Source organism: Flavobacterium sp. 40-81 (genome assembly GCF_001898245.1).
GTDB lineage: Bacteria > Bacteroidota > Bacteroidia > Flavobacteriales > Flavobacteriaceae > Flavobacterium > Flavobacterium inviolabile.
In genome coordinates this window covers 115,343-173,013 of record NZ_MKTM01000033.1, presented here as the reverse complement: position 1 = coordinate 173,013, position 57,671 = coordinate 115,343, and the positions used below count along the sequence as shown (strand labels likewise).

Genomic DNA, 57,671 nt, shown 5'->3' with positions numbered 1-57,671 from the left:
CCGGGAGTGATGCGGCAGAAGACTGGTCCGTACAGGTACACTTAGCGGCAACAGCATTTAAAACAGTACTCTTTACAAAATAAGCTTACAGGGGGATATTTTAAGTATCCCCTTTTTTACATTTAATCAGAAAAAAAGGCTGACTTTCCTGAATTGCCGTTATCTCAGATAATCCGGCTTTGCCAAACTCGGACGCGATGGATTCCCGGTCATAAAAGAACATTTTGACACCGTCAAAGATCTCATAACGATCGGTACTGATACAGTTGCCCTGCCCATAGCTAGGCGCTTCTTTTGAAATGACCGTAAAGACCATATAGCCATTCTCCGATAACTGATTATAACAGTCACGAATCAGTTTTTCCCTTTCGCTGCTGTCTAATAAGTGAATCAGGGCATAACAAAATATCCCGTCATAGCGGTTTTTGTCAAAGGGCATATCCGTTACCGACCCGTGATGGATAACCATATCATTCCCGTAATGTTTTTCTGCCATGGCAATTGCCGTTTTGGAGATCTCAATTCCGGTAACGGTCATTCCGTTTTCTTTGAATATCTGCGCATTACGGCCGTAGCCAATTCCGGGTATCAGGACGTTTTTTACCGATTCCCGGACAAAAAACGCTGTTGTCAATACAGCAGACTTTGAAGGTTCAAAGCCCCACATTTCCTGCTTTTCGCCAAAGGCTGCTTCCCAAAATTCCGGTTTTTCGGTTTCATTTGCCATTATCTGTGCTCTTTATGTTATCGGTTATGCAATTTACAGGAAAATCTTAACTATCTATAGCAACGGTTTTTGCCGGCTTTATTTTTTTGTTCCAGGTTAACAGCAGTAACATAAACAATATAAAACAGATCAAGGCAACAATATTTGTCTGAATGATAAAGGCGTGAATAGCAGCGGGAGCTATTATCGATTTTGTCCGTAAAACGGCAAACGTGAGTATAAAAGAAAAGACGATACAGAAAGCAAAGAAAATCCAAAAACCTCCGTACTGATCGAAGTTGTTAAAAATCAAAAGATGCCAGACAGCCCAGAATGAACCCGAGAGAATGCTTTTCAGGACGAAGTTTATTTTTCCGAAACTTTCAATCAGATAGCCTCTCCAGGCATATTCTTCCATGATATTGTACACAAAAGCAAAGGAACAGAATAGCAATGCCCATAAATGCTTATCTACACCGTGACTGTTATTGATGCCATATACCGTATAACAAACAAACAATATCGCCGGAAATAACAGGCTTTTGATTTTATGATTTCCCAATAAGGTGATTTCCTGTTTTACACCGCTGAATTTATAGAACAGGAGCGATGCTGCTATTGTCACGATGCCGTGATTATAATTAAAGGTAAAAGGGATGTCGGTTAATTTTACTAAAATCAGGTTTAATAAATTGGGAAGCTTCCGGGCAAAATACGTCCCGGTTAGTACAATTCCGTAAAACAATACAATGCGTAACCAATTTACATTTTTGATTTGTGCTGTTAAATTCATGCCGTTTTTTTGTTAGAAGGGTACAGTGTACTTTGTGTTATTGGATATCGTTTTTGTTTGAAAAAAATCAAATGTAACGAATTATTACTTACAAATTGCAGGTTTAATACTACTGAATTGGAATTGAATAAAGGACAATATCACAGTATAATGTACCCATCGTGAAATTTGCCGGAAAGGCTAACGGCTATTATGCTCTTTGAATATTTCTGTAAACAAAGTTAGTAGCAAAATAAAAGGTTGAAATCAGGATAAAGACAATACCAACCATTCCAAAAAACTCTGTAAACCGCATTAGCATACTGGGGTCTTTTGCATCACCGTCCATCAGGAACCCGATTGTCGTAATAATTGAAGATACCGCCAGGATATTTAAAATTTTTCTTTTCATAAATATTAGATTTTTAGATTATGATGCTATAAACGCTTTTCGGTACCGTTTAGTATAGCGATTTTGATAGTTTCTTTAAGAAAATTCTTTAACGATTGAATGTTGTTTACCCATTTAGTTGCCTATTGGTATTTTAGATATTTTGTTAAGAATCTGATTCCTGCGGTTAGCTAAAGTGCCGTGTACTTCAATTGTTTCGATATCAAAATCCCATATCCATTCATTCAGGATGTCATTTACGTTGTTCCTGAGCTTTGGAAAATCTGATTTTTCGCAGGATATTACATCCGGTTCTTCGATGGGAACAAAAACAAGAAGGTCAATTTCTTCGATTATTTCCTGAGCGGTTGCAAAGAGCGATTGAATATTTCTGCTTCGGTCAATAGCGTGAATATAGGCTAAAAGATCAACCGGGCACCTGTCGAAGATTACCTTATCGTCATCTTCCGATATCTGCTCGACAGCATATTCAAATTGTGCTATAAAATCGTCAGCTTCGGGTATTTCCGAAAAGTCATATCCGGATTCTTCCAGTTCATGATATGGTTCCTTTTTAAGAACATAACCGGGAAGATGCTTTATGAGCTCTTCTGCTAATGTTGTTTTACCGACCCGATGGGCGCCTGCTATTGCTATTTTCATTTTCCTGTTGTTTAGATTCTGATGACCTAAAAATAGCATAAAATAATTTAAATAAGTGCTGTTAATATCCGGACGTTTTTTTCGCTCAGGTTGTAATAGTGCGTAAAATAATTTCACTTTTCCTGTCCTGCAGAATACGTACCTTTGCAACGTTTTGGATAAAGTATAAGCAAGAGTAAGATCTGGTTTACGCTCAACCCGGAATGGTATAATTTTAATTGAATATAAGTTTTGAAAATATGGAAAATATAACCGTTAAAAAGATAATGCCGGAGGATATCGGCCAGCTTCAGAAAGTTAGTAAACAAACTTTTTGGGAAACCTTTTCCGCCAGCAATTCTGAAGAGAATATGACCAATTATTTAGAGGAAAGCTTTTCTGTGGAGAAGCTAACCGATGAATTGAACAATGAACACTCCGATTTTTACTTTGCCCTGCTTGACGAAAAGGTAATCGGTTATTTAAAACTGAACTTCGGACAATCTCAAACAGAACTACAAGACAATAAAGCACTCGAAATTGAGCGTATTTATGTATTACAGGAATTTCACGGTAAAAAAGTAGGGCAGGTGCTGTATGAAAAAGCTTTGCAGATAGCCGGTCAGTTAAATGCCGATTATGTCTGGCTGGGAGTTTGGGAAGAAAACCTGCGGGCAATCGGTTTTTATAAAAAGAACGGTTTTGTTGCGTTTGACAAGCATATTTTCAAATTGGGAGGGGATGAACAGACCGATATAATGATGAAAAAAGTTTTAAAAGCCGATTGATAATATTGCCGGATTAAATCTGTGGGATTGTTGTAAAATTAACCGAACCCTCATTCCGGCTAATCATTCCCTTGTTTTGGCGCAGCAGCAGCCAATTATTTCGCAGCAAAAGGCTGGAACGTCGTAGCAACCATGCGGGACACGAGCAAAAGCGAAGGCCTGAAAAACTCGGAAAATATCTTCATTACAAAATTAGATGTACAGGATCGCACATCTATTGCAGCAGCCATAGCGGCCGGTATTCAACGTTTCGGAAGTATTGATATAGTCGTTAATAATGCAGGTTACGGCCTTTTCGGAATTTTTGAAAGTGCCTCACGGGAGAAGGCTGGACAGAAGGATTGCGTATCAATTAGGATTTGAACATCCGCAGTCGTTTAACAAACTTTTTAAAAGTAAAACAAAGACGCCACCGTTAGAGTTTAGGGAACATTTAAACTGATAGAAAGGTTTATTGTTTATGGGAAATATCAAAGACTACAAAGCTATAAAGTAGTGGGATTTGGTATCAGGAAGTGGAAATCAATAAAAGAGAATATTGCATTGGTATTTTAACATGAAAAAATATACAGAAGTAAATTGTATTTGAAAACTTTGAGTATTTTTATGACATAACAGATACAGCCAAGCAAACATCTAAATATGGATTTTCAACAAGAACTTAACGAAATTTTTGAGATTATAAAAGACACGCTTCCCGCTGGCGTGGAATTTACTGCCTACAGCATTCCATCCTATTCCGGTCACGGTACTAGCGGTAAATCCTACTTTACCCTTGTCGATGGAAAAGCGAACAGAAATGCAATCCCTGAAGCATTGAAAGACGGCTCCGAATACCGCAGGATCGAGATAAACCAACGTATCAACGATGCCAAATTCGATATTACCGTTGCTCAGGAACCGGGACGATTTGTCATTTTCTCGGTTTCAAAAGAAAACGGATATACGTATAGAATCGCCACTCCGGAAGAATTGGTACAACTCACGAAATTAGAACTGATAAAACTCGTTGATCCCGGAACGCGCAAGGAAATTTTTGCCGAAGTCGCCCCGGATAAGAAAACCGGTAAACCGGACGTCGTAGGAAGACAGAAAATCTATTATGAAAACGGAGAAGTAAAGGAATATACGGGCGCACCGATTTCCGATTTCGCGAGAGCCGCTTTCCACGCGCTCGATGAAAAACTCAAATTCGTGTATGCATTGGTTACTGAAACCGATGCCGTCATCAAAACGTCGCCTGCAATTCCCGGAGTTACGGAATTATATGAAGTCAACGAAGACTTGACGCTCGACGCATCCAAAATCGAAAATATTTACGAATTCCTCGAATCGTTCAGTGAAGCCAAAATCGAAAAAGGCATCGAAGCACTTGAAGCAAATCCGGAATTCAAGGCAAAAGCCGAAAAACGTTATGGTCAATTGATCAAAACAAGAGTGGGGCAAGACGCAGGTATCGAAAGTTTCGAAAAAGCAGCATTGTCGCGCAAGGAAGTCGAACTGTTTAGCGACTGGCATTTTGCCGAAAATGTGATCTCGCTATCGCGTATGGATGAAGACGAATGCCGGACTGTTGTCGATTTTATCGGAAGTCTGGTGATGAGTTATCTGGACATCCATGAGTTTAAAAAACAAATGGAAGCTACCGAAAACGAAATGGAGTTGCGGGAGGTATATCATTCCGCCGCCCAAAAAGTCAAAGCTGGAATTTTGGACGAAGCAAATGTTTATGGCGGCAGTTGGTTCGGAGAAATAAGCACACTGCTTGCGAATCATAAGGTCGAAAAACTCATGTTCGAAAAAACACATTTCAAACTCGAAAACAACGATGCGCTTAAGGCGTTTATGTTCTATCTGAATCTTAATAATGGAATCAGCATTTATTTCGACATCTACCAATCCTATCTCTACAACCTTACGGAATTCTTCTGGTTCTCACCAACTTTACCGAGAACGGCCTGGGGCGAAACCGACTTTGTATTACCGGAATTCACCCTGAAATTCAGAAGAAAAGCATTTTACCGAATCAACGATGACGGTGAATGGCTTCGAAAAAGCCCAAAACCCGCTGGCGTTGAATAAGCAATAAACCAACCACATTTCCGAATTGTTTTCGGAGAACTTAAACAATCGAATTACCCTATGGCTACACAAATGTACGAGGTACAGTGGAACGATGCTGTCCCGGAAAAACCGATATTGACCAAACAAGAAATAATCGCCTATTGCCGTCATTTCGGGCAGGCGACACCAGAACTTAATGAATTTCTGACGCGTTTCGATTTTGACGAATGGAAATGCATGCGAATTGCTTTTGATTATGTTTACGGCAAACATTCCGATAAGGACGGTGCTGTGGGGAGCGATGCCGTAGCCTATCTCGGGCTTATTGCAACAACCTTCCTTTCGCGCGAAGGTGAAGCAAAACTACAGGAATATGTCGGTAAGGAACGTTTTATGTATCCTGAAAACAATCGCACGTCATTCCAGGTTTTCGACGATTGTCCGCTTTGGATTATCCAGGTCGTGAAAAAGGAAAAACAATATGCAGACTGTTTGTTTTTTATGCCTGCCGTTTTCTGGAAAGACGCACAGATGCGTGACGATTCCTATGGATATGAGAAATACACCGTTGGTGATCATCACAAATGGTATGGCGACTTTGCAAAAAACCAGCGCCCGATTCAGTACTGGCGCAAAAGGATCGGTTCGTATGCACCGAATTTTATTGAACGCGAAGGTACCAACATCGAATTTGAAAAGGCACTTCCTGTTTTCGACAAGTGGCATAACCGCATTGTATATTACGATAACAGCGATTCTGAAACCATGTATTTCCACGATCTTGCCAATCCGGAAATCCGACACGAAGCAAAAGGCTATCTGGTTGATTCGTATAATGGCTATTTTTTGATCACACCGGAGGAGTACCATTTCGGACAAAAAGGCAGCCTGGTGATCACCGACAAGCAATTCAACAAAATTTCGAAGACAAAAACCAACGTCTATAATTCGTTTGAAAACGATTACTGGAGCGTTTTTCTCGATACAAAAGGTATCGTGATGACCAGGAAAGAGACGAATGAAGAAAGACGCTTTAAATACAGCGAAGTTAACTTAAGCAATAATATTGGCGGGAACAACAGCACGGAACTTTCGATTTGGACGACAGACGATAACACCGTTTGTTTTTTCGAAAGTCGTAATTTTATTACTATCGACAAAGATTTCAATGCCACTACCATTTCACCGGGCAAACATTTCAAAAAAGAAATCCCGGCCTATTTTTATGATTGTTACATTTGGAACAAATCACTCGAACTTTCCAAAAACAGACGGCTGTTCTTTACATACGAAGGTGTCCTGATGGTAAATGCCAACGGAACACTCGAATATTTTAATCCGAAGCTTACTGAAATTACAGGCGAAGCGATTTTTTACAATGGTATTAAAGACGAAGCGTTAGGCGGAATCTGGTTCGTCACAACGAATGACCGACTGGTTTTTACGGATGAAAATTTCGAAAAAGGTTACGTGTTTAACTTTACCGAACAGTTTTCCGATCCGCATCGAAGCGATAATTATTATGTGCAACTCTATTTCGATAACGAACAAAATCTATGGACTTCGTTCTACCGCAATAAACTTTATAAAATCAACCGGGAGGAATTGGAAAACAAACTGAAAACGGCGGTTGCCTATTCTCCAAAACAACTTCAAACGCTCTAAAAAGTTATGGCTACACAAATTTTTGACGTTCAGTGGAACGATACACCTGCCGGAAAACCGATACTTTCAAAACCGGAGATTGTTGATTATGCGCGACATTTCGGACAAGATACTAAAGAACTGCACGAATTCCTGACGCGTTTTGACTTTGATGAGTGGGTTTGCATGGAACTTTTTGTCGATTACGTCTACGGACGAGTGGATAAAAGCGGTCGAGTAGGAAGTGATGCGGTGGAATATCTAAACATCGTTTCGGGTACTTTTTTTACCGATGAAGCCGAGCTCGCACTTCATAATTACGTTGGATTCAACAACAATAGATTTGAATACAACTACGAAGGATCGCCGCCATTCGCGCCTTTTCCGGATTGTCCGCTTTGGATTATCCAGGTTACAAGTCAGGAAAAATATGAGTCGAGTGCGATTTTCTTTATGCCTGCGATTTGGTGGAAAGATGCCCGTATGACAAGCGAATCGTATGCCTATAGTCATTTTACCGTAAATTCGAGATGGAACAAGTGGTATGGTGAACCTTTTGGGAAAAACCAGCATCAGAATATGTACTGGAGAAACCGGATCGGGAGTTATTCCCCAAATTTTATCGCGCGTGAAAACGGCTCGACGATTCCGTTCAATAGCTATAATATTCATTTCGATACCTTTAGAAATCGGGTGCTTATACAGGAATCGCGAGCTGAAGACTTACGTTATTATGATTTATCCGATTTTAAAACCGAACATACAACGCAGAATTTTCTTAAAGATAGCGAGAACGGATTTATTGAAAGTTCGGCCGACGGTTATCGCTTTTATACCGAGAAAAAATTGTCGATCACCGATGCGAATTTCAATGTGATTTCGGAATCCACTTCTAAAATTGTCAATATTTTCGAAGACGATTTCTGGAAAGTGGTGCTTGATAACAAAGGTGTTTTGATGACGAAAAAGGAATCGGGAGACGAAAAACGCTTTAAATATAGCGAACTTAAACTGACGACTTCGGCATATTCGAACAATCCGGACAGTTTGAAAATTTATGTAAATGCGAACCGTTCGGTGATTTTTTACGGAAACCGAAACCAGCTTTCGATTGTCGATGTTTCGTTTAACGTGGCGAACATGAATTTGGAGCGGCTGTTTAAAAAAGAAATCGCACCGCATTATTACGGGAACTACCAAACAAAGGCACTTGTTATGCTTTCTGCGGAAAGACAATTACTACTGACCGAAAACGGGGTTTTCGAACTTGGAAAAGACGAGAAACCAAAAATAATCAACGAAAAACTTAAGGAAATCACCGGGGAAGCCTTGTTTTATAATGCTGTAAAAGACGAAGCTTTAAACGGAATCTGGTTTATCGCCGGTATGGATCGTTTGGTTTTTACCGATGAAAATTTTGAGAAAGGTTATGTGTTTAATTTTACCGAGCAGGATCTTTCGAGTGAGTACCTGAATATGTACCGTTGGTGTAATCTCTTTTTTGATCAGGACGGGAATTTGTGGTATTCACTTTTCGGACGAACACTTAACAAAATCGCCAGAAAGGAACTCGAATCGAAATTAAAAACAGCAATCGCTTTCGGAAAATAAAAGTTATGGAAACACAGGAATTATTGCGAAATTTTATAGTTGAGGAAGAAAAGGAACTGAATAGAGAATTGGTAAGTTTTTCGGGCGAACAAGGCCACAACTTCCTAAGTGAAAATTATTCGGCGCTGGTCAAAGCATTTCCGAAGGCTGCAAAACTACTGGAACCGCAGGAATTGGAGCCGTTCTATTTCCATTATATACGAAGGGGTTTGCTTCCGTTAAAAGGGATCGAAAAAACCTATGCGCTTTGGGAAACGGCCTACCGAAAGCAATCCATTTTCCTCGACAAGAAAAAATACGATACTTTTTTTTCCTATTGGACCTCGATCAAAGGTTTGTTTGTTTTTGGGTTTGATCATCAATTCGAACTGGATCGAAATAACGGTTATGACGATTATGTCCGATACCGTACCGTTTTCGAAAAGATCAATTCGTATTCGAGCATACCCGGAATGCTATCAAAAGCGAACTTATTTTCGGAATTCGCCCGGGATCAGGACGTCGTAACCCGGATTTCAAAAACCGTTTTGGCGCTCGAATTTGTTCAGGATCATTATTGGGACAGAAATCCTGAGCAACAGTACCACTATCTGAACCTGGAGTTTTGGGGACTGATTTTTGTATTGGTTTCCAGTGATTCCGAAGTTGCCAAAGAAACAATTTCAGCATTTAAAAAAGTAGATTTTTTGCCGAAATTTGAGGATCAGATGGAAATCCTGACCCGTTTTGAAACCGCAGCAAGTCAATTCAAAAACAAAAAATAAAGCACGCTTCCTTGATAAAAATTTACGGATTTAAAGATCCCCATGAAATCGGAACTTTTATAAATGGACTTTGCTGATAGTAGTACTAAACTTTATACAATCTGACCAACCAAAAATAAAATACTATGGAAAAAATGACGCTTGAAAACGCCAGATCCATTCTTAAAAAACACAAGCTCGAAGCCGACGGAAAACACCTTTTTGATGCTTTTGGAAATATTGAAGTATTTGAAGCACTTCTGGCCGCCGGCGCAGATGCGAATCACTTTAATACCTATTTTAATGTTCCTATTCTTTCGTTAGCTTATAGTCGGAAAGAATATACGAACTTTAAATTGCTTCTGGAATATGGTGCGAATCCGGATATACCTTCGAGTGTGTTTGAGAATCGTGAACCAATTATTTTCGAGATCGCTTCTCCGCAAAAAGGAGTTTACAGCTACCTTCGACCGATGATCAAAGCCGGAATCGATTTGAATCAATGGCATCCGGAATCGGGTTATACGGTATTGCAACACGTGGCAAGCCGCTATTATGTGTCGCTTGAAAATCTTGAATTCCTGATCGAAAACGGTGCAGATCCGAACCTGCCAAACCAGGATGGAGTAACGCTTTACGACCTGATCGACAGCGAAAAAATAAAACTTCGGAAACCGATGGTACTCGCTTTGAAGAAACATCAAACGGGTTATGTTGAGCGTCCAATCGAATTACAAATAATTCCGCCGCCACAAATACCAAAACTGGATACACATTTTTATCATTCGCCCGTTTCGTTCCGTGGGATAAAAGTGCTTGACAAGACCAACGATACGCTTACCGTAAGAATGTACCGAACCAAACAGTACGACCTCGATTTTCCGCGAACGCATACCAATTCGCTAAACATCATTTTTTCGCTTCTGGAGCATTCGGAAACAGCATCTGCCTGGAAAGATGCGGCTACCGTATTCGATTTCTGGAAAGATCACGTTGCCGTAGCACGTCACTATATCAAATCACATATTGTTACGGATTTCGAATTAACTTTTCATGCCGATCTTTGGGAAGAAAGTGGATTTATGGCTTTCGATGAGATATCTGAAGAAACGCGCGGAAAATTGCAACAGGCTACGATGACAATCACCGTAAACGAACCGGAAATGCTCAAAACGATCGAAGTTGGCAGTTGGGCTAAAATCCCGGAGTTTAACGTTGCACCGCTGTGGTATCTCGAAAATAAGGCAACTGCTCAGTATTACTTTTTTTATATGAGCGACGGTGGCAGATGGATTGCAAAAGAAGGTACAATCGGTACGGAAGCAAAAGGAAAAGTTATTGGAGGTATTACCAAAGGTTACTACAAAGAACAGAACAATAGAGCCGAAGCGTTTGTCTTTAAAAAATTAGAGGAAGGTTTTACGCTCGTCTACAAAAATTTTGATACGGCTTATAACCTCGAAGAAGGAATTGAGGAAGCCGCGCGGGAAGTCAAAATCAACGAAAACAAAAATCAGGATTATAGTGAAGATGCCATTAAAGCGATTAAAAGCAAAGACGTGGCCAGGCTTGCGGAAATTCTGAAAAAAGGTGTTCATCCGGATACGCTGAAAGAAGAATATGGAAAACTCGCGCTCGAACGCATCGCTAACGAGTACATTCCGCAGCAAGCCCATCTTGACATGCTCAAACTGATGCTCGAAAACGGAGCCGATCCGAATCATGAGCTGTATGAACACGAACCCTTGTTACAGAAAGTGTGCCGACACGCAAAAAATGAATTAGCAGATGAAATGGTCCGTGCATTACTTGATGCCGGAGCGGATATTTCGACCGTCGGATCTGAAATGTACCAATATACTTCAAACCTGCAAGCCGCTTGCCAGGGTGGTATGTTGTGGTACATTGAACACCTTCTGGAAAAAGGTGCCGATGTGCATTATAAAGATGTGAACGGCCTTTCTGCCTTGAATTATGCCGTGAGAGCGGAACGCAATGCGGTTGAAACCATCGATTTGCTGCTTAAGAACGGAGCAGACAAAAGCGATCTGAATACGTTTTACTATTCCGAAAATATGTTTGAATATGCCGAAACTCCTGAAGTTGTGTATAAGCTTGTCGATTTAGGATTTGACATCAATATGCCAGGTCATTTTGGCGATTATCCTGCTATTCTGACCATTGCCAAAAGAGGTTCTGTGACAATGTTCGATACCTTCCTGAAATTAGGAGGAATGGACGAAATGCACCGTGTTCTGGATCGTCTTTATGAACCGCTGGACAGAAACAGTCAATCCACGATCGAGGAACAAATCGAAAAGATGCGATTGTTGCATAAACTGGGATATTCGTTGATTTCGATTACGGATGGCAATCCAATTGAGCGGCTTGTTGACAAAAATCTTAAAAAGCGCAAGAAAATTACCAAATGGGAAGAAAAAGCCCTGCTTGATCTTTGGGAAATGGATTGCGCACCAAGACGTCTGGATCAGCTCAACAAACTATACGAATACGTCACAAAAGTAGATTGTAAGCCGATGATCGAAAAATGCGGACAGTATATTACCGACATTCAAGCCGCATTGAACTAACCCCTGAAAACGATTCAAATGGAAAACTATTACGCCAAAGCCGTCGACTTATCCGGAATGCAATTTGACATTCCGGTAACCGAAGACGGAACGGTTCAGATATCGAGCGTGCTCAAAATAAAATCGCTCGAAACAAATGCACGCAAGGTTTTTTGCCGCAATAATGAACTTCAGACGCTTATTGCGCCAAACGCGGTTTCGGTTGGATGCAACAAAAACAAACTCACGTCGCTGCATCTCGAAAATGCCGAAAACCTGCATTGCGGTGAGAACAAAATCACGGAATTGTATGCGCCAAAAGCTACGGTTGTGAAATGTTATATCAACCAATTGACCGAATTGCGGCTTGACAGCGCAGTCGAAATCGAATGTTACGGAAACGACGATTTGAAGGTGATCTATGCTCCGAATTTACGTAAGATCGATAGGTTTGAAAATCTTGTGCAAACCGAGAATTTTGCTTCGCGCAAAGAAATCGAAATCACAATCAAAAATCATTTTGATCGCAGAAATCCGGAAGGCTACACAACCGAAACGTTTGATCTTGAAATCGTGCTGGATCTGGACAAACCCAGAACAGTCGATAATGTTGCGTTCGCGATATCGGTTTACGATCCGGCAGTGATGTTCGAGGTTTGCCTTATGGAACGCAACGATCGATTCGGCCAGCAGGCCAGCATCGCAGCGCAAATCGAACTTCCTTTTGTGGCAGACAAACCGATGCGTTTTGCTGTATCCGTTCCTATCCGATCATACGTAACCGCTACGAAAAACCTGCTCGACATTATTCGGGAAGCACCCGAAAGCGAACGGGTGTACGAACGGGAGTTTCACATTGACGTGACGTGTTATCTGGAATCCCAAAACACGCAGGACAAGAGTTTTACCAAAACGTTTGCGATCGGCAATCCGTTTGCAGGACGTTATCAATGGGATATGGATACGTTTACGGAACCCGCTAAAATGGAACAGGACGAGAAATTCCTGCCGGAAGCACTTGCAAAAGTTTCGGATGATCTTGAAGACGCTTTACTGGAGCTTTTTGAATGGCATCAAGACGAAATTGCGGAAATAGCCGGTTCTGTGGATGGCATTTCATACGATATCCTGCCACACGAACGCTATGCGGCCATTTCATTCCGGACTACCGAAGACGAGGAAAGATACAGTCCGGCCGATTGGGAAAACTACAGTTTGTTGGAGTACAGCAATTGTAAGTCGGAGAAATTTAAGGTGTTTTCGAAAAGGTTGTTTCAATTGTTTTTTGAAATCCAGGCGAGTTCGGATGATTTTGAAGACATAGAAACACGCATCAATGATTTGTTGTTCACGGCAATTGCCAAAGCCGTGCTGCGTTCGCCGGTTGCCGAAAAACTGAGAGTTTGCGGGATTTCGAAAGCACCGATACTGACGGACACTTTCGACAAAACGGTGGAATACATTGTTTCTGCTTCCGAATACGGTGAAGATCCGTTCAATTACTGTGAATCGGTGATTTCGGATACAGAAACAAAACCTACAGACGGACGCATCCGTCTTGATAAATTCTGATATATGAAACAGCTAAAAACCCGCGAATTACTTTATGACGGAACAGAAGGCGAATCGCTTTATGGCGAAAGCCATTACTTTTTCGGGAACAGTTTTGAGATAAAAGACATTTTGCGATACGAATTTGCCAGACTCAAAAGAAAAATCGAAAACGAAGCCTACGAGAAAATTATTTCGGATGCCGGATTTACAAGTGTAAGCTCGTTTTTTAAGCATTTGGAAGAAACCGGGGAAGTACAGTATCGTTCCCAAAACGGATTGCCTTTGTATTATGTGACGTACCTGCATATGCTATTTGTTTTTTCATTTGGCGAAACCCAACCGGCACGTTACCAGTTGTATTGTGAAGGCGTTTGGGAAATGTACGTGAATCGTTGGGAAGACACACCCTAAGCTATGGATAAAGAAAAAGCCTGTAATACTATTACAGGCTTTTATTCGACTTCATTTTTCGGGTTGTTAGCTTTTAATCATTTTCTTAGTAAAAGAATGACCATCAGGAGTGGTTATTTTTAAAACGTAAGTTCCGGCAGCTAAATCAGCAATATTTAATTGATGGCTGTCGCCGGATGTTTTGATAAGTCTTCCGTTCAGATCCAATACCGTTACTTGTGTTATTTCTTTATTGAAATGTACAGTTGAAGTAGCCGGGTTAGGGTAGAAGTAGAAATTAGAAACCGTTGGATCATTAACGCTTAAAGTGTTTTCCACACTAACGACATTCCTGAAAGTAGATCCCCAAAGTCCCTGGTTATCTTTTAAGCGAATGTTAAAAACGTGCAGTCCGATTGCATTTGGAACAGGAATTCCATTAGCCAGCAACTTTTCGTAGGCACTATTAAAATTCCCGTCGGCAGCCAGTATAGGCGTTCCGTTGCCATAGCCCGGATCGGTGTCCCAAAAATATTCCGCCTGTACAATTCTAACAGGTTCTGATGTTACTGCAGCTTCTACATTAACAATACTTGTAAAAGTGGATCCCCATAGGTTCTGGTTGTCTTTAAAACGGATGTTGAATTTATGCAAACCAACACCCGGCAGATTGATGCCTGAAGTGACAATTTTTTCGAAAGCACTGTTAAAGCTGCCATCGGCGGCTGCAATTGCGATACCATTGCCATAGCCCGGATCGGTATCCCAAAAATATTCGGCTTGCGTTATGGATACTTGTCCCTGAACAAAGCTTGCCATAAATAAAGCGACCAATATATAAAGTTGTTTTTTCATCTCTTTGTTTCGATATAAATTATTTGGAAAAACCAGAACCTGAAACATTTAATGTTGCACCGGTTGTAATTCTTCGGGCTACGTTTAAATAATTTATTTGCGCTCTGTTGCCTCCGTCAGCCGGCCAATAATTGCTCCAGCTGTTCGAACCGCCTCCGTTTCCGGCATCATTTCTTGTCAAATCCAGATCGGTGTATTCTACTGCCGGAGAACCTGCGTTTACATTGGCACCGCTAACACTTTGATTGTTGGCGTTGATGGTAAAATTTCCCGAGGTATTCGATCCCTGATTGGCAACATTATTTAAAACAAAAGAAGTTTGTGACATGTTGTAGAAAGCCGAAACCGTTGCATTGGAGTTGTAATTGTAGATCAGAAAATCACCTCCAAGCGCCAATACATTATTGTATATCGAAATCGTTCCGGTATTTCCGGTGGTTAGATTGATGGTGATACATTCGCCATACTGACCGCCGCCATTGGTTCGTGTGTCGGCTACATTATTGGTGATTTCATTCGTACTTCCGTTTTTTACACCCCAAATGCTGATTGAACTTTGCGGAAGGAAGTTGTTTAAGATTTTAAACGTATAGTTTCTTTGATAATTGGTAATACCGTAATTAACGCTATTGGCGATGATTTCTACGTCATCTGTAGCTAAACTGGTATCTTCGGTATGCGTTACAAACAGCGATCCCAAAAAATTACCGGTACATTTTCCATGCGCTATAATCGTTTCGCTATCTATAGTACATCCGGAGAGATTGGCAGTTGCATTTATTTGACCGGCATCAAAAAAGCCTATTAAACAATTGAAGACGTTTAAAGTGGTTCTGCCACCGGTTGTTGCACCGGAAATAGTAACACTGCCTGCATTTGCATTGTGAATGGTAACCACTCTTCCTGCAAGTGGTGTTACGACCACGGTTCCCTGCAATTTGTATTTTTGATAATTAGTTTCAGAGACAAAAGTCAAAGACTTGTTGATCGTCAGGTTTTCAATATAAGCGGCTCCTGCATTTTTGGGCTTGATAATGATCCGGTCTCCGTTTGTTGCTGCCGTAATGGCGGCACTCACGGTTGCATAAGCGCCATTGGCACCATTTTCTCTAACATATAAATCGGCTGCTGAAGCCATTGAAGTAAACAGACCTGCGATGGCAATAAAAAGTAGTCTTTTTTTCATTTTTTTTAAATTGATTGAATTCGGATTGAAAGATGATAGGTTTTTTTAAAAAAATTACCATTATCTTTTTCACAACAAGCATTAAAAAGTGAAAAAAATAATGGTAAAGAATAGCGCTGTTATTTCTCCAGTTTCATCCAGAAATAGTCATTCCAGCCTTCTATTAGTCTTGTCGGATCGGTATTTTTAGTTCTGTCCTGCTCCGGAATCTGTACAATTCTTTTATCTTTTACAGAAAAGCTGTATTTTCTCGGTTTTGCTTCTCCTTCAATGGTCAGTTCCACTTTGTAAGCTCCGTCCGTAAGGTTGGCAAATTTGAATTCTCCCGGTTTGTCTACTAATTTTAAAGCACATCGGTATTCATTCCATTTGGCTTGTTCTACCTGAGCCACATTCGGAGCACCTGTTCCGTATTGTTGTGCAAATGGCTTGTTGTCTTTTAGCACTTTCACGCTCCATTTTACACTTTTATTGGTTTTTCTGTTATTGGCCGGATTCGGTTGGAATTCTTCATGGTTAAGATAATATCCGAAAACCAGGTTACCGGACTCATCATAATTCATATAAGCATAATTATTCCACGGACCGCGTGTTACATACATTTCGTTCATAGCAGCGTAGGCGTCGGTGTTTGTTAGCTTCTGAATTTCGAAATTAAACGAATAGAACATTTTATCACCCGCGATAAAGTCAAGTCGGTATTCGCCGGTACCCCATTTTTTAACATCAATTTCAGTTCCGCCAACCCATTCGCCATCACGTTTGTATCGGCTGGTTGGTGTATTGTATTTTATTTTTTTCCCGTCGTCAAATTGTTGGAATCCGTCATATTCGAAGTAAGTGATGTATTGATCCCCTTTATACACTTTAATTTTCAGAAATTCGGCCTGGTCATGAACGGTGTTTACGGTAGCACCAGCAGCAGTTTTGTTTGGAACAAAAGTTGCGGTGTAACCTGTAAACTGAGTTAGTCCACCAGTTCCTATATTAGTCGCATACAATAAGGAATTAAAAGTAACTGCCGGTGTTTGTTTGTACATATTCCAGTCCAGTTTTAAGGAAGATGTTCCGCTGGAAGCGCCACCTTTATTTTTTACCTTTTTGGCAACTTTTTCACCTGTATTAACAACTTCTTCGGCTGTTTTTACGGTTTCAACGGCATTATTAGCCTGATTTGCAGTTTTTTGAATCTTGTTTAAAAGCTGCGCATTGGAGTTGGTATACGCGCATAACATCAGCCCGATGATTACTAATTTTTGTTTCATTTTTTTTCTGTTTATTGGTTGAATGCAAAACCATTTTCCGGAATTACAATGCAATAATAAATCAAAGAAAAATGCGAATTTTTACGAATGTATATCCGTTTGCTTTGGGAAGATATTCGTTGGAATTGGAGAGAAATTCGTTTTTAGTAAAATTTATACATGAAGGTTTTCAAGTAAAACCAGGAACTCTTCTTTTTTTCGCACAGAAAGCGGAATGGTCGTTTTGTTTTTCATGACAACCGTATTGCCACCATCCGATTTAATGAAATGGTCGAAATAAGCCATATTGATCAGGTGCGATTGGTGCGTTCTAAAGAAATTGTGAGGCGTCAGCATCGTTTCATATTCTTTAAGATTGGTGGAAACAATGAGTTTTGGCGCATTAATGAAATTAAAGGTGGTATAATTTTTATCGGATTCGCAGTGCACGATATCCTGAATATTGACCGAATAAATTCTATCGGCAGTTTTAAGCACCAGCTTTTGCAAATTTTTTGGTCTTTCAAGATTGCTAAACAAATTATTGAGCTTCATGTCAAAAATTTCACTGCTTAGCGACACTTCCGCCTTTTTAACGGCTTCTACCAAATCGACCGAATCCAAAGGTTTCAGCAGGTAATCTATGGCCGAAAAACGAAAAGCCCTGATAGCAAAGTCTTCATAACCTGTAATGAAAATTACTTTAAAATTAATTGGTTGTAGCTTTTGAAGCAAATCAAAACCGGTTCCGTCGGGCATTTCTACGTCGAGAAAAACAAGATCCGGCGATACCTGCCTGATCAGATTTATTCCGGATGTTACCGAATCTGCCTGGCCAATAATGGCAATATTAGGGCAGTTTGATTTTATGGTGGTAATATTCTTCTTTCGGATTGTTTCAATATCGTCAATGACAACAGCTCTTAACATAGGTAATTAATTTTCGTAAATGTAAGGGATTTCAAAAATAACTTTGGCTCCGACAATGTTGGTATGCTGATCCAGGATATTATCGGTTTGTACCAGGAAATCCTGGTTTTTGGTATAGCTGATCAGGCGTTCTTTGGTAATTGTCATTGCCAGTGATTTGTGGTTGGTTAATTTTTTGTCGGTTTCAAATCCTTTTCCGTTATCAGTGACTTCAAAGAATAATTTGGCTTCCTTAAGATAAAAATGAATGGCAATCATACCATTTTCGGACTTGTTGCTTAAACCGTGCTTGATGGCATTTTCGATGAAAGGCTGCGTTAGCATTGGCGGTAAAAAGATGGTTTCGGCATCAATAGCATCTTCGATAGAAATGGAAAAGCTGAATTTATTGTTGTATAAAAGTTGCTGGATCGCTAAATAATTCTGAGTCATTTCAACCTCTTCCGACAGCGAAATATAATTTTCGTTGGAGTTTTCAAGAATCTGGCGCGTCAGTTTTGAAAATTTACTCAGGTAATCTACTGCTTCCTTGTCTTGCTTATCCTGGATCAATCCCTGAATGTTATCGATAGAATTAAAAATAAAATGCGGATTCATCTGTGTAACCAACAGTTTCTGTTTGATCTGGTCTTTTTCGAGCAGCGTAATTGCTTGTTTTTGTTTGGTATTTCGGTAATAAAAATAGCCACCCAAAAGAAACAATAAAAGTACTCCCGAAAGTCCGATAAGCCAGTTGTTTTTAACTGCCGTTTTCTTTTCGCCCTCTAATTTGATTGCCGCTACTTTTTTGCCCTGAATTAATTTTTGGTTGAGCGCTTTTTTCTCAAAATTATATTGGAGCTGTTGTTGCGCCAATTTATTCCGGGATGTTTCCAGCGCCGATTTCTTTTCATTTTCCAGCTTGATGGCTGATAATTTATTTTGCTGTTCTAATTTAACTTCTGTCAATTTCTTTTGCTGCATTATTTTTTGCTGCAGTTCTTTTCTCTCGAAATCATATTTGAGCTGTTGTTGCGCCAGCTGGTTTTTTGAAGCTTCAACATTGCTCGAATCTTTTATAATGACCGATGCTTCGTGCATTTTAAGGGCTTTGTCATATTGTCCGCTTTCTTTGTAGATTTTATACAATAAGCTGCTCATGCCCGTTCTGGAGTTCAGATTTTTTAACTTTACTGCTAAGGCATAACACAATTCGCCATATTCTGCCGCTTTTTCATAATTTTTTGATTTGTAATAGATTCGGGCAGCATTGCCATATACGCCCTGTCTGGAAACGTCATCTTTACACAAAGCCAGTGCTTTCTCCAGAAAAGTTTGTGATTCTGCACTATTTCCCAAATCATTACTGGAACTGGCCAGCTGTACCAGCACTAAGGATTCTCCCTGCGGATCTTTGTTAGGCTTTATGGCGTCATAAGCTTTGAGGTAGCTTTTATGTGCTTCAGGAAACCTTTTAAGCCGTGTGTAGGCAACTCCTAAATTATTATTGGTGACAGCAATTTCATGCCGGTCGCCTATACTCAATTTTGAGGCAGGGACGTCATAATAAACCAGAGATTTTTTTAAGTAAACAATTGCTTTTTCCCAATCGTGTTGCGCTAAGCAGGTTGTTCCGATCTCCATGTTCACATATGATATCCCCATTTCGCTTTTGATGCTTTCATAATATTTAAGCGCTTCAAAAAAGTTTTCAAATGTTTTGGGCCAATCGGCCATCTTTCGATAGTAGGTACCTTTGCCAGTCATGGCCATGGCCATTTCTTTATGATTTTTGGATTCTTTCCAGTATTTTATGGCCTGATCAAAATGTTCCGGTGCTTTATCATTGCCGTCAATGATTTCTTTTTTGGCGGTATTGTAGTAATAAACTCCGGCAGCATTCAAATATTGTTGCTTTACTTTCTTATTAAGATTGCTTGATTTAAGTCCTTTCGAAAAAACAGGAAGCAATTGGTTGTAAAAAGCAATGTGCTGTTTGCTCCAGCCAACAGAGTTATCCATTGCCGTAAGAATAGTATTTATTCGTACCGTATCGCTGATTTTAGGATTGGCGAGAATGGTTTTTAAGGAATCAATAGTCTTATCCTGAGAATAACAAACTGAAGAAATAAATAAAAATACAATTACGGTGGCCAGCCAAGTAGTTTTAAACATAACAGAATTTTGGAGGTTATAAATTCGGGGCTAAATGTAAGTAATAAAAAAATAACTTTTTTAGAAATATACTGACAAATTCAATGTTTTAAAGTTAAGTTTTTTGGTATAAAATTTAAAGTAATACCGTTTCTTCCACTGTATAAATTCAATGGAGGTAAAAAATAAAATTACTGTTCGTGTGAAGTTTTGGAAAAGAGGAGTGAGGATATCCATTTAGCGCATTATGTGCAGTATGAGGCAATGATAATGGCTAATATGGGTGTGCTCATGTCATGTAATTATTTAACGGCAGTTATTCCGGTTTTTTATTGTTTGCTACTGTAAAAATATTTTTTGGCGCTACGAACTTTCATTATGATGTTACTAAATTGTTTCAAACAGCTACAAATATTCATTTATCCTTAGAATTGTGGGATTAAATTTTATCTTTAGCTCAAATAATAATAAAAATCTTATCTATTTAACATATCTACTGCAATGGACGCTAAAAAACAGGAACTAAAGAATACCATAGGCGAAGCCTATAGTCCCTACCTTGAAACCGGTAAAATTTATCATAAAGATGTGATCAAGAGTACTTATGGTTCTCAAAGCAGCGGCATATTTTATACAAAAAATGGTATAAAATATAATCATAACACAAATCTCCCTGCAAAAGAAAGAAAGGAACTAAATAAAGAGCTACGCGAATTAAGCAATAATATAAATGAGCTGCGCGGCATTGCCGACCTTGGAGAGCTTTATAACGACCTGCCTGGAAATACACAGGTACGGTTTACTTTTATTAAAGATGAGCCTGTAGCCATGCAGGTGTATGGCGTGCCCGAGCTTATTTCGGGGCTAAAGGAAGAACTCCTTGAAAATTCCATACAGGTTACGGATCAGGGCGCTTTTAAGAAAGCTGTGGGCATGGGTGCTTTTGTAAAGCAGGCAAACAAGATCAATATAGCGGGCGATTACAGTCTTGAATTTGAAAACAAAACGTTTTCGCTTAATTCTTTTTACGGGTTAGGAATGGACCTGCTGAACACCGCGTTAGACGAGCAGCTGCAACGCATCTGGTTTCGCCTGGAGCAAGATAAGCTTACCGTACAAACCGAACCGGCATTCCCCGAGCATGGGCTGCACCCTATTGAGGATGCCTCAGTAAACCTTGATCCGGCTTATGCCAAAAGGAAAGAAGCGATTACCGAAGCCATACGCCTGCGGCATGAGTTTTTCAGGTCGGTGGGTACATTGCATGACGAAATACTGTACCTGAACATTGGTGGTTTCCGTGACCACAACTGGCCGGGATATACTTCGGGAACAATTGCGGCAAAATTCCGTGTCATTTATACCGAAAATACAACCATTGTAATCACCGACGGTCTTTCGGATATTTATGCCAAAGAGCAACAGGATAAGGAATTGGTTTACAATGGAACAGGTGCGGAATACTATATTGAATTTGACAGCATAGTGCCATTCCGTAAAGTAAAAGACCATTACATGCTGGCTTTGCTGAACAGTGTAACGCAAGTGGCTTTGGGGCACGGTGAATTTAAAGGGCTGATAGAAAAATTTGAGTCGCTCACACTGCAGTTCAACAGCGACAATGTGGAGACATGGGTGATAAAGGATAATGATTCGAATGATGAGGCGTCTACATTTTTTAACAGCTCGCAGTATGATGCCAATGAGCCATTTGGGACGTTGTTAACAATGGGGTCGAAAAACCTGCCGAAAAGCATTGGACTGAACATTGAAAATATAGTACTGGTAAGCGTGAAGCCATTCGGGAAAGAGTGGTTTAGCAGCGATAAGCTTTCCCATCCTGATGAAGCTGTAAAAACAGCTGCCCGTATGGCTATGATAAAAGGCTTTGAGGAGGACGGATCGTTTAATACCATACCGGTTTCCTACCGATAACAATCTTAAGTATTTAAAACTATAAAAATAACCAAACATGAAAAAATTAGTAGTACTTCTTGCCGTACTTGGCGGCACAGCATTTTTACAGGCACAAACCATAGAATCCGGCAGCCGCAGCACGGCAGGTTATATTAAAAGCGATGGGACGATAGAGAACAGCAGCCATTCAACGGTGGGTTACATCAAGAGCAGCGGTACCATTGAAGACAAGAGTCACAACACGATAGGCTACATCAAAAGTGATGGCACCATTGAAAATAAAAGCCACTCTACCGTGGGCTATGTAAAAAAAGACGGTACAGTAGAGAACAGCAGCCATGGCACTATAGGCTATGTGAAGGACGACGGTACCGTGGAAAACTCCAGCCATGGCACTATTGGCCGTGCAAGCGGCGTAAAAAAAGAATGGGCAGCCGTAGCATTCTTCTTTTTTAAACTTTAGTTATCGGTAAAACATGAGTAAAGCAAAAATATGGGCTGAATCGTATTTTCAGCGGCTGGATAATATAATTGAGGAACTAAAAAAACACCCTTTAATTGACCATCTAAGCTATATCCGTTTCAAAGGGCTTTCGGATGAGGAGATAACGGCTATTGAGGCCGGACTTTCGGATGAGGTGTATTCCAATATGGATCAGGGCAGTGAAGTACCGTCATTTAAGATCGATGCATATATGAAGGCTTTTTATAACATCAGTAACGGACTGAACATTGCATGGGATTCGCACATCGTGCAGTCGTCCCTGGATAATAGCAGGGTAATTACCAACGCAGATCAGGATGATTTTGCAGTGGCCAATAATGACCTGTTGCAAGCGGAAGGATTCCTGTCATTGCTGCCCCTGAAGAACCTCATATCTTATGCTGATCTGGACATCTACGGAGACCCGCGGGAAACGAGACTTGGAAGAGAAATGAGCAACAGCGGCAGGCACTTTACCTATCTTGACTTTTACAATTTCTATTACGATACCTGTATCGCTCTTGATCCTAAGGGGAATACGCAAAACAATTTTCTTTATCCGGGTGAAGATCATAGCGCCTGTTACAACGACTATAAGGTTTCTGACTTTGTAATTTATATGGAAAACCTGCTGGCCAACTATTTTTCTGTGTTTTTGCGAAGCAATGCTTTCTACGATACAGATGCTGTTGCGGCCTTCCGGGATAATGATTATGAAGACATTGCAAAAAAAATAGCTTCGGAAAACCAATATACATCCATTGACGACGTACTAAAATACCATGTACAGGATGAGGAACTTCTTGAAAAATTTGGTGACCTTGACTTCCTGCAGGAAAAACCGGAAGCTATTTATGAAAAGATAGAAGAACTGCTGGATGTAACGCTGGAAGACGAATTATAGCAACAGTACCTGATTTTGAATTTAACGGAAGGTATTCAAAGTAACCGTTCCCTTAAGAAATGCAATCAGATAATTGAAGGCCCGGATCTATATGTTCCGGGCCTTAAAATTGTCACAATGATAAAAAAGATACCCAATGGAAACTACAGAAAAACCCTTTGAAATACGTTTTTATAAAGAGGCATTGTTTGACGAGGAACAGCTATTCATGGAAGTCAGCGCAGGCTGTCTGGGTGATGAGGTGAGTTGCCACGTTACACAGGATAACTATCAACAAACCAATAAGACCTCAGGAACGCCTTCCCTTAGCTGGGACATTCCCATAGGTTCTTCATTTTATGAAGTGATGAAAGAGGCTTTAACCGGATCTCCCGGCGAAGAACAGGAGTATTTAAAGTTCCACCTCACTATTCAATTCAGGACAGCCGATACCCCGAAAAGAATGTTGGAGGAAAAGCATACTGTCCGTATCAAAAACCCGCTGTCAGGAGTAAAAAGAGAAGCATGGCCGGAGTGGAATGAACCGCAGTTTGACCTGCCTGAAATGCTGGATAAAGCGCCGCAACAGGATGATTTCGTTATCAGCGTTTCCCCGCAATATACCGGGGGCGATAGTTGGGATTTCCTTGATGGTACGGGACATTTTGTAATAATGATCCTGACCGGCATAGCACTTAAAAAGTGTGACGTCACCGCGCAATTGATGCAGGAATGGCAAAAAGAAAAATTGACGGTAGCAGTAAACCCCATGGACAAAGCACATGAGATTACGGTTAACCTTTCTGCCAATCTACTCGATCAGATAAAGGATCTGGGTACCTTCAGCCACGGCGAAAACGAAAAATTTGATTACTTCTTTGAACTGGAAATAACCGACGCAGCGGATAAAAAACACAGGCGAAAGGTATCGGTACAATTGCCAAACCCGTATTATGAAGGGATACAATCCGAAAAACAGATCGCACGCGAAGCACTGGCCGAGGTGTTCCAAAGAAAATACGGTGAAGACATTGCCGAGCTGAAAATAGAAGGGCAGCCGGGCTGGTGGGCCTGGAGGAAAGACGATGAACGCTTTCAATATGGCTGGAAAGATGAGGTCATTGTATTGTACTGCTACTTTGGAGCCGTAGATTATGATGCTGACGAGGATAAGGTATGGGAAGCGATGTGTGAACTTACGGAATTTGCCGATGGTGCCGGGGATTTTGTGTATGTAGACAATTACTTCGTACTAAAATATGAATTCAGCCCCGAGTGGATGGACGCGGACGACCTTGAAAAGAAGCTTGACGAGTTTGAGGAATTCGCCGGTTCGGAAGAGCTAACGAAGTTTCTTGCAGCGTATGCGGAATAACGTTAAATTATATTGCAAACAGAGATTATGAAAAATATACAACTTGAAAAGCTCGATAAATATAAGGACAATCCAAATTATGAGCTTATTGACGGCAACATATACAAAGATATTGAAGAAGATCATTACGTTTTTGCCCTTAGCTACGAGCTTGAAGGCGAAGAAGACTCACAATACCCGCTGGAAGACATACTGGATAAATTCCTGCTGCATGTGTCCGATTTTATCGACGAGGACAGTTACTATACTAACAGGGAAGTTACCCTTGAACTGGGCGGTGGCCTCGATGATATTAAAGAGGCTATCGATTCGATCATCGGAAAGCGCGTATACAATGAAGAATATGTTGATAATGATGGCGTTACCCGTGTGAAACTGGTGATAGCATAAATACGATAGACTTACAGCTAAAAAATAAAACATGAGTTATAACGACGAACAATACATTGCGCATTACAACCTGAAACAGCAGGCTATTGAAAATATTCTGGGACCTTCGGCAGAAGTGATCGGTCATGCCACTATTCCCTTCAGGGTCATTGCAGGCATGACACTGGGATCTGTGGACATGCACTATTTCCCCAATCATCTGGAAGGAACCGGATTTACCACAATGGAACTTATCCGGACTGATGGTACCGGTCCAGTGCCCAATAAAAACGGAACCTATGAATTGATAGCTTTTACAAAGCAGCCGTTCAATGACATTAACCAGGATCCGCCAACTCCATTCAACATAATGGAAAGACGCATTTGCGAAAACTTTACACAAATCGCAGCTGCGGCACAGGAAAAGGCTTTTAATCCGTATGAGATATGCCAGATATCCGGAAACGACGGCAAGCCAAGATATATTATGTTTGATGTGTATGAGGAATTTGAGGTAGAAAACCACAAGCACCACTTGCTGCTTTGTATGGAGATATTCGAAGAAGAGCTGGCTACTGTAGCAAACTTTGGACATAAAGGATTTCTCGAAATGCTGAAAATGATAAAAATTTACCCTTACAGCGACCTGGACAGGAACTGGGTGGGCATTAAAAAATAATTCCTCTGAATTTTAAAAGATGAAAGAACTTATACTATCGCCATCAAAAAAGAAATCTAAAATAGAAGGTTTTCCCAGTCTAAAAAGCTGTATGACCAATATAAAGGGTTTTAACAAAGTGCTGCTGCCTATTGTAAGGCTCGACGGCGGTGTGGTTAACGAAAAATGGGAAGGCATTCCGTTTACCTTTATTGTCCAGAATGTGGATGTAAGCCGTATGGATTTCCAGCTGGTAGCCGGCAAATACCAGCTACTGGCTCCGCTTAAGCTGCGGAAACTGGAAGCATATGACGAATCGGATGTAAAACGCGAGTACCTGCAGACCACGGTAGACAAGATCGAAGAGATCAGTTACAGGCAGGTAGACCAATATAGTAACGACGGAGTGCTGCTGCAATCCGGGTCGTTTAGTTATAATCCCAACAAGCGTCTGGTATATGATTATGCTGAAATTAACGGGACGTCTATGCCGGTTACCAAGACGATACAGTATTATCTGGGCAATGGCGAGTGGCTGGACTCGGAACTATATACGTACCATTATGATGCCGCTGGCTTTTTGGAAAAAATTACCATGCACCAACCGGCACGGGAAATAAAGATGACTGAAAAAATACGGTATAAAAAGACCCGTAAGGGTTTCACGGCATACAAGGAACTGGCACCACACCTTCTTCCGGCAACAGATGAGAAACTTGGCGTTACCTACACAAAGGTACCTTTCTCCGCTGTCTTTAGAGAGGATGAAACCGATTGGAATGTTAACTTTAGTACAAATGGCTGGTATATTGGTGGTAAAAAAGACGAGAATTACAGTACCGATCAGGGAAGACTCATACACCTGCATGCATTTAACCATTTCTATGATCTGAATTCCGGATTCCTTGAATATACCTGTAATATTGAAAATCAAAAAGATATAGCTGTAAAAGTCAATGAAATCGATGGGTTTCCGGATACCATTGAATATACCTTCAGTTGCCCTGAGGCAAGCGACGAAGAGGTGTTGCAATATCCCGAAAAAAGCGATACAAAAGTTGTGATGCAATTGCAATGGGCGGGCAAATATACGTTTGAGCATCTGGGCCATGAGATACAGGTAACCAAAGAAAATCAGTATAGTACTGTACGTTTTACGCTTTCAGGACAATATACATTGCAACAAGCTGTAATGATGATACGGCTTCAAAGCTATTTGTGGTGGTATGATTTTGAACAGGATAAGATTTTCGACATGCTTATGAGTATGAACTGTGCTATTCCTATGGAGTTCAATTTTATATATACTAAAGTCGAAAATGGTATAGAGTGTGTTTTACAGGAGGTAGAAATTAAGGAAAACAGGACCGAAGGAAAACTGAGATTGGGCAAGCCGTACTGGCAACAGAGCAATGAAACCCCACGCGATCCAGACGGGCAAAAGATGGCATTTGTAGCGCAGCTGGACCACAGTAACATGTTCGGGACGCTGTACCTGTTCTATTCAGAAAAACACCAGCTTGTATCGCAGGTATTCCAGTGTACATAATGAATAAAAAACAATTCCTGTACAGCTCCAGGAGCTGTACAGGAATTGTTTTCCTGAAGCCCGGAATTGCAATGCAGAGAAGTTCCGGGAAACACCGCAATACATTCCTGTAGCGGTTATTAACGGAAAACCTTTGTTAATTTTGATTTTATAAAAAAACGCCCGTATTTAACGGGCGTTTCTATTGGTAGTTTTAATTTTGCTTTAGCAGGGCAATATCCTTGATGTGAAAAAGGCTTTCGTACTTGGAAGCTTCATGTCCCCATTCGTTCGGTCTGGAGAAGGTAAAAGAAATAGCATCAATGGAGATGTTGGTCCAATTGTCCGGACTGCTGAAGTCAAGATCCCTGTGTCCGTTAATGTGGTTGATCGTGAATACACCCACTTTTGTCTGGCCAAAAATGTCATCCGTCATCCGCACTACTTTTTTATGCATTTGACCCAGACTGTATAGGGCAAGCACCTCCATACCTTCCAGCTCAAACTCCACCTCGTGGTCATCCGAAAGGATCAGTTTCCGTTGCTCTGGCGTAAAGCTGATTTCGTCATCTTCGCCTTCTAATGCTATGCTGTCATTATAAATGCTCGGGTTGTTTTCCTCTTCGTATTCCGGTTCCTGTCTGCGTTCATTGTGGTACACTTCTATTTCCTGTGTAAGGGTAGGGTCGAACAAGTCTAATGTTTCCTTCACATCCACTTCTCCTTCAAGGAAAAAGGTGATACCATTTGCTTTCGCACTGGCAGGCGTTTCGCCACCCCATTCGGCCAATGCGGCAGGAACGTCCATATCCATGATGAAAAAGCCGAAAGAAACCTCGCCGTCGCCTTGCAGCGCACATGGAAATTCCTTTACGAATTCACCGTTGCGTTCTGTACGGCCACATTTTTCAACGTTGCTGATGTCAGTTCCCAATACAATCTTCTCTTCTACATTGTTTACGGTACGCTTGGCATAAAAAGTACCTTTCGTGCCCAGGATGGTCACGGCATCTTTACCGGCTTTCACATTTATAGTGGCCTTAATCATCGGGTCGAAATACGGCCATGGATTCTCAATCCATGTATATTCCAGTTTCACACCGGTGACACCCACCATGCTTTTAATCTTGTCAAAAAGTCCCATAATTATTTACAAAGTTTAATTTCTTTTCCGCTATCTGAATCTTCAAATTTTTTGTACAACTTACCGTCCACATATACTTCATATCCAGCCTTTACAGGTACTTTTATTTTTTCGCCTGCTTTGTATTTTGATGTTGAGGAAGAGCCCTCCGCACGCACGCGCACCTCGATCTCTTTCGTGCAGTTGTTTACCAGATACACGTCGAAGTAGCCGCCAACAGTTTCTATGACCACCGAGGTTTCTCTGGTCGCGGCAGTTACCGCTTGTGATACCATTACGGCCAGCAGTACTGTGGCTGAAATTTTTTTAAATGTGTTCATATTGCTTTGTTTTTTAAGGTTATAGACGGGGTTGTTTAAGTCAAAGGAACTAAAGTAATAATAAAAACTATTCCTACAACACTGCTACAAAAACTTATTCATTATTTCTTAATTTATTAAAAAGAATCATATCCCGTGTGCTATGGCTCTTGATGTAAAGATACTGTGCAAACAACGGCATGTTACCCTTTCAATAATTTCCTGCTCAGGAATGTCAGCAGTCAGGTTCTTTATTGCCGGATAGTTGCTGTAATCCCAATAGCTGGATATTCTGACAGCAAATTACCACTTAATGTGCAGCTTATATTTGTAAATGATTATTCGTTGGCGTTTATTGAAAGTTCGTGGTTAATTGTAATAAAATCGTCATGCTAGTCATCGGTAATGTAGTGTATTTCCAACTGTGTCCTTACACCGGTAGTACCCTCTTCGAGGATGACATTTTTTATCGTTACAGGTGCGGCAAGTCTTTCGGCGGTTATGTTTATAGCCCACGATTCCAAAATATGTTGTTGCTCACCCGGCTTTAACGGTCCGCCGGAGTCGCTTACCCCAATCAGTAGCTTGTTGTTTTTGAGCAGCAATTGTACGGTAACAGAATGTTGGCTGGTACCGGTCAATACTCTATTTACGGCATTGGCAAGCAATGGCTGTGTGAGCATAGGAGGGATGTAAATGGCTTCGGTATCGATGCCATCGTCGTCAACGGTAAAGCTAAAGCCACCTGGATGGAGCAGCTGCTGAACCGTGAGGTAGTTGGTTATCATGGCGATCTCTTCATCCAGCGAAATATAGTCGCTTGTACTGCTTTCCAGTATCTGGCGGGTCAGACGGGTGAATTTGGAAAGATAGGTAGCTGCCACCTCCGGCTTGTCTTCCCTGATGAGGTTTTGTATGCTTTCGATGGATGATGTTATAAAATGGGGACTCATTTGCGTGAGCAGCAATTGCTGGCGTAGCGTGGCGCTCTTTTTGGATAGCAGCAGGTTTTTCTTTTTGTTGAATCGGTACAGTACCAGTGTAACTGTAACCAGAAAAAGGGCTACAGCTATCGAAACGCCTATTTTTACGTTATTGCGGAAACTCACCTGTTCCTGTTTTACCCGTTGTAGTTCGCGCTGTTGTTTAAGGAGCTTGTTTTGCGTTTCTACCCTTCCGGTTTTAAAGTTAAAGGCCATCATATCTGCCGTACTTTTTTTCTGCGCGGTATTGTACTGTTCTTCGAGCGCTTCGTGTTCCTTCAGGTAACGGTAAGCCGTTTGAAAATTGTTCCTGGCAAAGTACATCTCACTAAGGCAAAAGGCGGCAACCGACAGCTGATCGTTGTTATTGGTGGCAGCGGCATCGTGGTACACTAGCTTTAACTGATGTTCTGCTTCTTTGTACTTTTTGTTGACGATGCACATTTTGCCATACTGTATGCGGCTATCGTTCACTTCCTTTTTGTCATACTTCAGCGCAGCCTGCAAAGCCATCTGGAAATAACGTTCAGCAATGGCAGCGTCATATACTGTCGTATAAGGCTCGATATAGCATTGCCCCAGCGAATTGTAAATGTTATCCAGGTTGTGTAGCTCGGGTATTCTTTGCGCCAGAACCAGCGCCTCTTTGAGCATAGGTATCGCCAGCGCGGTATTTATTTTCCGGTATACTTCTCCTTGTCGCCAAAGGGCCAGTTCCAGTAGTGTATCTTTTTTTAAAGGTCTTAAAGCCTTCACGGCACTGTCGGCATAGATCATGACGTTGATTACTATTCCACGCTTCCGCCAGCATGTTTCAAGGTTCATCAGGCCTTTGGCAATGGTTTCCTTATCGTCCTGTTTTTGGAGTACTTCCACACATTCTTCGCTAAGTTTTATCGCGGTTTCATAATTGGCGGTTTCAGTATACAGTGCCGAAAGGTTGTACAGGCTCTGACCTAGTTTTTTGTCGAGCTTGTGCATCCGGCAAAGGGCTATGGCTTTCTGAAACAGCGATTCGGCCTTTTCAAAATTTCCTTTTTCATGGTAGGTTGTACCCAAACGATTCAGGATGTCGATCTGTGCTTCAGGCGAAGTTTTCCCGTGATTATGCTGCGCAATCACTGCCTGCGGCAAAAGCAACAGGAAACAGGTAACGAAGTATAAGATACAGAATTGCTTCATGCAAGGTTGTTTTTTATTTTGTACGGAATCGGGAAACGGCTTACAGTGCCTTTTACAATGCCGTTATCGACTATGTTGGCTATTTCAATGACTCCCTGCATGGCATTGAGCCTTTCGGATGTAATTTTTGTAGCCATAGACCGATGTCCTTCTCGTGTTTTTCCGGTAAGCCCTTTTCCGTTATCTGTTACCTCAAAGTAAAGTTTGTTGCGCTTTTTGTAGAATCGGACCTGTATCCTGCCATTTGATTTTTTTCCGGCGATTCCGTGCTTTACAGCGTTTTCGATAAATGGCTGGGTGAGCATCGGGGGAATAAAGGTCGTTTCGGTGTCAATCCCATCTTCTGCGACGATTTCATAATCGAAATTATTATAGAGCAGTTGCTGTATAGCGAGGTAGTTGACCGTCATGTTGAATTCTTCTCTGAGACTGATGTATTGCAGCGAAGAGTTCTCCAGTATCTGGAGGGTAAGCTGTGAGAGTTTCGAAAGGTAATCGACAGCTTCATCATTTTTATCTTCGTAAATAAGGTTTTGTATGGTATCTACGGAGTTGAAGATAAAGTGCGGGTTCATTTGTGTAAGCAGTAATTGCTGCTTCAGTTCGTTATTTCTGTTGGCTGTGATGGCTCTTTTCTGTCTGAAGTAAAAATGGAGGAATACCAGAAGAGTGACCAACACGATAATGGTAAATATAAAACCGAGCAGGAATACGTTTTTCTTTACGTTCGCCTGTTGTGCCTCGACTTTTTGTATTTCGGCGGTAGCCTGGAGGAGGCTGTTTTGCAGTGCCAGCTGTTCGGTATCGAATTTTACCGAACGGGCTTCGGTATTGGTGAGCATTGCCTCGCTCATTAGTCCCATTTTGGCTTGTACGGCTTCTATTCTATAAGTATATGCCTGTTCATAGTTGCCCAGTTTCCCATATAATTCTGCCAGCAGCCGGTTAGCCAGAACATAATTTTCGCTTTCCTCGTTTAATGGCTTTAGGGCAATGCATTGTTCCAAAAAGGACTTCGCTTTTGGAATGTCGTTACAGGAAAGGTAAAGTTCCCCCAAATGTTTTAAAATACTCATCCGGATGTCCACATACCGATTTGTTTTTTCATGGGCCAGTGCCTCGCGGTAATACCGTTCTGCTTGCCGGGGATTGCCAAGCATGGCATGGCAAAAACCTAGCTTGTCCTTTATGTAGGCCTTTGTGTTATAAAAGCCTTTGCCGGATGTTACGGCAAGGGCTTCGGATAGTGGTTTTAATGCTGCGGCATATTTCTTTTGACGGATAAAAAAGTCGGCATAAAGTACCTTGGCCGTAGCAGTGTTTTCTTTTTGAGGCGCGTTTCTTCTGAGAATATTCAGCGCTTTATGGTGGTAATCGGCAGCTTTGGTGTAATCTTTTTTAAATCCGAAGAGCTGACCCATTACGCTATAGCAATATGCAATGCCAATGGAATCGTTAGACTGGCACATTCCTTCAAATGCTCTGGTGATATGATAAAAGGCTTCGTCATATTGCCGGGATCTTACATAGGCTTGTGCGGTGCAGTATGCCGACCTGTCCCGAAGCGGCCTGTTGGCGATCATAAAGGCGACATCCACATCAATTTGCGCCACGGCAGCCTTGTAGTTCTGTCCGGCTCTGCTGTAGGCATCGGCTACGTATTGTAACGAGTCGATGTGTTTATAATCCTGAGCATGAAGCAGGCTGCCCGCACCGAAAAGGCTGCAGTAAAACAGATATAGCCACTTGATTTTAAGGCTTTTCATTATTTCAGGCGTTCCTCGGCTTTTTTATGGCCCTGGCAATTACGGCCACACCCAGACAGTACTGTTTCATGGCAACAATGTTTTTATCAACATCGGCTATAACAATGGCTTGCGGCATATTGTAGTTTTACGGTTCCAATGAATAACCTCTTTCCTGAAGCTCTTCAACTTCTGCGTCGGTCATTGTGGCTCCTTTCTCTTTCAGTTGGGCAAAGAAGTCTTTATTGTTGTAATAGGCCATTCCCAGTATGCTTCTTTTGTTCAGACCTATAAAATCGTCACTCTCAACAACAAGGTTCAGGTCTGATCCGGCATCAATGAGCTTTTGGATAATAGTGGGGGATACTCCGTGTTTGTTTATTGTATACGCAAGTGCGCTCCATCCCAGGCTGTCTGTTTTATTAGCATCCGCACCACCATTAAGCAGCGATTCAACGATTCGTGCATAGATAGCTGTAGCGTTATGGCAGGCTTCTGCAATTACGGTAAGCGGTGTCTTGCCGTCTTTAGTCTCATTAAGGTCTACCAATCCGTTATTTGCCATAATGTCTACTATCCTGTCATAGCCCTTTTCGGGAAACCATGAATCTTCAAAATTAAGCGCCAGATAAATTGAGGGTGCATTATCCTTAGTAACCGCATTCATCAGTTCCTTTATTTCATTAAAATTCCGGTCGTCTATCGCTGATGTTAACTCATTATGCATTTGCTCACGCGATATAACAGCTGGAGGATTTCCGGTAGTAATTTTTTCTGCTGCCTGGTCGGTTGGTTTATTTTTTTTGAAAAAATTAAATAAGCTCATAATTGTAAATTTTGAATTAATTTGTTCTTGTATATCCTTTACCCAGTTTTTCGTTTATCAGTTTGTCGCGCTCTTTTTCGGCTTTTTGTACGGAATCCAATTCTTTTATATTTTTCTGTCCGGCAGTTCCTGTTTTTCCGTAGGTAATATTTAATGAGGCACCATCCTGTACAACCTGCCAGAACTTATCGCTTTTAGCATCTTTATAGTGTAGTAATACCGCTTCGCCTTGTGCAACGTTTATTTCAGGCTTATAATATGAGGAAAGGTTCCATGCTGCCGACTCATAGATCATCTTTTCCCGAAGGTGGTACAGGTATTCTACATCGGCAACTTCAAACTCCAGGGTGTACCGGTTCTTTTCAAGCTTCCTCTTGACAGGTTTTGATAGGATTACTTTGTTGGCAGCATCGATTACTTTCAAGGGTTCATTATCAAAGTGAACATAATACTGTCCATCCGACATTCCGCTGCTTGAAACTTTCCTGCCATATTGCAACGCAAGTTCCTCGTTGTGTTTTTGCCAATAGTCACGGTCATTTCTTTTTTTTCCTTCTTCAGGGGTGATTTCAAGCTTCACACCGTTATTATACTGATGCATTAAATCATATTCCTCCTTTCGCGGATGTTCCGTCACCAGTTTTTTCCATTCCTCTTTAGGAATCGGAAGTTTATTGAAATAAGGTCTTTCAATGTCCCCTGTTTCAAGCAGTATTTGCAAAGCAAAGTCTTTCGAACCGATATTGCTCCCCGCATCGGGGTGGTCTACGCGAACTTCGGCTATTACTTTGGTGTCTTTTATGCTCTTTATTGTGATCGTGTATAGTGTTGCCATTTTGTAATTATTTATATTGCTAAGGTATAAAAAGAACCTGTCCTACAGTTTCTTAATGAAAGTTCGGCGGGAGTAAATGTATATTCGGTTTTAAAAAATTACATTTCGTCCATACGGCGTAAAAACGCCTCACGTTGTTCGTTTTCCAGTTTTTCGTAGGTATCGGCTTTCGCTTCGTCCTGCGGTACACCCTCACCATAGCGATACATCAGGCCAAGGGTTTCTGTAGCCCGTACATTTCCAAGCTGCGAAGCTTTATCGTACCAGTTTACCGCTTTTTCCATATCCTGTGGCATATTGTTTCCGGTGGCATAAAAAGTACCCATATTGTAGCATGCCCTGTCGCTGCCAGCATTGGCTGCTTTCAGGTTCCAGTCTGTAGCTGTTTCTGAATCTATTTCGGTCCCGATGCCGGTGGCGTAATATACATACAGTTCAAACATAGCATCGGCGTTGCCCAATGCAGCGGCTTTTTGGTGGTAGTTCAGGGATAATGCATAATCCGAAGGCAGCCAGAATTCGCCATTGTAATACAGCAATCCCAGTTCGTACAGCGCAGGACTATAGCCTTTCTCGCCAAGTTTTTTATAGATGTCGACATATATCCCGAGGGTTTCCTCCCCAAAGAAAGGTGCCGATTTCATCGACTCAAAATAGTATTTTGTATCGCTGAATAGTTGTTCGTTGGTGTATTTATCAAAAGCATCATTGCTGATTACCGCTTTCAGTTCGTCGTGATCAATATGTTCCATGTTTTTTGATTTAGGTACTAAGGTCATAAACATACAATTTTTTCTCCATAGCGCTGCCTGATAATCGCCCGGGGAGGATAAGGCTTTGGGGCTAATAATAGTAACAGGAGATAATAAAAGTAAAAAGCCCGGCAGGTAACCACCTTACGGGCTTTTTAATTTTCTGTAAAAACGATTACTTTAACGCTTCGAAATTTTTCTGCAGTTTGTTGTATTCTTTTCTGTCAGATGGGGAAGCTACCAGCGCTTCAACCTTTGGAAGCTGTACTTCAGCATCTGCTTTACGCTTGTGGTAAACCAGGAAGTCACCGTAGTTCCAGTTGTTAAGGAAATAGGATTTAATAGCAATGCTTTCTTTGTAATTGGCGTCAGCATTGGTCAGGTCTTTATTCATAAGGTAGCAAGAAGCCAGCTGATCATGCAGGAACGCTTTGTCGGTATCATCCCATTGCTCGTTAAGTGCATTCTTATACACATCGATGGCGTCCTGGTATTTGCCTTTCATAATAAGCTTTCCGGCATTATTGATATAAGGTGTTGTTCTGCTGCTGGTTTCAGGAAATGACGAATTGTCTGAAGAAGCAGAATCAGCCACACCTATCTCTCCGTTAAAAACAGAATTCTTCAGGTAGTTAACCAGTTTTTGGTCAGAGTCGGTTTCATCAAAGAAATTCTGTAGCGGCTTGTAGTTTCCTTCGTTAAGCGGTACACTAACAAGAGTTGAATTGCTAAGCTTGTCATAAAGCGGATCGATAAGCTTATTGCCGGAAATATTCATTTCAGCAAATATTTTTCTCAACAAATCCAGTACCGCGATAAGGTGGGCTTTTTGCTCGGCATTTACCTGATCGTTAAAGGGAATTACAAATGCTTCTCCCAAAGTCCTTAAGGCAGCATTGATTTCGCCCGCATCAAATTTTTCCTTTGCTTCAATCAGTTTTTCCGGTGCTTTCTTCATGTTCTTTTTTGCAGAAAATAGCGAATAAATAATGAAGAGTGCGACGGCACCTCCTCCGATGTAAAAATAATTCATAATTTTTGGATTTAAGTCAGATGGTTAATTAGATGGTTTTTAAACGTCATCAGGTTAAAACGATGAACCTCACAAAAATAGAATTATTATTTATATAACCAAATGCTTACAAAAAAAATCATAAAAATTTCACATTAAGGAAAGGTTTAAAGAAACAGACAGGAAAAAAGCCTTCACCGGGTTCTTTGGGTGTACTTTCGGGATAAGCGGTGCCAAAGGAAAATACCCGACCAGCAGAAAACGCACGTTAGTCTTGTATATCAGCTATTTTACGTTTTGTAAAACAAATTTTTTACTTTAAAGGACAGGATGCTGCAAAAGTAGGCTACCTTGAAGGATATGAGAAAAGCGATTCATGACAACTGATGGAAAAATACAGCCTATTGCCACGCGTTCTCCAAAAAATGAACAATCCGTAAAACATTTGTTATTAGTAAGTTTATATGTTTGATATTTTGGGATTTGCAGGTAGCATGCAACAAAGGTATAGGAATTTGATACCAACAATATAAATGGTAATAATGTGCATATAGTACTAGATGTTATATGGAAAGATGTGGCCGGGATTAGCGACAATTTATAATCACCTGATCAAGCCCTGCAAGAATCCTGTTTAAAAAGATTATCGGTTAAGCCATCTGATGGCTTCCTTTACACAGGGATCATTGGAAAGATCAGAAAAGTTCTCACTATCATCTACATATTTGTCCGGTCGTACCGTTTCGCGGTATATTTTTTTATGTTTGTCGGCAATCCTGGCCACAGATAAAAGGAAATAAAACTCTTTATTATGGAAGACAAAACCATTGGTAGCATTCGCTAATCCGGCAGTGTTGGTTCCAAAAGATCTGGTATTGCTTTTCTGTGAAAAGACCAGCGCCACTCCTTCACCCGAACTGGCAGTTCCCGGACCAATCAAAACGGCTACCTTTACATTCGATAGTGGGTTCATTTTCATTTTGATTTCAGCTTGCGGCTTGTCGTCAATTACAAAATCACCATTTGTAAAACCTGCTTTATCTGTTGCTTTTCCATTCCTGTCTACATAGTATGTATAAATACCATCATCAAAAAACATGGACAATCCGGCAAGCATTGGCCTAATATTGCCTCCGCCGTTCATTCTCAAGTCAATTATCCATCCTTTAGGGTTTTTCTTGTTGAGGTTGTTTACCGCATCATAGATCCAATTTGCATATTTATCAATATCCTGTTGCTTACCAGCCCCCAATGTTGGGATACTGATGTAGGCGATACCGTCAATTATCCTATTGTCTATGCGGAGACCGCGTTTCCAGCCAGCTTTTAGAGAGTCGCTATATCTTGCCAGTAGGGTTGGATTATCAAGCCTAAATGAAGTGCCTTCAGGTGAAAAGTAATTCGCATGTTTATCTCCAAGGGCAATAAATGCTATTTTTAGGATTTCAAATGCCTGTGTTTTAGACCTTGCTTCTTTTGCTTTTTGATAAATTTGACCTTCCACTTTTTTCCAATTGACATTTTTAGAATAAAGTGAGTTTTCCTTTAGAACAAAAAGTGCGCTGTCGATATAAGTTTTTACCGAGTCCGATTGTGCGGAAACTGTCGTGGCTATGAAAAAAAGAATAAAAAAAAGAATATTGTTTTTCATAAAACTTTAATTATTTCTATTGGATAAAAGTTAATCCTTTAATAAATAGATAGTTCGGTAAATGTATGTTAATAGTCTTTTGTAGGCAAGTCCAATTTAATATTTAAGTTCACCAGCCTGTAGATTAAGTTGAAGGGTAGTGCTGAGGTCTTAAGATAATAATAGACTAATTCAGATGAAAACCAGGATCATCTGGTTTAGACCTCTTTGCGTATTATTATTTCGGTAATAGTAATTGTTGATAGTAACTAGGCGCTATTTAAAATGATTTTAAGTGTTTTTTTACCTAAATTGTTGGTCAACTGAATAATGTCTGGCTGGGTTTCGTTTAATAAGATAATTGAAGGAAATAGGCAGGAGCAAAACAAAAAGGAGTAAAGATGGGGAGTGAAAAAGAAAAAATAGAGAATATTTCATTACAGCTTAAGCTGGATGAACAAGAGGAGTTGAAGAGTATCTTGTCCCATGCGGCAGAATTATCCGGTAGTGCAATAGCACGAATCAAGTGTGTAGATAAATTTATCATTGGGATGGACATGAGATTGGGGGATGGTATCCCGATAAGTGATCTGGAACATTTTTTTTGTGATTATGTCGTAGCCGAAAACAAAAAGGTTTTAATAGAGGATGTTGTAAAGGAGGCGCACTTTGCGGACATGCTACCAAGGCTTTCGGATAAAGATTTGAGATTCCTTTTTGGGATACCTGTTTTTTTGAACAAAGAAATGGTAATCGGTACTTTATGTCTATTTGATAGAGAGCCTAAGATTATTACAGATTTGCAGCAGAAGACATTAGGTATGTTGGCCCGTCAAATTGAGCTTGTCATTGAAGTAGGGACAAACAAGAGGAATCTACTGAATGAGATGCAGGAAAAGGAGGCCAGAACATATTCATTGATGAAAATAGCGCAACTCCAATCCCATCAGATAAGAAGGCCATTAACCACTATAATGGGGCTCGTAAATCTTATAAAAGAAGATATTCATCCCATTGATGCCGATTGGATCAACATGTTCGAGATATCGACCAATGATTTTGACAAGACAATACATACGATAGTAGGGGAATCAATGGCAAGTAAGGACCTGAAAGCCATTCGTTTCAATAAAATGGTCGAAGAAATAGATGATTACGCAATCCTTATCCTTGATAGAGATGGATATATTGAAAATTGGAATAAAGGTGCCGAACGAATAAAGGGATATAGGTTTGATGAAATAGTAGGTCAGCATTTCAGTGTGTTTTATACAGATGAAGGAAAAAAGAGAAGGCGTCCTGAACAATTGATAAAGGAGGCGGTAGAACAAGGGGTGGCCCGGAATGAGGGATGGAGAATAAGAAAGGGAGGGACTAGATTTTGGGGAAGTATAGTGCTGACCTCAATACATGATAATAATGGAGATGTAATAGGTTTTACAAAGGTTACCAGAGATCTCACAGAGATAACACAGATAAGAGATTCGTTAATTGCCTCTGAAGAGTTATATAATATGATGGTCGAGAAAACCCGTTCGCTGGCCCGTATTGGTGGCTGGGAACTTGATGTTGCCAATAATTCATTATCATGGACATCGATAACCAAGGAGATTCATGGTGTAGGGATGGATTATATACCTGAGTTGACCAATGCTATCAGTTTTTATAAAAAAGGAGAAAGTAGGGATAAAATTATGCGGGCCGTACAGCTTGCCATAGAAAAAGGGAAGCCTTGGGATCTTGAACTGCAAATTGTGACGATTCAGGGGAATGAAATCTGGGTAAGAGCTACCGGTCGGTCTAATTACAAAGATGGAATATGTACCAAGGTATATGGAACCTTCCAGGATATAAATGCATCAAAGGGAAATTAGTATATCTGAATTGTTATATTTAGATATATTATGTTGTTTTTTACAACTACAGCCAATAGTTAAATGGTAATTGAATATATTTATTGTTATTAAAAGTGTTCGAGATGAAATGGACTAAATATGTTTTGCTAATGGTTTTTGTAGGGAACCTTTTATCCTGTTCTTCTGTCATCAAAAACCCGAAGATCGCTGCCCTACAGGAAAATTACTGTGCACCAAACATCCAATATACCGAGGATGTGATGTCGGAACCAAACAGTATTAAAGATATATCTGTTGGCCAGAAGTTGTCTGAACATGACTATACTTTGGCATCTCATCTTGGATTATTGCCCTTGCTGTCCCAATTTTCCCATAGTAGTTCTTCACTCGAAAAATTACAGGCCAAGCAAAAAATTACCGATAAAATCATTCTTTTCCAAACAGAAATAAATGCCTTAGCAGCGGAGCTAGACTGTAACGGCGAGCGGTTTGACCAGCTTGCCAGGGTTTTAGATTCCAGGAACAGTAAAAAGAACACCCAGCTCACTGTGGCTTCAATTGCGTTGGGAGCTGCAATTACCCTATCAACAGCACTGATCAAAAACGATGGACTGAGTAATGGAATCAACATTGGCGGAGGAGTCGCCGGTACAGGATTGGGTTTTTTGCTGTTGAACCCCAAAGGTAAAAAGATCGAGTTGAAAACACACAGAAACCTTATCAGGAATGTATGGACGGAAAGTAATATAGATAATGCATTTCCTCCCTCCGTGTGGCGTGTCATGAGTGATAAATCTTTCAGTAACGATGGAAAACTATCGCTTATTCAGACTTTGAAAAAGAGGTGGCTATTGTTTGCATTCGATAACGATATCGATTCGCGTGAGGAAGAGCTTTACTTTGGAAAAGGAGGCTATTTTTTGTCAGATGATATTCATCTGATGTCTGATATGAACAATGAGCTGCAGGCCAGTGTAAGAACCGTACAACAGGATCTACTAAGCCTTACATCTTCAGTAAATCGTTGGTAAACTATTGTGTAAGCTCCCCGTCATATGTCATTGTCTTTAGGGATAAATGATAGAATACGATGGAGGCGTCAATGTGATCTCCCGAATTTGATGGACTAACTATTGACTATAACCACAGGTGATGGTAGTATCAGCAGTACTGTAAGTCTGGTGTAGGAATAGCTATTTGAAAGAACAATCTTGTTGAAGAATAGGTTGTATTCAAAATAAGGAACACTTTTAGTGGATACACATCAGGCATATAAAACTAAGGACATCTTCCAATTTTGAAGGAAGTATATCCCTGGTTACGGATAAATAATTATTACCTACGGGTGAGACTACATTTCACCGTATTTTTCACGGTAGCGTTTGAGTTCATCTTCCGTTTTTTCTAATAGTTTACCCAAAAGTTGGATTTTGTCCTCATAGAGGCTTTTGATGGTATCGCTATCTGAATTAATCATGATGCTACCATTGTTGTTGCCCTTAATGTTGTTGAAGCTATTAAAGTATTTTTGCGAGTCAAAATTTATGATGTCTTCAATTTTGACGCCAAGTACACGGGCAATTTCAAGCAACTTTACATAAGTTAGTACAGTTGCCCCATTTTCAATCTTACTATATCCGGCCTGTGTTATTCCTAGTTGATCTGCCATATATTCTTGGGTAAAATTCTTTAATTCCCTGATATTCTTAATTTTTTCGCTTAAAGATGATGCCATTTGTATGAGAATTAATTATTACTATCAGTTATATTGTATAACTACAAATGTAGTTCTAAAACAGATATAATCTATAATATTGAAAAAAATACAAGCACTTTTATGTTTTTTTAACTAATTGATTGATTTGTTTGGAATTTGTGTTAGATAAAATCATTTTGATTGGTCCGTTAGAGGTGAAGGTGTTAAAATAGTTTGAATACAACACTTTATATATGGGAGAATACCTGACTATGGACAGTAATACTGTTTTTTTAAAGTATAAAAAATGGGAGTGGGCCTATAGATTGGAGGAAATCAGTGATTTGGGGCTACAGAAAAAACGGAAATTGTACTCTTTACCCGATATTGCTGTTGCCTTTGTGACAGCACTATCAATATACCTTATGACCAATACAAATATTGAAGAAGTGTACTATGTTGTTCCCCTGGTTATTTTCTATGCTTTCATTGTTTTGTTGAAATGTAGGCATGCCGATAAGTTTATTTATTATTTGGTAGTGAAAACCAATAATGGGGTGGTAAGAAAAATTAAGATAGATCCCCTTGACAGACAGGATATCAATAGAGAGGTCGTGGAGTTTCTCTCTCTGAAATTTGAAAGAGATATAAAGCGAATAAAATAATAGCTATAGGTGCAACAGTTGTCATTTTTTGATTTGGTATTCTTTGTTATCGCGATAGTCTATGGCTATAGGATAAGTATGCGGAAACAAGGTAAGGACCGGGATGATCCGGAAAACTGATCCTGTTTTGGAATATCCGGACAGAGGTAAAAAATAATCTGACCGGAATTCCAGTTTGTTCAACATTGTTTTGTTAACTACATATCCAGTCATAATCGATTAGATGAATAAGCCCGTCCGTCTGGATATCTGGATGATGGGTACTGAGGAACTTTCCCTGTTCGTTTTCACTTATACATATTTTTTCCTTGGGTTCCCATTGCGACCTTTCGTAGTCCCATTGGATTGTCCTTGCAATATAGTCGCAATTTTCAATGAGCTGAATAGCCTCCTGTTTTGTAATCTTGAAGGCTTTTGTTGCGCCTTCACGTTGTTTTACATGAACTGCGTAATGTGTAATAGCGCCATTAATGTCTTTCCATAGGCCGGAGATGTTGAGTTGTAGCATAGTATGATGATATGGGTTATGGTACAAAGATATGTGATAAAAAAAAAATGTTTGTATCGAACAATATGACTTCCATCTATGAGAAAGAAGGATAAAGAGCCTGCGAACCAGATCAAGAGCTTATTTGGAAAGGTAGATAAGGGCATGGGATAGTTTTATGTTCCATCAATGAACCATTGGGTAGCCACTAAATCCCTATAGATATGAAAAAAAGATTAGTAATTATTATCGATGACGATCCTATATTACGTTTTACTCTCCGTAAAATGTTGATTGGTCTTCCCGCTTGGAATCTGAATGTGATTGGTTTTGAGAACGGGGTACAGGCCATGGATTACTTTCAGTTAAACAAGGATAGTCCGACACAATTACCGGATATACTGTTTGTAGACATCAATATGCCAGTAATGTCCGGCTGGGAGCTTATGGACGAAATAAAACGGAGCGGTACATGTATTATCAATCACATCCCGGTTTTTATTTTGAGTTCCTCAACAAGTCTACTGGATCGGGAAAGAATTAAGGAATACCCATTTATCAATGGTTATCTGGTCAAGCCCCTTAAGAAGGCAGAGCTATTGGTCCTTATTGATTCCCATCTGTCCGATGACAGATAATCTTAATGGCAGCCCTATGTTATGATGGGGCTGTTTAATTGGCTATGGGAATTTCACCAATATTCCACTTAGCGATAGGGCTATGTAAATGCCGGGAAAATTGGCTGGAACCAAACTTCTATAAAAATGCCCCGCCAGATACCTCTATACGCTGTCCGGTTACCCATCGGGCATCGTCAGAACACAAAAAAGCGACTACACCGCCAATATCTTCAGGAGTTGCCACCCGGCCGAGGGCAGCTATGCTTTTTGCCCATTCCATCGCCTGTGGCGTATCACGGAGACGCCCGCCACTGAAATCGGTAGCCACAGCTCCTGGTGCAATCGAATTGGCACGAATGCCTTTACTCCCCAATTCCTTCGCAAGATACCTTGTAACGGTTTCCATGGCTGCTTTCATGGCTGCATACGCAGCACTTCCCTGTATGGTAAATCGGGTTAGGCCTGTGGTTATATTTACAATCCCCCCATTATCGTTCAGTACTGGTAGTAACTTTTGCGTTAAAAAGAAAGTTCCTTTTAAATGTATATTCATTAAGTCGTCGAACTGGTCTTCCGTAGTTGCCTCAAAGGAAGGGATGGGTAAGCCAATCCCTGCATTGTTTACCAGAAAGTCTATTTTGTCAGTTCCGAATGCGTTCAGCATATTAGTTTTCAATATTTCTACAAAAACATTTAATTCAGAAATAAAGGCAATGTCCAATTTCAGGCAGATAGCCCTTTGTCCCAATGCAACGACTTCGGCAACTACCCGTTCAGCTTCTTCCCTTTTGGAATGATAGGTTAGTATGATATCGAGCCCTTTTTTTGCAAGATTTAATACGCTTTCACGTCCAAGTCCCCGGCTCCCCCCGGTTACCAGTGCTATTTTGTTCTTTTCCATGATTTAGTCAAATGTTTTAATTGTCAAACAAATATATTGTACATTTGGTATTATTTTGATATTAGTATACAAAAGGATACCGAATGAAAGAAAAGCATATTGAGGAGAAACTGAAGTATATTGAAGATTTCTATACAGCTGTTAACGGCAAATGGAAGCTTTCTATTCTTATAGCGATGTATAATGGCAAGAAACGTTTCAAGGAAATACAGTCTGTAATTCCCAAGATCACCAACCGTGTGTTATCCAAAGAGCTCAAGGATCTGGAAGCAAATAAAATGATTACCCGTAGTGTTTATGACACAATTCCCGTTACCATCGAATATGAGGTGACAGATTACTGTTTGACCCTGAAACCGATTATTGGAATGATGACAGAATGGGGTAAAAATCATAGAAAAAAAGTATCCGGTAATGGATAGCATAGATATTAGGGGGGCACAGGTGAATCGATTCAGTGCATTTTCATGTCTGCAGTTATTATCTTCTATACTTGCAGGTATGTCATGCTATGGTTAATTACTGATAAAGTGTAAAAAGTGGTTTGGCTTTTATTTGTATGTTGTGTGGTATGTAAAAAGTATTGACCCGGTATATCCACATAATCATGTAAACCTGAGATTTTCCAGTTTGATAGTTGTATCGATGCTGATGAAGTGATGAGTATGGTTAAGTTATTCCATGAGAAATATAATATTCAGATAATAAGCGTACAGAAGGTATTGTTTTCAATTATAAGACACCGGATAGTTTCTTTAGAAATTATTGCTGGCTGAAGAGAATAATATTAATAGAAGCATTATATATTATTAAAACTGCGATAGATAGATATGACGGAGGGGAATCAAAATTGTACCGTAATTCTGGAATTCTATGATTGGGGTAGAAAATATCGATACAATTTTCACTCGTCATAAAAAAAGTCATTTGTAATTTATTAATATATTGTAAATTAGATATTTGGAAGTCTAAAAGAAATTTTTGATGTCGAACCCCTGTAAAGCCTATATTGATAGGAGGGTATAAAGAAAAAAAAACCTTGTAAATCATTGATTTACAAGGTTTTGTGGAGTCGGAGAGAATCGAACTCTCGTCCAAACAAGCAATCGAAGAGCTTTCTACACGTTTAGTTTCCGATTAAATTTTCGACAAAAAGCAAGGCCGGAAACCGCCACTTTTTGCTTAGCTTTATGAATGTCAGAACGGATTTAAAGCATTACCGTTCCTAGGTTTACTTTTACGGTTCCCCTGAACAAAACGCCATAAACCAAGGCTTTTTAGAGGAATCCAGCTTTCTCGTCTAACGAGAACTAGGCAAATCGTACTATAATTCGGATTAAGCAGCTAAAGCGTAATTATTTTCGCCGTTTATAAGTTTGAAACATGATATTTACGAGCTGTGTCCCGGCGCTCGACGTGCTTACTGTCCAATTCCACTCGCTGTCAAAACCAGTCGACCCCAAGTAGTAGGAAAATACTATAATGAATATAGCAAAAACCAGACCGCAAATATAAATCATTAAATTTTCAATTAAAAATAATTGCAACACTATTCTTTAAATGTTACATTTGGGAACTATTTATTAAAAACAAACTAAACAATCCCTGAGAAGTTACATTATTAACAGTTTTTGACCTGTTTAAATGTTAATTTTTCAAAAGCTACTTACGATAAAAATGAAAATTGGACTTATCAAGGAACGAAAAAACCCGCCCGACAGACGCGTTGTTTTTTCTCCTGCAGAATTACTGAAATTAAAAGAACTTTATCCGCAGACAGAAATTAAAGTAGAATCATCCGATATCAGAATCTTTACCGATGCCCAATATGCAGCATTAGGCTTCGAAGTAACGGAGGATATGAATGATTGTGATGTATTAATAGGTGTAAAGGAAGTACCTGTTGATGCCTTGATTCCGGATAAAAAATATTTTTTCTTTTCGCACACCATTAAAAAGCAGCCGTATAACCGAAAATTATTAGTGGCTTGTCTTGAAAAAAATATCCGTTTGATCGATCATGAAACTATTGTTAATGAAACCAACCACCGCCTGATCGGTTTCGGAAGATATGCCGGAATTGTGGGAGCTTACAATGGTTTTAGAGCATTCGGAATCAAATACGAACTATTCAACTTACCTAAAGCAGAAACCCTGGCAGATAAGGCCGCTTTGATTGAACGTTTAAGAAGACCTTTTTTACCGCCTATTAAGATTGTCCTGACCGGTCACGGAAAAGTAGGAATGGGAGCCAAAGAAATTCTGGACGGTATGAAAATAAAACAGGTTTCCATTGAGGACTATTTAACAAAGAACTACTCGGAACCGGTTTATACACAAGTTGACGTTTTGGATTATAACAAACGCAAAGACGGTCAGCAACTGGACAACCAGGATTTTTACCACAACCCTCAGGATTATGTATCCGATTTTGAACGTTTCACAAAAGTATCGGACATTTTTATGGCCGGACATTTTTATGGAAACGGCGCACCGGTAATTTTGTCACGGGAAATGCTGAATGCACCGGACAACAGAATTAAAATCGTGGCCGATATTTCCTGTGATGTGGAAGGGCCTATTGCCTGTACCTTAAGAGCATCCACTATTGCAGAACCTTTATACGGTTATTACCCGAGTGAAGACAAAGAAGTAGAGATCACACATCCGGGTGCTATTGTAGTAATGGCGGTTGATAATTTACCTTGTGAATTGCCAAAAGATGCCAGCGAAGGATTTGGTGAAATGTTTTTGGAACACGTTATCCCGGCTTTCTATAATAATGACAAAGACGGAATCTTACATCGCGCTAAAATTACCGAAAACGGTAAACTAACCGAACGATTCAGCTACTTACAGGATTATGTAGATGGCGAAAAAGTAAGCTAATAAATATAAGACAGTGGTTATAATAAAAAGCCTTTCATGACTATGAAAGGCTTTTTATTTATCAGCACGACATTGCCTTTTACCCTTTGCTTTTTGCCAATTGCCCTTTGCTATTACCTTTTACCAATTACTCACCCCTTTTTCAAAAAATCCACCAAACCTTTAAAATAAGTATTCTGGTCATCATACATACTCATGTGTGCCCCGTTGGAACAAAACAGGTAGCTGCCTTTTGGCAATAATTTCGACATTTCTTCCATGTGTTTCGGATCCATCGTATCATATTGAGCGCCAATAACCAAAGTCGGAACGCTGATGTTTTTCAAATCCTTTTTACGATCCCATTTTGCCAGTTTTCCGGATATTCCAAACTCGCTGGGTCCCTGCATTGTTACATATAACGACTGATTTATTTTGGAGAAAGAACGGTTCATTGGTTCCGGCCAGTCATTTACCGGTAATCTGCAAACGTGTTTCGTATAGAAATTAGGCAGCAGCAGCTCCATATAACGCGGATTATTAAAATCTCCTTTGGCTTCAATACTTCGGATTTCCTGCAATACTTTCGGATCCATCTCTTTAGCCAGTACATTTTTGGCATAGAGATCATATTCCGGAGCACTCGACATCATATTGGAAATAATAAGACCTTTCAGATTGTTCTGGTATTTTAACGCATATTCCATGGCCAGAATTCCGCCCCAGGAATGTCCCAGCACATAGAAATTATCCTTGTTGAGCTGCAATGCCTGCCGAACCTGTTCGACTTCCTCTACATAACGGGGAAGATCCCAAAGCGTAGTGTCCTGGGTAGCGCTGGAATTTCCGCAGCCTAACTGATCGTAATAAATAAACTCAATTCCTTCTTTTGGGAGGAAACTCTCAAAACACTCAAAATATTCATGGGTCGCTCCGGGACCGCCATTTAACAATAGTACTTTAATCTTCGGATTATTTCCGATCCGTTTTGTCCAGATATTAAACGTCCCTTTAGGCGTTGTTATCGGAATAACCTGTACACCACCGTTTTTTATACCGCTGCCGGTATCTTCAAAATAATCCAATACAACAGTACCGGCTGCTGATTTTTCCATTTTAGTACAGGACGTAAAACCTATCAGTAACAAGGATATAAAGGTGATTATTGTTGTTTTTCGCATGATGATATGATTTAGAAAGGATTATAAAGTTATTAAAAAAGAATCAGATTTTACGCGTTATAACCCGCTTCCGTTTGTAAAGAAAATCCATTAACAGTATCTTTACCCTATGGATTCACTCACACAGATAGTATTGGGAGCAGCCGTTGGCGAAAAGATTCTGGGAAGAAAAATCGGAAACAGAGCCATGCTGTATGGCGCTATTGCCGGAACAATTCCCGATCTGGATGTCCTGGTCGGCAAACTGTTCGATCCGGTCACAGCCGTAGCCATACACCGCGGATTCAGTCATTCGATACTCTTCTTTTTATTACTGTCGCCCTTATTAGGCTGGCTGATATCCAAAAGAGAAAAAGACAGTAAAGTTTCCGTAATGAACGGAGCCGGCCTGGTCTTTTGGGCCTTGTTCACCCATGCTTTACTGGATGCCTTTACCACCTGGGGAACGCAGCTGCTATGGCCGTCGGCTTATAAATTTGCCTTTAAATCAATTTTTGTCATTGACCCGTTATATACGGTTCCGTTTATCATCTGCCTGATTGCCGCAATGCGGAAAGAGCGAACCGATTACAAGCGTACCCAATGGAATATTTTAGGACTAAAGATCAGTACAGGCTATCTTTTAATTACGCTGCTGCTAAAAGGAATTACCTATTATAAATTCCGACAGGCATTATTGGATGCTAAAATTGAATATGCACAAATGGAAACCAAACCGTCACCGTTCAATACCATATTATGGACTGCCAATGTGGAAACTGCGGATGCCTATTTAATAGGGGACTATTCTTTTTTTGACAGCCAGCCCATCACCTTCAAAGCCTATCCTAAAAACCATCAGCTTTTAGGAAGTCTTTCCGGTACTACAACAGTAAACCGGCTGATTGCCATTTCGGAAGGTTGGTACACCATTAGTGAAAAAGGGGGAAAGCTTTACTTTAACGACCTGCGTTTCGGACTACTGAATCCGGATGAAAACAACCCGCAATTTGCCTTTAGTTACGAACTGTTACCGGAAAACGGAGCATTAACCGTTAGGGAAGTACCCAAAAGTAAAAAAGACGGTATGCTTTTACTGCAAAAGTTATGGAATAGGATAGGAGGCAATTAAAGGTATCCTATTTTTTCTTAACTTGTTTTCTGTAAATAGTCAGGAAAGAAACAGCCGATGAAAAAAATCACACATCATTACGGTATTGGATTGGACTGGGTGGAATCGCTTGCGAAGCAGCTGGAAGGGAAAGTAGAAGGCAATTTTATGATAATTCCGGAGCATATTCACACGGGACAGCGTTACTTCCTGAATTGCGGTCCCGGAATAACAGCACTCTATATTGATGTGGTGTACCATACGGAAATCCATTTCCGCCAACAAAACCTGACCGATGATTTTATCGGGATGTATTACAACCTTACGGAAGGTGAAGCTGTACTGCTTTCCGATGATATTGCCAATCCTATCGGGCGTTGGAATTACAACCTGGCCATCGTTGACGGAGCGCTCTATTCCGATTATATTGTAAAGGAAAACAGCCATACCTTTGCCCTTTGTATTTTTATTAAAAAGAGCCTGATAAAAGAATACATTAAAGACAATCCTTCTTTGCGGGAACATGTCGATACAATAATGGATACCGAAAAAAATACCATTATCCGGTTTACCCGAATGAGCAGTGAAAGTTACCACCTTCTGAACGACTTGCGCAATCAGCAGCTCGAAAGCCTTTCGTTTCCGTATTATCTGCAGGGAACCATTCAAAGCCTTTTGGCCGATTATATTGAGAAAATGACCATCAGCGATATTGTGATCGAAAAAGTAAATGAGGACGACCTGAACGGTATTATAAAATCACAGTCTTTCCTGATTGAAAATTTAGACAGTGTATTTCCGGGAATTGAACTGCTGGCAGCACAGGTTAACATGTCGGAATCCAAATACAAGAACCTTTTTAAAAAGATAACCGGGATTCCGCCCAATACGTTTTTCCTGAATAATAAGCTTTTAAAATCAAGAGCACTGCTGCAGGAAAAGGAACTGACAATTGCGCAGATTGCCGATGCGCTGCATTTTGCCAACAGTTCCTATTTTATCTCAAAATTCAGGGACTTTTTCGGAATGTCGCCCAAAGAATATTCGAAACAACTCTATTCATGAAAGAAATTAACCATACCTATTCCCTGAAACCGGATTGGCAGTTCGCTATTGCGGCACAAATAGGCGCGCCGTTAATTGACAATAAATGGATTGTACAGCCGGAAAATTTAGGAGCAGGCGGAAGCTATTTCCTGGAAGTGGCTCCGGGTTTATCGGTAGTGGTACTGGATCTGGTATTCAACCAGCCGGTCCGGATTCGGAGGGATCGTTCGGAAGAAGACTTTTATATCATTCATTACGACTTTAGCGATGAAATGAATGTGATGAAAATCAACGACGAAAAACATAAAATCGGGTACCGGTCTATTTTGGGACTGGGAGTTATTGATAACAGGATCAGCAATGTTTTTGAACCGGTTGTCGGAGAACGCGTTTTTGCAATTCGTTTGCTGGTGGCTAAAAAAATATTGGATTTTCCAATGAAAAGCGGAACCGGTAAAGGAAAAAAGAATCCGGAAAAGACCCTGTATTTTTACGACCATGTAGACAGTAAAAGCAAAGTCATCATGCACCGCATCAAAAATAAAACCTTTTCCGATCCGGCTTACGATCTGTACCTGAGAGGAGTGGCCTTTAAATTGCTGGCCAAGTTTATGGACCGTTATGCCAATCTGAAAACGATTAACCGGATAACGGAAAGTGATATAAAAGCCCTGTCGGTAACCAAAGAATATTTAATGAATAATGTACTCGAACCATTTCCGGGGCTTGATTTTTTATCGGATATGGCAGGAATGTCCGTCTCAAAATATAAAGCGCTATTTAAAGAAGTCTATCTTGATGCTCCGAATAAGTTTTATATCCGGGAGAAAATGCTGCTGGCACAGGAATTACTGAAAAGCGGCGCCCATACTACTTTATCGGCGGTGATGCTCACATTAGGCTACAACCGACTGAATTATTTTGCTGCACAATACCACCGTTATACCGGTAATCATCCGTCTGATGATCTTAAAAAAGAATAAGAGTAAAGATATTTTGTTGTTTTAAAACGGTATTTTGTCTTATTGTGTGATTTTTATAACTTTTTAGTGCAGTTTTTGCCAGGTGTTTATACCAATTTTGCAGCGTCGATAACTGACGTTAAAAAGAAAGTATATGAAACACACGGTATTAAAAGGACTGCATATAGTGATGGTTTTATTTGTTGTACTGAAAAACCTGTGGTCTGGTATGGCAATAATGACGGAAGATACTGCCACAGCATCATTTTTTCTGGAATTGGGCTTTTCGAATGATGGGATTATGATGTTAGGGATGCTGGCAGTTGCCTGTGCCGGTTTAATACTGATACCGCAAACCTATATAATCGGGAACCTGATAACGGCTTCGATGACCTTTCTGATCATCTGTTTTAACCTGCTGGAAGAAAATCTCTGGGAAGCCATTACAGAAGTTCCTTTTTTATTACTTATCGTGGTCATGGTAAGGCTCAACCACCCCTATATAAACCGGTATCAATGGATAGATGTTATGTTTGAGAGGGATAGCTGATTCCGGAACTAAAATCGATTTTACCAATACTGAAATCGAAACAATCCATTTTATCGTATAGCGTTTTAGCACCGGAATTTGTATTTTTGAGCATCCTAAAAAGTAAGCCATGAAAATTGTAATATCACCAGCCAAATCATTAGATTTTGAAACGCAGTTACCCACAAAACAATATACCGAAGGAAATTTTTTAAAAGAAGCCAATACGGTTCATAAAGTACTGAAGAAAAAGAAACCGAAAGAACTTTCGGAATTGATGGCTATTTCTGAAAAATTAGCCGATTTAAACTGGCAGCGCAATCAGGAATGGGCAACCCCGTTTACACCCGAAAATGCCCGTCCGGCGGTATATGCTTTTAATGGTGATGTTTATATCGGGCTGGATGCCTATTCGCTTCCGGAGGAAAAACTGGAAGTATTGCAGGACAAACTCAGGATTCTGTCCGGCTTATACGGTTTACTGAAACCATTGGACCTGATCCAGCCATACCGACTGGAAATGGGAACCAGACTGCCAATAGGAAAAAGCAAAGACCTATATGAATTCTGGAAAACAAAGCTTACCAAAGCCTTGAATGCCGAGCTGAAAAAAGACGAATTATTCATCAATCTGGCGAGTAACGAATACTTTTCTGCCATCGACAAAAAAGCCTTGAAAGTACCGGTGATCACTCCGGAGTTTAAAGACTATAAAGACGGCAAACTTAAAATGATCAGCTTCTTTGCCAAAAAGGCGAGAGGAATGATGGTGCGTTATATTATTGAAACCAATGCCGAAACCATTGAAGACCTGAAAGGCTTTAATTATGAAGGATATCAATATGATGCGAATCTGAGCAAAGGGCATACCCTGGTTTTTACACGTTAATATTAAATCGGTATAAATTAGGTACTTGTAAGTGATTTAAACAGAATTTTCGTAAATTTAGTCAACCAAAACTATGTCCCTATGGAAAAACTATCATTTACCCTGGCTATGGCCTTGGTTTTAGTACTTGGAGCGTGTACCGCAACGAAAAAGGCGACTGCTTACGATAAAATGACCGGTAACAGCTGGCAGCTGGAATATATAACCGGCGTCAGAATTGCTTTTGAAGGCCTGTATCCGGAACAAAAGCCGCAGCTTTCATTTAATCAAAAAACACAGGAAGTAAACGGCAATACAAGCTGTAACCCGTTTTCGACAAACTATACGGCTAAAGATCCTAATTTTATTAAAATTGAAGCACCCAAAGCGATGACCATGCGTTTCTGTGAAGGAGAAGGAGAAAAACGCTTTTTGGACATGCTGCAAAAAATAAACAAATATGATGTCACACCAGACGGAAAACTGGTTTTACTGATGGATGATATTGTAGCGATGCGATTTATAAAAAAAATAGACTAATTGTAAAGGAGAGCAGTATGAAAAGCAGATTAATCCTCTTAGCATTAGTAGCGATAGCAGCAGCAGGCTGTAAAAAAGAGGCAACCAGAGAAAAAATTGAAGATAAAGATATTTCAATGGTTCCGACTGTCCAGGAAGATTGTTATGCCTATAAAAAAGACGGCAATACAATTTATATGCGCCTTAAAAAAGACAATACAACTACAGTTAAAGGCGATCTGGAATATGCATTTAGTGAAAAAGATGCCAATAAAGGAACTTTTGAAGGAACCGTTAAAGGCGATACTTTAATTGCCATGTATACCTTCACTTCAGAAGGTGTGGAAAGTAAAAGAGAAGTCGCTTTTCTGATAAAGGATAAAACCTTAATTGAAGGATATGGGGAAGTGGAAGAGCATGAGAGCGCTGTAGCTTTTAAAAACAGGTCTAAATTAGTATTCAATTCGAATATGCCGCTCACAAAAGTGGACTGTAAGAAATAAAAGAACCCCGTTTTAAAACGGGGTTCTTTTTTTATAAATGTTCATTCTGGATTAATGCATATAAAAATACTCCTCATAATCGCGGAGTGTTTCACGGGTCATTTTGCGCTGGTCGCGTGATAATTCCCGCAAAGCTTCGACACCTTTTTTAGCACAACGTTTTATTCCCGTTAGGCGGATCGAAAAATCCATCAGTCTGGAAACATCGTCAGGGCTTAACTTCTGCTTCAGTTCCTCAATATAGTTTTTGAATTCATAAACAACCTCGCGATTTTGTTCATAATCGGATTTTAAATCGTCTAATAGTTCATTTATCTCTTTCTCAATATCATTACAACGATCTTCACTCTTTTTGCTGAATTCTTCAAGAATCTTTTTTTCTGAGTTGCTAAATAATCCCATAGTAATAGTTTTTTGTTGTGTATAACTATTTTAAAATCAATGATTTGATGTGATATAAAGGTACGGTGTTTTTTTGAAAATAAAAAGGGAAATTTATTTTATAACGCAATGATAATATGCCAATAAAAAACGCTGGAAATATAATCCAGCGTTTTCTACAACAAATTAAATAACCTTAATTAAAATTAGTGAACATTTGACATGTCTACTTTTCCGGAACCTTTTCGGATTAAGAGTACAAAGGGTACACAAACCAGAAACAGGATGCCCAGATACATAAATACGTCCATATAGGATAATACAGTCGCCTGTTTCATAACGGAATAATCAATAGCCTGATGTGCTTTGTTAAGCGCTTCACTGCTGCTGAATCCTTTGGACATGAATCCGGCCTGTAATTGCTGAATACGTTGCTGTACTTCAAATTTGGCACCATCCAGGTTGGCAATTAAATCCACGCGGTGCCCTTGTGTAAAGCGGGCAATAAAAGTGGTTATAATGGCAATACCGAATGAACCGCCCAATTGTCGCATCATTCCGGTAAAAGCGGCTCCTTCACCAATGCTTTTCCCTTTCAGGGTGGAAAGTGCCAGAGTGGTAATCGGAACAAACAGTAAACCTAAACCAACACCGCGCAATATCAATGGCCAGAACATATGTTCCGTTCCGGTATCGGGAGTGATGACATTATGCATCCAGAAGGTAAAACCAAAGAATAACATAAAACCAACAGCAACCATATAGGATTGCGGTACACCGCGCTGAATCAGCTTACCGATAATCGGCATCATAATCCCGGTCATGATCGAACTCGGAATCAGTAATAATCCGGCATCGGTTGCCGTCCATCCCAGTACAGACTGGGTATAGATCGGAATGATAAAGGTGGAACCGTATAATCCGAAACCTAATATAAAACACATGATGGTTCCCACACGCAAATTACGATCCTGCAGTACTCTTAAATTAACAATAGGATGTTTGTAGGTTAACTGTCGCCAGATAAATAAAAGCAATCCAAAGAACGATACAATACTTAATGTAACAATCAGATTATCGGCAAACCAGTCATCCTGTTGTCCGTGTTCCAGTACAAACTGAAGCGAACCGATAAAAGAGGCCAGAAATACAATTCCCCACCAGTCTACCTGGCTGGCTTTTAGTTTCTCACCGTATTTAGGGCTTTTCACGAATGAAAGGGTCAATACGGTAGCAATGATTCCCAACGGAATATTGATATAGAAAATATACGGCCATGAAAAATTATCTACTAAATAACCTCCTAACGGCGGACCTAATGTTGGCCCTACAATCACACCCATTCCATAAATAGCCTGTGCCATTCCTCGTTTTGCAACGGGATAACTTTCCGTAATAATGGTTTGTGCTGTTACTAGCAGCGCACCACCACCCATACCCTGGATGAAACGGAAAGCAACAAGCTCCCAGATATTAGTCGCATTACCACAAAGGAAAGAGGAAACGGTAAAGATAATAATGGATGCGGCGAAATAGTTTCTGCGTCCGAATTGCTGGGACAACCAGCTGGTCATTGGAATAACGATTACGTTAGCAATGGCATAAGCGGTAATTACCCAGGCAACATCGGTCAGAGTAGCCCCTAAACTTCCTCTCATGTCGTTTAGGGCTACGTTTACGATAGTAGTATCGACAATCTCCAGCAGCGCACAAAGTACGGCAGTGATTGTGATAATGACTCTTCTAAAGCCATATTCTACTAAATTATCTTCTCCTGCTGCTTCCATATTATTTTATATGTACGTCCACTTCTACGTTCATTCCCGGACGTAATAATTTTACTTTTTCGGCATCGTTATTTCCTGTTAATTTGATTTTTACAGGTAAACGCTGAATGGTTTTTACAAAGTTTCCGGTAGCATTATCCGGAGGCAGGATTGAAAAACGGGCTCCGGTAGCCGGTGAAAACGAATTGATTTCCCCTTCAAACTTATAATCAGGGTAGGCATCTACTTCAATGATTACTTTTTGTCCGGCTCTCATTTTGTTAAGCTGTGTTTCTTTAAAATTAGCTACAATCCAGGTTTCCTGGTTGTTAATGATATAGAACAGCGCCTGTCCCGGTTGTACCATTTGTCCCGGCTGGATATCAATGCTTGAAACCTGTCCGTCAATAGCTGCTGTAACTACAGTGTAACCTAAATTTAAGGCTGCAGCATCAAGAACCGCCTGTGCTCTTTTAATGTTGGCAGCGGCAACAGAAGTCTGTTTGTTGGCAACAGTTGTTTTAGAAACCACAGCATCACGTTGGTGTGCGCTGGCATTGCGTTGCTGTTGTAAAACTTCAACTTCTTTTTCGGCCTCTTGTTTGGCCGCTAAAGCCTGCTCATACTGTTGTTTTGTTATCGAATGATTTTTGTAAAGATTCTCGTAACGCTCGAAATCGTTTTTCGCTCTTCCGTAACGGATTTTTGCAGCATCAATGTTTCCTACATTCGACTGGATTGTCGCATCGGAAATAGAAATATTGGCAGCAGAAGCACTAACATCGGCTTTGCTTACTTCCAAAGAACTTTCAGCACTCGCTAATGCCGCTTTGGCTTCTTCCACTTTTACTAAATAATCTTTATTGTCGATTACAAATAAAGTATCTCCTTTTTTTACAAAGTCATTGTCTTTTACATAAACTTTGGCTACATAACCCGATACTCTTGGTATAATAGGGTTCATGTTTTTTTCAATTTGAGCATCATCAGTTTCTTCGTGAGCCTGTGCATGCATATATTTAAAGATTCCGTAAACAGTTCCTAAAACAACTAAGGAGCCCAGAATGATTATGAATTTTTTATTAGATGGTTTCTTTTCCATGATCTTAAAGAAATTAGTATTAGTTTTTGGTAAGGGTTGCTGTTGCTGTTAATTTTCCGCTGGCTGCTAAAGCATCATAGTATTTTTCAATACTGTTGGCTTTCGAAAAGGCCAGGTTTATTTTGGATTGCAGCTGTTCTACATCGGCTTCCAGCAAATCATTGGTATCCGAAAGACCGTTGTCGTATTTGTCTTTTACAATACGGTAATTTTCGGTAGCCTGTTCTACGGCTTCCTGGTATACTTTGTTTTGTTTGATTGCCAGCTGGTAGTTTTCATTTGCCTGTTGTGTTTCCACTTTTACGCGGTCGGTCATGATCTCTACAGCCTGTTCTGCCTCATGCGCTTTGCTTTTGGCGGCTTTTACTTCTTTTCCGTTTTTGAAAATAGAAGACAAGTCATAGGAAACACCAACACCAAAATTCATCGCATTGGTTACCGTCATCACATTTTGCAGATCCAAAGCAATATAACCGCCCATCAGTGAAATAGAAGGGTAGTAGCTCCCTTTGGCAACCTTAACATTCGTTTCGGCAGCTTTGTGTTGCGAACGCATGGCTTCAAGGTCATTTCTTCCGGTTAAAGCTTCGTCCACACTCGCGTTAAAAGAAGCATTTTTTTCAAAAACCGCTTCATTCGGAACAACTTGTGTGCCTTCGGCCAGTTTTAAAAGTGTGATCAGCTGATAATTCACCGTGCTGACATTTTTTTTCGCTTCTTCCAGGGCAATTTTGTAGTTCGAAACCTGTAATTGCGCTTTTAATAAATCATTACGGGCAATCAAT

General features: G+C 40.2%; 55 protein-coding genes, 1 other RNA gene and 2 pseudogenes (2 of these 58 running past the window's edge). 31 read left to right on the top strand and 27 right to left on the bottom strand.

Translation table 11 applies throughout. From position 1 onward, the window contains the following. Positions 1 to 83, top strand: the final stretch of a protein-coding gene (locus BGO42_RS13950) for a 5'-methylthioadenosine/S-adenosylhomocysteine nucleosidase family protein (protein WP_273244744.1). The gene continues 502 nt to the left of window position 1, outside the view; 83 of the gene's 585 nt are visible here — the last part of the coding sequence; the start codon falls outside the window, past its left edge; the stop codon is at positions 81 to 83. A 17-nt stretch (positions 84 to 100) separates the two neighbouring features. On the opposite strand, the gene BGO42_RS13945 is transcribed toward BGO42_RS13950, so the two are convergent. From BGO42_RS13945 to BGO42_RS13930, 4 genes are all read right to left on the bottom strand, one after another. Further along, the gene (locus BGO42_RS13945; protein WP_273244745.1) at positions 101 to 727 is read right to left on the bottom strand and encodes a class I SAM-dependent methyltransferase; all 627 of its coding nucleotides are present in this window, start codon (positions 725 to 727) and stop codon (positions 101 to 103) included. Between the two features lie 46 nt (positions 728 to 773). Then, entirely contained in the window at positions 774 to 1,499 is a 726-nt protein-coding gene (locus BGO42_RS13940; RefSeq protein ID WP_273244747.1) for a CPBP family intramembrane glutamic endopeptidase, read from the bottom strand. Positions 1,500 to 1,689: 190 nt separating this feature from the next. Beyond that, entirely contained in the window at positions 1,690 to 1,890 is a 201-nt protein-coding gene (locus BGO42_RS13935) for a hypothetical protein (RefSeq protein WP_177733929.1), read from the bottom strand. Positions 1,891 to 2,004: 114 nt separating this feature from the next. Then, positions 2,005 to 2,532, bottom strand: a complete 528-nt coding sequence (locus BGO42_RS13930) for an ATP/GTP-binding protein (RefSeq protein ID WP_177733931.1) — start codon at positions 2,530 to 2,532, stop codon at positions 2,005 to 2,007. 239 nt (positions 2,533 to 2,771) lie between these two features. Here BGO42_RS13930 and BGO42_RS13925 point away from each other — a divergent pair, with 239 nt between their 5' ends. The 10 genes and pseudogenes from BGO42_RS13925 (at position 2,772) to BGO42_RS13885 (ending at position 13,896) form a co-directional block, all read left to right on the top strand. Beyond that, complete coding sequence (locus tag BGO42_RS13925) at positions 2,772 to 3,299, top strand: GNAT family N-acetyltransferase (RefSeq protein ID WP_273244750.1); 528 nt, start codon at positions 2,772 to 2,774, stop codon at positions 3,297 to 3,299. A gap of 87 nt (positions 3,300 to 3,386) precedes the next feature. Continuing rightward, positions 3,387 to 3,662, top strand: a pseudogene (locus BGO42_RS17920) (SDR family NAD(P)-dependent oxidoreductase); the annotation flags it as partial. Further along, positions 3,640 to 3,741, top strand: a pseudogene (locus tag BGO42_RS13920) (AraC family transcriptional regulator); the annotation flags it as partial. The pseudogenes BGO42_RS17920 and BGO42_RS13920, both read left to right, overlap by 23 nt. A 200-nt stretch (positions 3,742 to 3,941) precedes the next feature. Further along, a complete protein-coding gene (locus BGO42_RS13915; protein WP_273244752.1) occupies positions 3,942 to 5,381 on the top strand; it encodes a hypothetical protein in 1,440 nt (479 codons plus the stop codon). Positions 5,382 to 5,441: 60 nt separating this feature from the next. Then, positions 5,442 to 7,028, top strand: coding sequence for a hypothetical protein (locus tag BGO42_RS13910; RefSeq protein WP_273244754.1), 1,587 nt, complete (start codon positions 5,442 to 5,444; stop codon positions 7,026 to 7,028). A gap of 6 nt (positions 7,029 to 7,034) precedes the next feature. Further along, positions 7,035 to 8,618: a hypothetical protein gene (locus BGO42_RS13905; protein ID WP_273244756.1), complete on the top strand. Its 1,584-nt coding sequence runs from the start codon at positions 7,035 to 7,037 to the stop codon at positions 8,616 to 8,618. Between the two features lie 5 nt (positions 8,619 to 8,623). Continuing rightward, positions 8,624 to 9,382 (top strand): hypothetical protein, encoded by a 759-nt coding sequence (locus tag BGO42_RS13900; protein ID WP_273244758.1) that lies wholly within the window; start codon positions 8,624 to 8,626, stop codon positions 9,380 to 9,382. A gap of 125 nt (positions 9,383 to 9,507) precedes the next feature. Beyond that, positions 9,508 to 11,952: an ankyrin repeat domain-containing protein gene (locus BGO42_RS13895; protein WP_273244760.1), complete on the top strand. Its 2,445-nt coding sequence runs from the start codon at positions 9,508 to 9,510 to the stop codon at positions 11,950 to 11,952. A gap of 18 nt (positions 11,953 to 11,970) precedes the next feature. Continuing rightward, complete coding sequence (locus BGO42_RS13890) at positions 11,971 to 13,503, top strand: hypothetical protein (protein ID WP_273244762.1); 1,533 nt, start codon at positions 11,971 to 11,973, stop codon at positions 13,501 to 13,503. A 3-nt stretch (positions 13,504 to 13,506) separates the two neighbouring features. After that, positions 13,507 to 13,896, top strand: a complete 390-nt coding sequence (locus tag BGO42_RS13885) for a hypothetical protein (protein WP_177733952.1) — start codon at positions 13,507 to 13,509, stop codon at positions 13,894 to 13,896. Positions 13,897 to 13,962: 66 nt separating this feature from the next. On the opposite strand, the gene BGO42_RS13880 is transcribed toward BGO42_RS13885, so the two are convergent. The 5 genes from BGO42_RS13880 to BGO42_RS13860 all read right to left on the bottom strand — a co-directional run bounded on the left by BGO42_RS13880 (position 13,963) and on the right by BGO42_RS13860 (position 20,244). Beyond that, complete coding sequence (locus tag BGO42_RS13880; protein ID WP_273244765.1) at positions 13,963 to 14,730, bottom strand: T9SS type A sorting domain-containing protein; 768 nt, start codon at positions 14,728 to 14,730, stop codon at positions 13,963 to 13,965. A 19-nt stretch (positions 14,731 to 14,749) separates the two neighbouring features. Continuing rightward, on the bottom strand, positions 14,750 to 15,916 hold the full coding sequence (locus BGO42_RS13875) for a right-handed parallel beta-helix repeat-containing protein (RefSeq protein WP_273244766.1): 1,167 nt from the start codon (positions 15,914 to 15,916) through the stop codon (positions 14,750 to 14,752). Between the two features lie 119 nt (positions 15,917 to 16,035). Beyond that, the gene (locus BGO42_RS13870; protein WP_177733957.1) at positions 16,036 to 17,181 is read right to left on the bottom strand and encodes a hypothetical protein; all 1,146 of its coding nucleotides are present in this window, start codon (positions 17,179 to 17,181) and stop codon (positions 16,036 to 16,038) included. A gap of 153 nt (positions 17,182 to 17,334) precedes the next feature. Next, positions 17,335 to 18,090 carry a LytR/AlgR family response regulator transcription factor gene (locus BGO42_RS13865; protein WP_273244767.1) on the bottom strand — a complete coding sequence of 252 codons (756 nt, stop codon included), beginning with the start codon at positions 18,088 to 18,090 and terminating at the stop codon, positions 17,335 to 17,337. Between the two features lie 6 nt (positions 18,091 to 18,096). Next, positions 18,097 to 20,244: a tetratricopeptide repeat-containing sensor histidine kinase gene (locus BGO42_RS13860; RefSeq protein ID WP_273244769.1), complete on the bottom strand. Its 2,148-nt coding sequence runs from the start codon at positions 20,242 to 20,244 to the stop codon at positions 18,097 to 18,099. Between the two features lie 480 nt (positions 20,245 to 20,724). Here BGO42_RS13860 and BGO42_RS13855 point away from each other — a divergent pair, with 480 nt between their 5' ends. The 7 genes from BGO42_RS13855 to BGO42_RS13825 all read left to right on the top strand — a co-directional run bounded on the left by BGO42_RS13855 (position 20,725) and on the right by BGO42_RS13825 (position 27,458). Then, positions 20,725 to 22,158, top strand: a complete 1,434-nt coding sequence (locus tag BGO42_RS13855; RefSeq protein ID WP_273244771.1) for a hypothetical protein — start codon at positions 20,725 to 20,727, stop codon at positions 22,156 to 22,158. Between the two features lie 37 nt (positions 22,159 to 22,195). Then, the gene (locus BGO42_RS13850; RefSeq protein WP_177733965.1) at positions 22,196 to 22,603 is read left to right on the top strand and encodes a 5-fold beta-flower protein; all 408 of its coding nucleotides are present in this window, start codon (positions 22,196 to 22,198) and stop codon (positions 22,601 to 22,603) included. Between the two features lie 13 nt (positions 22,604 to 22,616). After that, complete coding sequence (locus BGO42_RS13845; protein ID WP_273244774.1) at positions 22,617 to 23,528, top strand: hypothetical protein; 912 nt, start codon at positions 22,617 to 22,619, stop codon at positions 23,526 to 23,528. Positions 23,529 to 23,664: 136 nt separating this feature from the next. Beyond that, on the top strand, positions 23,665 to 24,882 hold the full coding sequence (locus BGO42_RS13840; protein ID WP_273244776.1) for a hypothetical protein: 1,218 nt from the start codon (positions 23,665 to 23,667) through the stop codon (positions 24,880 to 24,882). 27 nt (positions 24,883 to 24,909) lie between these two features. After that, complete coding sequence (locus BGO42_RS13835) at positions 24,910 to 25,272, top strand: hypothetical protein (protein ID WP_273244778.1); 363 nt, start codon at positions 24,910 to 24,912, stop codon at positions 25,270 to 25,272. 31 nt (positions 25,273 to 25,303) lie between these two features. Then, on the top strand, positions 25,304 to 25,930 hold the full coding sequence (locus tag BGO42_RS13830; RefSeq protein WP_273244780.1) for a hypothetical protein: 627 nt from the start codon (positions 25,304 to 25,306) through the stop codon (positions 25,928 to 25,930). A 19-nt stretch (positions 25,931 to 25,949) separates the two neighbouring features. Further along, the gene (locus BGO42_RS13825) at positions 25,950 to 27,458 is read left to right on the top strand and encodes a hypothetical protein (protein WP_273244781.1); all 1,509 of its coding nucleotides are present in this window, start codon (positions 25,950 to 25,952) and stop codon (positions 27,456 to 27,458) included. A gap of 193 nt (positions 27,459 to 27,651) precedes the next feature. Here BGO42_RS13825 and BGO42_RS13820 read toward each other — a convergent pair whose 3' ends face one another. The 9 genes from BGO42_RS13820 to BGO42_RS13780 all read right to left on the bottom strand — a co-directional run bounded on the left by BGO42_RS13820 (position 27,652) and on the right by BGO42_RS13780 (position 37,866). Next, positions 27,652 to 28,581 (bottom strand): hypothetical protein, encoded by a 930-nt coding sequence (locus tag BGO42_RS13820; protein ID WP_177733976.1) that lies wholly within the window; start codon positions 28,579 to 28,581, stop codon positions 27,652 to 27,654. Positions 28,582 to 28,583: 2 nt separating this feature from the next. After that, the gene (locus BGO42_RS13815) at positions 28,584 to 28,901 is read right to left on the bottom strand and encodes a hypothetical protein (RefSeq protein ID WP_273244784.1); all 318 of its coding nucleotides are present in this window, start codon (positions 28,899 to 28,901) and stop codon (positions 28,584 to 28,586) included. 371 nt (positions 28,902 to 29,272) lie between these two features. Then, positions 29,273 to 31,045 carry a histidine kinase gene (locus BGO42_RS13810; protein ID WP_273244786.1) on the bottom strand — a complete coding sequence of 591 codons (1,773 nt, stop codon included), beginning with the start codon at positions 31,043 to 31,045 and terminating at the stop codon, positions 29,273 to 29,275. After that, positions 31,042 to 32,811 (bottom strand): tetratricopeptide repeat-containing sensor histidine kinase, encoded by a 1,770-nt coding sequence (locus tag BGO42_RS13805; RefSeq protein WP_273244788.1) that lies wholly within the window; start codon positions 32,809 to 32,811, stop codon positions 31,042 to 31,044. Before BGO42_RS13805 ends, BGO42_RS13810 begins: the two co-directional genes overlap by 4 nt. 127 nt (positions 32,812 to 32,938) lie before the next feature. Continuing rightward, positions 32,939 to 33,616 carry a hypothetical protein gene (locus BGO42_RS13800; RefSeq protein ID WP_177733984.1) on the bottom strand — a complete coding sequence of 226 codons (678 nt, stop codon included), beginning with the start codon at positions 33,614 to 33,616 and terminating at the stop codon, positions 32,939 to 32,941. Between the two features lie 16 nt (positions 33,617 to 33,632). Then, complete coding sequence (locus BGO42_RS13795; RefSeq protein WP_273244791.1) at positions 33,633 to 34,451, bottom strand: WGR domain-containing protein; 819 nt, start codon at positions 34,449 to 34,451, stop codon at positions 33,633 to 33,635. Positions 34,452 to 34,549: 98 nt separating this feature from the next. Further along, positions 34,550 to 35,230, bottom strand: coding sequence for a tetratricopeptide repeat protein (locus tag BGO42_RS13790; RefSeq protein ID WP_286749420.1), 681 nt, complete (start codon positions 35,228 to 35,230; stop codon positions 34,550 to 34,552). A 148-nt stretch (positions 35,231 to 35,378) separates the two neighbouring features. Then, on the bottom strand, positions 35,379 to 36,236 hold the full coding sequence (locus BGO42_RS13785) for a tetratricopeptide repeat protein (protein WP_273244795.1): 858 nt from the start codon (positions 36,234 to 36,236) through the stop codon (positions 35,379 to 35,381). A 622-nt stretch (positions 36,237 to 36,858) separates the two neighbouring features. Further along, on the bottom strand, positions 36,859 to 37,866 hold the full coding sequence (locus tag BGO42_RS13780; protein WP_273244797.1) for a S41 family peptidase: 1,008 nt from the start codon (positions 37,864 to 37,866) through the stop codon (positions 36,859 to 36,861). A 380-nt stretch (positions 37,867 to 38,246) separates the two neighbouring features. Between BGO42_RS13780 and BGO42_RS13775 the strand changes: the two genes are divergently transcribed. Then, positions 38,247 to 39,719: a GAF and PAS domain-containing protein gene (locus BGO42_RS13775; RefSeq protein ID WP_273244799.1), complete on the top strand. Its 1,473-nt coding sequence runs from the start codon at positions 38,247 to 38,249 to the stop codon at positions 39,717 to 39,719. Positions 39,720 to 39,823: 104 nt separating this feature from the next. Beyond that, the gene (locus BGO42_RS13770; protein WP_273244801.1) at positions 39,824 to 40,732 is read left to right on the top strand and encodes a hypothetical protein; all 909 of its coding nucleotides are present in this window, start codon (positions 39,824 to 39,826) and stop codon (positions 40,730 to 40,732) included. Between the two features lie 320 nt (positions 40,733 to 41,052). On the opposite strand, the gene BGO42_RS13765 is transcribed toward BGO42_RS13770, so the two are convergent. Further along, positions 41,053 to 41,436, bottom strand: coding sequence for a helix-turn-helix transcriptional regulator (locus tag BGO42_RS13765; protein WP_273244803.1), 384 nt, complete (start codon positions 41,434 to 41,436; stop codon positions 41,053 to 41,055). 215 nt (positions 41,437 to 41,651) lie between these two features. On the opposite strand from BGO42_RS13765, the gene BGO42_RS13760 reads away from it, so the two are divergent. Then, positions 41,652 to 42,062, top strand: coding sequence for a hypothetical protein (locus tag BGO42_RS13760; RefSeq protein WP_273244805.1), 411 nt, complete (start codon positions 41,652 to 41,654; stop codon positions 42,060 to 42,062). A 193-nt stretch (positions 42,063 to 42,255) separates the two neighbouring features. Here the strand turns inward: BGO42_RS13760 and BGO42_RS13755 are convergent, their stop codons facing one another. Next, on the bottom strand, positions 42,256 to 42,570 hold the full coding sequence (locus tag BGO42_RS13755) for a hypothetical protein (protein WP_273244807.1): 315 nt from the start codon (positions 42,568 to 42,570) through the stop codon (positions 42,256 to 42,258). A 203-nt stretch (positions 42,571 to 42,773) separates the two neighbouring features. On the opposite strand from BGO42_RS13755, the gene BGO42_RS13750 reads away from it, so the two are divergent. Further along, complete coding sequence (locus BGO42_RS13750) at positions 42,774 to 43,187, top strand: response regulator (protein ID WP_273244809.1); 414 nt, start codon at positions 42,774 to 42,776, stop codon at positions 43,185 to 43,187. Between the two features lie 118 nt (positions 43,188 to 43,305). Here BGO42_RS13750 and BGO42_RS13745 read toward each other — a convergent pair whose 3' ends face one another. Next, positions 43,306 to 44,070 (bottom strand): SDR family oxidoreductase, encoded by a 765-nt coding sequence (locus tag BGO42_RS13745; RefSeq protein WP_273244810.1) that lies wholly within the window; start codon positions 44,068 to 44,070, stop codon positions 43,306 to 43,308. 83 nt (positions 44,071 to 44,153) lie between these two features. On the opposite strand from BGO42_RS13745, the gene BGO42_RS13740 reads away from it, so the two are divergent. Further along, positions 44,154 to 44,492, top strand: coding sequence for a winged helix-turn-helix transcriptional regulator (locus tag BGO42_RS13740; protein WP_273244812.1), 339 nt, complete (start codon positions 44,154 to 44,156; stop codon positions 44,490 to 44,492). 642 nt (positions 44,493 to 45,134) lie between these two features. Here BGO42_RS13740 and ssrA read toward each other — a convergent pair. Continuing rightward, positions 45,135 to 45,531, bottom strand: a transfer-messenger RNA (tmRNA) gene (ssrA, locus tag BGO42_RS13735). Between the two features lie 216 nt (positions 45,532 to 45,747). Here ssrA and BGO42_RS13730 point away from each other — a divergent pair. Further along, positions 45,748 to 46,959: an NAD(P)-dependent oxidoreductase gene (locus BGO42_RS13730; RefSeq protein WP_273244814.1), complete on the top strand. Its 1,212-nt coding sequence runs from the start codon at positions 45,748 to 45,750 to the stop codon at positions 46,957 to 46,959. A gap of 131 nt (positions 46,960 to 47,090) precedes the next feature. Here BGO42_RS13730 and BGO42_RS13725 read toward each other — a convergent pair whose 3' ends face one another. Continuing rightward, on the bottom strand, positions 47,091 to 48,119 hold the full coding sequence (locus BGO42_RS13725; RefSeq protein ID WP_273244816.1) for a proline iminopeptidase-family hydrolase: 1,029 nt from the start codon (positions 48,117 to 48,119) through the stop codon (positions 47,091 to 47,093). A 109-nt stretch (positions 48,120 to 48,228) separates the two neighbouring features. Here BGO42_RS13725 and BGO42_RS13720 point away from each other — a divergent pair, with 109 nt between their 5' ends. The 7 genes from BGO42_RS13720 to BGO42_RS13690 all read left to right on the top strand — a co-directional run bounded on the left by BGO42_RS13720 (position 48,229) and on the right by BGO42_RS13690 (position 53,637). Next, entirely contained in the window at positions 48,229 to 49,230 is a 1,002-nt protein-coding gene (locus tag BGO42_RS13720; protein ID WP_273244817.1) for a metal-dependent hydrolase, read from the top strand. Between the two features lie 57 nt (positions 49,231 to 49,287). Then, complete coding sequence (locus BGO42_RS13715) at positions 49,288 to 50,274, top strand: helix-turn-helix domain-containing protein (protein ID WP_177734031.1); 987 nt, start codon at positions 49,288 to 49,290, stop codon at positions 50,272 to 50,274. Then, the gene (locus BGO42_RS13710; protein WP_177734033.1) at positions 50,271 to 51,239 is read left to right on the top strand and encodes a helix-turn-helix domain-containing protein; all 969 of its coding nucleotides are present in this window, start codon (positions 50,271 to 50,273) and stop codon (positions 51,237 to 51,239) included. Before BGO42_RS13715 ends, BGO42_RS13710 begins: the two co-directional genes overlap by 4 nt. Positions 51,240 to 51,372: 133 nt before the next feature. After that, positions 51,373 to 51,768, top strand: coding sequence for a hypothetical protein (locus tag BGO42_RS13705; RefSeq protein ID WP_177734034.1), 396 nt, complete (start codon positions 51,373 to 51,375; stop codon positions 51,766 to 51,768). Between the two features lie 109 nt (positions 51,769 to 51,877). After that, positions 51,878 to 52,636, top strand: coding sequence for a peroxide stress protein YaaA (gene yaaA / locus BGO42_RS13700; RefSeq protein WP_177734036.1), 759 nt, complete (start codon positions 51,878 to 51,880; stop codon positions 52,634 to 52,636). A gap of 81 nt (positions 52,637 to 52,717) precedes the next feature. Then, the gene (locus BGO42_RS13695; protein ID WP_273244820.1) at positions 52,718 to 53,155 is read left to right on the top strand and encodes an META domain-containing protein; all 438 of its coding nucleotides are present in this window, start codon (positions 52,718 to 52,720) and stop codon (positions 53,153 to 53,155) included. Positions 53,156 to 53,172: 17 nt separating this feature from the next. Next, positions 53,173 to 53,637: a hypothetical protein gene (locus BGO42_RS13690; protein ID WP_273244822.1), complete on the top strand. Its 465-nt coding sequence runs from the start codon at positions 53,173 to 53,175 to the stop codon at positions 53,635 to 53,637. Between the two features lie 51 nt (positions 53,638 to 53,688). Here the strand turns inward: BGO42_RS13690 and BGO42_RS13685 are convergent, their stop codons facing one another. The 4 genes from BGO42_RS13685 to BGO42_RS13670 form a co-directional block, all read right to left on the bottom strand. Next, positions 53,689 to 54,039: a hypothetical protein gene (locus BGO42_RS13685; protein ID WP_177734041.1), complete on the bottom strand. Its 351-nt coding sequence runs from the start codon at positions 54,037 to 54,039 to the stop codon at positions 53,689 to 53,691. A 185-nt stretch (positions 54,040 to 54,224) separates the two neighbouring features. Next, positions 54,225 to 55,805 carry an MDR family MFS transporter gene (locus tag BGO42_RS13680; RefSeq protein ID WP_177734043.1) on the bottom strand — a complete coding sequence of 527 codons (1,581 nt, stop codon included), beginning with the start codon at positions 55,803 to 55,805 and terminating at the stop codon, positions 54,225 to 54,227. A 1-nt stretch (position 55,806) separates the two neighbouring features. Further along, positions 55,807 to 56,886, bottom strand: a complete 1,080-nt coding sequence (locus BGO42_RS13675) for an HlyD family secretion protein (RefSeq protein ID WP_273244824.1) — start codon at positions 56,884 to 56,886, stop codon at positions 55,807 to 55,809. 19 nt (positions 56,887 to 56,905) lie between these two features. Continuing rightward, positions 56,906 to 57,671, bottom strand: the 3' portion of a protein-coding gene (locus BGO42_RS13670; RefSeq protein WP_273244825.1) for a TolC family protein. 557 nt of this gene lie beyond the right edge of the window; only the last 766 of its 1,323 coding nucleotides appear in the window; its start codon lies off the right edge, out of view; it ends in the stop codon at positions 56,906 to 56,908.

Coding starts and splice junctions, on each gene's coding strand:
- BGO42_RS13730 (WP_273244814.1), top strand. CDS start 45,748: ATGAAAATTGGACTTATCAAGGAACGAAAAAACCCGCCCGACAGACGC.
- BGO42_RS13910 (WP_273244754.1), top strand. CDS start 5,442: ATGGCTACACAAATGTACGAGGTACAGTGGAACGATGCTGTCCCGGAA.
- BGO42_RS13705 (WP_177734034.1), top strand. CDS start 51,373: ATGAAACACACGGTATTAAAAGGACTGCATATAGTGATGGTTTTATTT.
- yaaA (WP_177734036.1), top strand. CDS start 51,878: ATGAAAATTGTAATATCACCAGCCAAATCATTAGATTTTGAAACGCAG.
- BGO42_RS13675 (WP_273244824.1), bottom strand. CDS start 56,886: ATGGAAAAGAAACCATCTAATAAAAAATTCATAATCATTCTGGGCTCC.
- BGO42_RS13870 (WP_177733957.1), bottom strand. CDS start 17,181: ATGAAACAAAAATTAGTAATCATCGGGCTGATGTTATGCGCGTATACC.
- BGO42_RS13880 (WP_273244765.1), bottom strand. CDS start 14,730: ATGAAAAAACAACTTTATATATTGGTCGCTTTATTTATGGCAAGCTTT.
- BGO42_RS13795 (WP_273244791.1), bottom strand. CDS start 34,451: ATGGCAACACTATACACGATCACAATAAAGAGCATAAAAGACACCAAA.
- BGO42_RS13780 (WP_273244797.1), bottom strand. CDS start 37,866: ATGAAAAACAATATTCTTTTTTTTATTCTTTTTTTCATAGCCACGACA.
- BGO42_RS13825 (WP_273244781.1), top strand. CDS start 25,950: ATGAAAGAACTTATACTATCGCCATCAAAAAAGAAATCTAAAATAGAA.
- BGO42_RS13755 (WP_273244807.1), bottom strand. CDS start 42,570: ATGCTACAACTCAACATCTCCGGCCTATGGAAAGACATTAATGGCGCT.
- BGO42_RS13720 (WP_273244817.1), top strand. CDS start 48,229: ATGGATTCACTCACACAGATAGTATTGGGAGCAGCCGTTGGCGAAAAG.
- BGO42_RS13765 (WP_273244803.1), bottom strand. CDS start 41,436: ATGGCATCATCTTTAAGCGAAAAAATTAAGAATATCAGGGAATTAAAG.
- BGO42_RS13695 (WP_273244820.1), top strand. CDS start 52,718: ATGGAAAAACTATCATTTACCCTGGCTATGGCCTTGGTTTTAGTACTT.
- BGO42_RS13775 (WP_273244799.1), top strand. CDS start 38,247: ATGGGGAGTGAAAAAGAAAAAATAGAGAATATTTCATTACAGCTTAAG.
- BGO42_RS13835 (WP_273244778.1), top strand. CDS start 24,910: ATGAAAAATATACAACTTGAAAAGCTCGATAAATATAAGGACAATCCA.
- BGO42_RS13710 (WP_177734033.1), top strand. CDS start 50,271: ATGAAAGAAATTAACCATACCTATTCCCTGAAACCGGATTGGCAGTTC.
- BGO42_RS13915 (WP_273244752.1), top strand. CDS start 3,942: ATGGATTTTCAACAAGAACTTAACGAAATTTTTGAGATTATAAAAGAC.
- BGO42_RS13815 (WP_273244784.1), bottom strand. CDS start 28,901: ATGAACACATTTAAAAAAATTTCAGCCACAGTACTGCTGGCCGTAATG.
- BGO42_RS13770 (WP_273244801.1), top strand. CDS start 39,824: ATGAAATGGACTAAATATGTTTTGCTAATGGTTTTTGTAGGGAACCTT.
- BGO42_RS13940 (WP_273244747.1), bottom strand. CDS start 1,499: ATGAATTTAACAGCACAAATCAAAAATGTAAATTGGTTACGCATTGTA.
- BGO42_RS13925 (WP_273244750.1), top strand. CDS start 2,772: ATGGAAAATATAACCGTTAAAAAGATAATGCCGGAGGATATCGGCCAG.
- BGO42_RS13860 (WP_273244769.1), bottom strand. CDS start 20,244: ATGTTTAAAACTACTTGGCTGGCCACCGTAATTGTATTTTTATTTATT.
- BGO42_RS13745 (WP_273244810.1), bottom strand. CDS start 44,070: ATGGAAAAGAACAAAATAGCACTGGTAACCGGGGGGAGCCGGGGACTT.
- BGO42_RS13750 (WP_273244809.1), top strand. CDS start 42,774: ATGAAAAAAAGATTAGTAATTATTATCGATGACGATCCTATATTACGT.
- BGO42_RS13850 (WP_177733965.1), top strand. CDS start 22,196: ATGAAAAAATTAGTAGTACTTCTTGCCGTACTTGGCGGCACAGCATTT.
- BGO42_RS13945 (WP_273244745.1), bottom strand. CDS start 727: ATGGCAAATGAAACCGAAAAACCGGAATTTTGGGAAGCAGCCTTTGGC.
- BGO42_RS13715 (WP_177734031.1), top strand. CDS start 49,288: ATGAAAAAAATCACACATCATTACGGTATTGGATTGGACTGGGTGGAA.
- BGO42_RS13830 (WP_273244780.1), top strand. CDS start 25,304: ATGAGTTATAACGACGAACAATACATTGCGCATTACAACCTGAAACAG.
- BGO42_RS13810 (WP_273244786.1), bottom strand. CDS start 31,045: ATGAAGCAATTCTGTATCTTATACTTCGTTACCTGTTTCCTGTTGCTT.
- BGO42_RS13845 (WP_273244774.1), top strand. CDS start 22,617: ATGAGTAAAGCAAAAATATGGGCTGAATCGTATTTTCAGCGGCTGGAT.
- BGO42_RS13885 (WP_177733952.1), top strand. CDS start 13,507: ATGAAACAGCTAAAAACCCGCGAATTACTTTATGACGGAACAGAAGGC.
- BGO42_RS13895 (WP_273244760.1), top strand. CDS start 9,508: ATGGAAAAAATGACGCTTGAAAACGCCAGATCCATTCTTAAAAAACAC.
- BGO42_RS13760 (WP_273244805.1), top strand. CDS start 41,652: ATGGGAGAATACCTGACTATGGACAGTAATACTGTTTTTTTAAAGTAT.
- BGO42_RS13890 (WP_273244762.1), top strand. CDS start 11,971: ATGGAAAACTATTACGCCAAAGCCGTCGACTTATCCGGAATGCAATTT.
- BGO42_RS13900 (WP_273244758.1), top strand. CDS start 8,624: ATGGAAACACAGGAATTATTGCGAAATTTTATAGTTGAGGAAGAAAAG.
- BGO42_RS13840 (WP_273244776.1), top strand. CDS start 23,665: ATGGAAACTACAGAAAAACCCTTTGAAATACGTTTTTATAAAGAGGCA.
- BGO42_RS13685 (WP_177734041.1), bottom strand. CDS start 54,039: ATGGGATTATTTAGCAACTCAGAAAAAAAGATTCTTGAAGAATTCAGC.
- BGO42_RS13790 (WP_286749420.1), bottom strand. CDS start 35,230: ATGACCTTAGTACCTAAATCAAAAAACATGGAACATATTGATCACGAC.
- BGO42_RS13680 (WP_177734043.1), bottom strand. CDS start 55,805: ATGGAAGCAGCAGGAGAAGATAATTTAGTAGAATATGGCTTTAGAAGA.
- BGO42_RS13800 (WP_177733984.1), bottom strand. CDS start 33,616: ATGAGCTTATTTAATTTTTTCAAAAAAAATAAACCAACCGACCAGGCA.
- BGO42_RS13785 (WP_273244795.1), bottom strand. CDS start 36,236: ATGAATTATTTTTACATCGGAGGAGGTGCCGTCGCACTCTTCATTATT.
- BGO42_RS13930 (WP_177733931.1), bottom strand. CDS start 2,532: ATGAAAATAGCAATAGCAGGCGCCCATCGGGTCGGTAAAACAACATTA.
- BGO42_RS13740 (WP_273244812.1), top strand. CDS start 44,154: ATGAAAGAAAAGCATATTGAGGAGAAACTGAAGTATATTGAAGATTTC.
- BGO42_RS13865 (WP_273244767.1), bottom strand. CDS start 18,090: ATGTTAAGAGCTGTTGTCATTGACGATATTGAAACAATCCGAAAGAAG.
- BGO42_RS13905 (WP_273244756.1), top strand. CDS start 7,035: ATGGCTACACAAATTTTTGACGTTCAGTGGAACGATACACCTGCCGGA.
- BGO42_RS13820 (WP_177733976.1), bottom strand. CDS start 28,581: ATGGGACTTTTTGACAAGATTAAAAGCATGGTGGGTGTCACCGGTGTG.
- BGO42_RS13725 (WP_273244816.1), bottom strand. CDS start 48,119: ATGCGAAAAACAACAATAATCACCTTTATATCCTTGTTACTGATAGGT.
- BGO42_RS13690 (WP_273244822.1), top strand. CDS start 53,173: ATGAAAAGCAGATTAATCCTCTTAGCATTAGTAGCGATAGCAGCAGCA.
- BGO42_RS13805 (WP_273244788.1), bottom strand. CDS start 32,811: ATGAAAAGCCTTAAAATCAAGTGGCTATATCTGTTTTACTGCAGCCTT.
- BGO42_RS13875 (WP_273244766.1), bottom strand. CDS start 15,916: ATGAAAAAAAGACTACTTTTTATTGCCATCGCAGGTCTGTTTACTTCA.
- BGO42_RS13855 (WP_273244771.1), top strand. CDS start 20,725: ATGGACGCTAAAAAACAGGAACTAAAGAATACCATAGGCGAAGCCTAT.
- BGO42_RS13935 (WP_177733929.1), bottom strand. CDS start 1,890: ATGAAAAGAAAAATTTTAAATATCCTGGCGGTATCTTCAATTATTACG.